A 57,671-nucleotide genomic window follows, 5' to 3' on the forward strand; every position below is an offset into this window, starting at 1 on the left:
TTTCCCTTTCCGGCGGTTCCGACTCTATCAGATCCTTTCGGGCCTGATTCCCAGTCAGCGGGAGTTGTCTTCGCGGCTGTTGGGCCGTTCCGACGCTCAAACTCTAGCGGATTTCCCGGGCGGCTCATAATCGAGCCATTCGAAATGAATTTCGGCATGCCGAAATTCGTCCCGGCTGGGAGATCGTGCTGAGTAAGAGGTGCCGCATCAGCGGCGGGAGTGGCTGTCGCAGAACCGTTCCGGCCCCGTGACAACTCGGAGAACACTACGGATACGCCGGGGGCGTGTCAACCCCAGGCCGGTGACGCTCTCAGGCCGGATCAGTCCAGGTCCGTGAGCCGGCCGCCCGCGTCCGGCTGGGTGTGCTCGACCCTGCGGAGGAGGCGGATCAGCATGTCGCCGAGGCCCGTGCGCTCCTCGCCCGTCAGGTCCTGGAGGAGCTCCTCCTCGAAGTCCGTCGCCATGCGCATCGCCTCGAGCCACTTCGAGCGGCCCTCGTCCGTCAGCTCCACGATCACCCGGACGCGGTTGCTCTCGTCGCGGTCGCGGGTGACGAGGCCCTCGCCCGCCATGCGGTCGATGCGGTGGGTCATCGCGGCCGGGGTGAGGCCGAGGCGCTTGGCGAGCTCGCCCGGGCCCAGGCGGTACGGGGCTCCGGCGAGGACGAGGGTCTTGAGGACCTCCCACTCGGCGTTGCTGATGCCCAGGTCGGCGAGCTGGCGGCCGTACGCCACGTTCATCCGGCGGTTCAGCCGGCCGAGGGCGGACACCACCTTCTCGACCTGGGGGTCGAGGTCCCGGTACTCGCGCTGATAGGCCGCGATCTGCTCGTCGAGGGTCGGCTCCTGCGGGGGGCGCGGGCCGGACTGCTCGGGGTTGTCGGACATGCGGGGAGTATCCCACGCTCGCCGTTGGCGTTGAAGTCCTTCCATGTGTATTGTTAAGCATCGAATTTTAGTGTTGAAGTCTTCAGGGCTCAGGCCTACAGGTCTGAAGGTCTGAAGCTCCCTGATCGAAGTGGGTGAGTGTGACCAAGGCGATGGGTGCAGCGATGCGCCGGATCCAGGCAGGCAGCGCGCTGAGCGCGTTCGGACTCGGCTTCACCGTTCCGTACCTCTATGTGTACGTGGCTCAGGTGCGGGACCTGGGCGCGACCACGGCGGGCATCGTGCTCGCCGTCTTCGCCATGGCCGCACTCGTCGTCCTGCCGTTCAGCGGACGCGCCATCGACCGGCGCGGCCCCGTCCCCGTCCTCCTCGTCGCCGCCGTCCTCGCGTCGCTCGGCGCGCTGGGCATGGGGCTCGCGGGCAGTGTGCCCGCCGTCGTCGGTTCGGCCGCACTGCTCGGTGCCGGTACGGCCGTGATGCAGCCGGCGCTGGCGACGATGATCGTCTGGTGCTCCGACCCGGCCGGCCGGACCCGGTCGTTCGCCATGCAGTTCTTCCTGCAGAACCTCGGCCTCGGTGTCGGCGGTCTGATCGGTGGCCAGCTCGTCGACGAGAGCCGGCCGGGCAGCTTCCTTCTGCTCTTTTCGATCGAAGCGGTCATGTTCCTGGTGCTCGCCGGGATCGTGCTGACCGTCCGGATGCCGGGCTCCCCCGCCCTCCAGGGCACCCGGCCGGCCGCCTCCAAGGGCGGCGGTGTCCGGGCGCTGCTCGGGCACAAGGCCATGGTGCAGCTCTGCGTCCTGGGCTTCGTGCTGTTCTTCGCCTGTTACGGACAGTTCGAGTCGGGTCTCGCGGCGTACGGCACCGAGGCCGCCGGGATCCAGCCGTCGACGCTCGGGATCGCGCTGGCCGCCAACACGGCCGTCATCGTCGTCGCCCAGTTCGTGGTGCTGCGGTTCGTCGAGCGCCGCCGCCGGTCCCGGGTGATCGCGGCCGTCGGTCTGATCTGGGCCGTGGCCTGGGTGATCGCGGGGTACGCGGGGCTCGGAAACGGCAGCCAGGCCATGGCGACCGCCGCCTTCGTCTCCACGTACGCCCTCTTCGGGCTCGGTGAGGCGATGCTGTCGCCGACCGTGGCGCCGCTGGTCGCCGACCTCGCGCCGGAGTCGGCGGTCGGTCAGTACAACTCGGCGTTCGCGCTGGTCAAGCAGCTCGCGCTGGCCGTCGGTCCGGCCGTGGGCGGGCCCATGGGGGCCGCGCTGCACGGGCCGTACATCGTGACCTTCGTGCTCTTCTCGCTCGGGATCACGTTCCTGGCGCTGCGGCTGGGCAGGCAGCTCACGCCGGTGCAGGACCAGCCGTCGCTCGCGGCGAAGACCTCCCGGGTCGTGGCCCAGCACCTGCCCGAGAAGGAGAGCGTCTCCGTCTGACGCCCTAGTCGGGCAGGGCGAACTCGCACCAGACCGCCTTGCCGCCCCCCGGCGTACGGCGGCTCCCCCAGGACGAGGCGATCGTCGCGATGATCGAGATCCCGCGGCCCGCCTCGTCCTCCGTCTCCGCCCTGCGGCGGCGCGGCAGATGGTCGTCGCCGTCCGTGACCTCGATGATCAGCCGCCGGTCCGTACGGCGCAGTCTCAGACGCATGGGCGGAGTGCCGTGCTTCAGGGAGTTCGCCACCAGCTCGCTGGTGGCGAGGACCCCGAGGTCGCGCAGCTCGACCGGGAAGCGCCAGCTGGAGAGGACGCCCGAGGCGAAGGCACGCGCGCGTGGGGCCGCCTCCACTCCCCCGAGCAGTTCCAGGGCCGCGTTGTGGAACAGCTCCGCGTCCGGTCCCTTGCGGGACGGGTGCTGGACGACCAGGACGGCGACGTCGTCGTCGTGCTCGGCGGTCACGCCGAGCGAGCGCAGCAGCCGGTCGCAGACGACCTGGGGGGTGCCGAGCGCACCGGACAGGGCACGCTCCAGTGCGGCGACGCCCTCATCGATGTCCTCGCGACGGCGTTCGACGAGACCGTCCGTATAGAGGACAGCGGTCGAGCCGGGCGGCAGGGCGATCGCTCCGGAGGTGTGGAGCCAGCCGCCGGTGCCCAGCGGGGGTCCGGTGGGGTCCTCGGCGCGGCGGACCGTGCCGTCCTCGTCCCTGACGAGGATCGGGAGGTGGCCGGCGGAGGCGTAGACGAGCTTGCCCTCGTTGGGGTCGTGGACCGCGTAGACGCAGGTGGCGATCTGGCTGGCGTCGATCTCGGCGGCGAGGCCGTCGAGGAGCTGCAGCACCTCGTGCGGGGGCAGGTCGAGCCGGGCGTAGGCCCGGACGGCGGTGCGGAGCTGGCCCATGACGGCGGCGGCGCGCACCCCGCGGCCCATCACGTCGCCGATGACCAGTGCGGTGCGTCCCGCCCCCAGGGTGATCACGTCGTACCAGTCGCCGCCGACGGCCGCGTCCGTGCCGCCGGGCTGGTACGTGGCGGCGATGCGCAGGTCGTCGGGCTGCTCCAGCTCCTGCGGGAGCAGGGAGCGCTGGAGCGTGACGGCTGTCTCGCGGTGCCGGCGCTCGCTGGCGCGCAGCCGCTCGGCGGCCTCGGCGTGGTCGGTGACGTCGGCGGCGTGCACGAGGACGCCGCCGCCCTCGAAGCGCGGGGACTCCACCGGCAGGCAGGTGACCGTGTACGAGCCGCCGTCCCGGGTCTTGCGGGACTTGACCGTCCGGGGCTTGCCGCTGCGCAGGACCTGGTCCATCAGCGGCAGCAGGCCCAGCTCGTGGGCCTCGGGGCAGGCGTCGGCGACGGTGGCCCCGGCCGGGCGGGGGCCGAAGGCGGCGGCGTAGGCGTCGTTGACGTAGGCGATGCGGTGCTCGGGGCCGTGCGCGAGCGCGACGAGGCCGGGAAGGCGGCCGATGATCTCCCGTGCGGAGAAGTCCTCCAGGGCGGGGACCTCGTCGGGGAGGGGCTCAGGCTGCTGCTCGTACTCACCGCGGGCCGCGGGCACGGCGCCTTCGGTCCCCCGCGCCGCCGTGCGGCGCTGCGTGCCGGGGAGTCGGGCGCTCCAACGGGTGAAGTTCACGGATCTGTATGCCTCGTGGTTTGTTGGCCGTGCTGAGTCACTCTGTGCAGGTGTGAGCCCACCTATGGTCACACGTCCAGTGTGACGGACCGCACTGACATCGGTGTCAGCCGGGCTTCGGGCCGTTCTTGGGGGGCGGGGGCGCGGCGGCGAGTTCGAATTCGGCGCGCGGGTGTTCCAGCGAACCGAGCGAGACGATCTCCCGCTTGAACAGGCCGGAAAGGGTCCATTCGGCCAGGACGCGAGCCTTCCGGTTGAAGGTCGGGACGCGACTGAGGTGGTAGGCGCGGTGCATGAACCAGGCGGGGTAGCCCTTGAGCTTACGCCCGTAGACATGGGCCACGCCCTTGTGGAGACCGAGGGAGGCGACCGAGCCCGCGTACTTGTGGGCGTACTCCTTGAGCGGCTGTCCGCGCAGGGAGGCGGCGACGTTCTCGGCCAGCACCTTGGTCTGGCGTACGGCGTGCTGGGCGTTCGGGGCGCACTCCGCTCCCTCCACGTCCGCCGCGATGTCGGGGACGGCCGCGGCGTCTCCGGCGGCCCAGGCGTGTTCGACGCCCTCGACGGTCAGGTGCGCGGTGCACCTGAGCCGGCCGCGTTCGTTGAGCGGCAGGTCGGTGGAGGCGAGGACCGGCGCGGGCTTCACGCCGGCGGTCCAGACGACGGTCCGGGTCGGGAAGCGGCTGCCGTCGCTGAGGACGGCGACCCGGTCCTCGCAGGAGTCGAGCCGGGTCTCCAGGCGTACGTCGATGTTGCGGCCGCGCAGCTCGCGGATCGCGTACGTGCCCATCTTCTCGCCGACCTCGGGGAGGATCCGGTTCGACGCCTCGACCAGGACCCACTTCAGGTCCTCCGGCTTGATGTTGTGGTAGTACCGCGCGGTGTAGCGGGCCATGTCCTCCAGCTCGGCGAGCGCCTCCACGCCCGCGTAGCCGCCGCCGACGAAGACGAAGGTGAGGGCGGCGTCGCGCAGGCCGGGGTCGCGGGTGGAGGAGGCGATGTCCATCTGCTCGATGACGTGGTTGCGCAGCCCGATGGCCTCTTCGACGGTCTTGAAGCCGATCGCGTAGTCGGCGAGACCGGGGACGGGAAGGGTGCGCGAGATCGAGCCGGGCGCGATGACCAGTTCGTCGTAGGTGAGCTCGATGTTCCCGCTGCCCTCCTCCTCGGTGGCGAGGGTGGAGAGCGTCGCGGTCCGCTTGGCGTGGTCGACGGCGTGGACCTCGCCGATGGTGATGCGGCATTTGTCCAGGACGCGGCGGAGCGGTACGACGACATGGCGCGGCGAGATCGAGCCGGCGGCGGCCTCGGGCAGGAACGGCTGATACGTCATGTACGGCTCGGGCGTGACCACCACGATCTCGACGGAACCGCTTCTGAGCTCGGCCTTGAGCTGCCGCTGCAGGCGCAGCGCGGTGTACATCCCGACGTAGCCACCGCCGACAACGAGAATGCGCACAGGTTCGGTCACTGTCCCATGACGCAACGCCGTTCGGGGTTTGTCCACAGCCCCGGCAAATTGTGTGACCGGCGGTGCGCGGGGGCGCGGGGTGGCGCACAGGGTGGGTACAGGGGGAACCACGCAGGTCAGAGTGGGCGTGGGGGGTGGCGTGGCGGAGCGGAATCGGGAGAGTTCAGGCCCTTGCTCCGATCGGGGGGCGCACCGTGCGGAACTCCCCCTTCTGAATTGACCTCGACTCAACTATGTTCGTACCTCGTCGGGGTATTGGATCGCAGCGCATGGACCAGAGCGCTGCACACAGGTCCGTGGGCCCGTGTCAGGGCGGGGAAAGTCTCCGGGGGGAGACATCATGAGCGGGGGAACGCTTATGCACATGCAGGATTCGCGGTGGCAGGCCGTCGTCGGGACCACCGACGGCTCGCTCGACGGACGTCATGCGGGTGTGAGTACGGGTACGGGCACCGGCACAGCGACGGGTGCGGGCGCGGGATCGTCGACGGCGATCGGCCGGTCGGCGCCGCTGCGCGTGGACGCGCAGCGGAACCTGGAGCACGTGCTGCGCGCGGCGCGCGAGGTCTTCGGCGAACTCGGTTACGGGGCGCCGATGGAGGACGTGGCACGGCGCGCCCGGGTCGGCGTGGGCACGGTCTACCGCCGCTTCCCGAGCAAGGACGTGCTGGTGCGCCGGATAGCCGAGGAGGAGACCTCCCGGCTGACCGAACAGGCGCGCACGGCCCTCGGGCAGGAGGAGGAGCCCTGGTCGGCGCTCTCCCGGTTCCTGCGGACCTCGGTGGCCTCGGGGGCGGGGCGGCTGCTGCCGCCGCAGATCCTGCGGGTGGGCGTGGACGTCGACGACCTGCTGCTGCCCGCGCAGGCGCCGGGCGACGAGGCCCGGGTGCCGCACCAGCGGGGTTTCGCCGACCAGACCGGGCCGCGCGTGGCCGCGCCGCGTGCCGGGTCGGGGGCCGAGCAGGACGACACCGGAGCGGCCGCGCTCCTGGAGGTCGTCGGGCAGCTCGTGGACCGGGCGCGTGAGGCGGGCGCGCTGCGGGCGGACGTGACCGTGGCGGACGTTCTGCTCGTCATAGCCACGGCGGCGCCCGCCCTGCCGGACGCGGCGCAGCAGGCGGCGGCCTCGGCACGGCTCCTGGACATCCTCCTGGAGGGCCTGCGCTCGCGGTAGTCCGCTGCCGGAGGTGAAGGACCGGTCCGGGCGGACCGTTCAGCATGGCACGAACGTGTGAGCGGTTACGCCCGGATACAGGAACTCGCCCCGGACGAGTGGTAAGTGGACGCGAAGGTTCAGCGCGTCGGATGCTCTGTGGCACGCTTGCCCGGTGTTCGGGTCTGAGCGTGCGTACGGGGGCTTCCGCGATGAGCGGTGACGGTCGGGACGAGCCGCTGGGCAACGGCGGCGGCACCACGGAGACCGGGGACCTTCACTCCCGCCAGGTGCCGAACCAGGGCGGACCCGGAGGGACTTCCGGCGCGCCCGTCCCGGGGCCCACGGCAGGACCGGGCGTACAGGCCGGAACCACCGGGCCGGGCGCATCCACCGGACCCGGCGGACCTGCTGAACCCGCCGAGCCGAGTGTGCCGCAGCAGCGTGAGCACGGCGCGCCGGTGACCGCGCGGGGCGGAGCCGCCGAGACGCACGACACCGTCCTGCCGCCACCGTTCGAACTGCCGCCCTCCGACGCCGATCTCATCCAGCTGATGCGGGACGGCGACGACACGGCGTACGAAGAGCTCTTCCGCCGCCACTCCGACGCGGTGCGCCGCTACGCCCGGACGTGCTGCCGCGACGCGCACACCGCCGACGACCTGACGGCGGAGGTGTTCGCCCGCACGCTCCAGGCGGTACGGGGCGGGGCGGGGCCCGAGCACGCCGTCCGCGCCTACCTGTTGACCACGGTCCGGCGGGTCGCGGCGAACTGGACGCGGACGCAGAAGCGGGAACATCTGGTCGAGGACTTCGCGGTGTTCGCGGCGCAGGCCGGCCGCACCTCCGAGGTCTCGGACCAGGACACGCTGGACCTCGGCGCCGACGTCCGGGCCATGCACGAGGCCGAACAGTCGCTGGCGATGCAGGCGTTCCGGTCGCTGCCCGAGCGGTGGCAGGCCGTGCTGTGGCACACCACCGTCGAGGAGGAGTCGCCGAGCGATGTCGCGCCGCTGTTCGGTCTGACCGCCAACGCCACGGCCGTGCTCGCCAGCAGGGCCCGCGAAGGCCTCAAGCAGGCCTACCTCCAGGCGCACGTCAGCCAGTCGCTCACCGCGGGCGGCGACTGCGCCCGCTACGCCGACCGGCTCGGCGCGTACGCGCGCGGTGGGCTGCGGATGCGGGCCGAACGCGGGCTGCGCAAGCACCTGGAGGAGTGCGTGCGGTGCCGGCTCGCGGCCGGCGAGCTGGCCCATGTGAACGCCGGGATCCCCGCACTGCTGCCGGTCGCCGTCATCGGCTGGTTCGCCGCCGGGTACTCCCTCAAGGCCGCGGGCGTCGTGGCCGGCGGGGTCGCGGGCGCGGCCGGTGCCGGGGCGGCCGCCGCCGCGACGGGTGCCGGTTCGTCGAGTTCGGCCGGGGCGTCAAGCGCCGCCGCGGCCGAGGGGCTCGGCGCCCCCGCGAAGGCGGGTCTCGTGGCCGCCGTGGCCGTAGCGGCGACCGCCGGTCTGGTGTGGGCGCTCTCCGGGGACCCTCAGCCGGTCGCGCAGCCCGAACCCTCGCCACCGGCCGTCGCCCCCGCCGTACCGCCGGAGCCGACACCGCCGCAGAAGCCGGCTCCCAAGCCCCCGCCGCCGCCGGCCCCGCCGGTCGTCCAGGCACCCGAGCCGACACCTCCGCCGAAGCCGGCACCGAAGCCGTCGGTCAAGCCGACCCCCGCGCCGAGTCCCGAACCCACCCCTCCGCCGAAGCCGAGCCCCACGCCGAAGCCGACCCCGCCGAAGCCCACGCCCAAGCCGCCGCCGCCCGCCCCGCCCGCCGTCCACCAGGTCAACCAGCTGGACTACGGCGTCTTCGGCGACGGCGACAAGCCCGAGGTACGGATCGGCGACAGCAGCTGGATGTGGCAGCGCGACGGCCTCTCGCTGGGCGGCACTCGGTACGCGCACGGCGTGAGCGTGCACGCGCCGTCCGAGCTCGTGATCGACCTCAACCGGCAGTGCTCCGGCTACGACGCGCTCGTGGGCATCGACGATCTGAGCGCGCCACTCGGCGTGGGCGGTGTGCGCTTCGCCGTGTACGGCGACGGTGAGCGGCTCTGGCGCTCGGAGGTCCTCCGGCCGGGCGAACCCGCCGTTCCGGTCCATGTGGGCCTCGCGGGCGTCAGGACGATCCGCCTGGTCGTGGAGGAGCACACCCCGTTCGGCCGGGTCGCGGTCGCGGACTGGGCGCAGTCCCGCATCAGCTGCGCCTGAGCTCCGACTCGTAGGCCTCCACCAGGGCGATCACCTCGTCGAGGGCCAGCGGGGCGCCCTCGGCGTACGCCGTCGCGGTGGCGGCCTCGCCCAGTTCCGCGCGGGCCCGGGTCATCAGGGCTTCCGCCTCGCGGAGCTCGGGGACCGAGCGAGGCATCGCGGCGCGCCAGGTGTCGACGGCGGCGAGGACCCGGACCGCGAGCGGGAGCGCACCGTCCTGGCGGGCGAGTACGGCCGCCACGGTCTCCCCCAGCTGGGCCGTGATGAAGTCGGCGCAGTGGTCCTGTCGCGAGGCGCGCAGGGCGTCCGCCACCTGCGCCACCGCCGCGGCGCCCCCGCCCTCCTCCGCGGAGACGCGCGCGGAGAGCCCGGTCACGGCCGCGTTGAAGTGCGGCGGCGGACTGCCCATGAGAACCAGCCGTTTCGCCGAGTCCAGGTGCTCCCGAGCGGACCGTACGTCGCCCCGCTGGAGGGCGATCGCGGTCCTCATGAACCGTACGAACGGCTCCGTGTCCTTGACGTGGTGGCGGGCGGCCTCCGACTCGGCCTCGTCCAGGCCCCTCTCGGCGGCCTCCACGTCACCGGAGCGGTAGGCGAGTTCGGCGAGGCGGGCGATCAGGAACGGGGCCTCGGCGTGGGCGCCGACCTCACGGGCGAGGCCGAGGGCCTCCTCGTACGCCACCGCCGCCTCCGCGTGCCGGCCCCGCATCATGTGCGCTTCACCGGCCGCGCTCGCCACCTGTGCCCGCATCCAGCGGTCGCCGACCCGGCGGGACAGGACGAGCAGTTCGGCGAGGTCCTCGTCGACGCCCTGCAGCTCGCCGGGCATGTCGATCACCAGATGCGTACGGAACATCAGGATGACACCGACCTCCCACTCGCCGCCGTGGCGCCGGCAGTTCTCGACGGCGGTGTCCAGCATCGCGCGGATGACGGTGTGGTCCTCCGTGACGTACGCGGTGAAGGGCCACAAGAACCCGGGAAAGTCGGCCGACGGGGGCCCCGGCCGCTCGCCGAAGGCGTCGCGCACCCGCCGTACCAGCGCGATGGCCTCGGCGTCGTCGCGCAGATCGGCGACGCTGCGGTTCTCGACGGCGAGGAAGAAGGAGAGCATGCGCAGCCGCATCCGCGGCCAGTAGCGGGGGTCTTCGGGATCGTCGGGGTCCTCGCCGAGGCCGAGCGCGCGCTCGGTCCAGATCAGGCCCTCGGGGCGGTAGTTGCGCAGCCACCAGAACCAGCCCATCGCGAAGACGAGCCGGTGGGCGGCGGTCTCGTCGGGGGCCGTGACGGTCGTGCGGTGGAGGGCGGCGCGGATGTTGTCGAGGTCGGTCTCGATCCGCCGGATCCAGGGGAGCTGCTCGCCCGAGCGCAGCAGGGGCTCGGCCCGCTCGGCGAGGTCCGTGAAATACGCGGTGTGGGCCGCCTCGGCGGCGGCGCGCAGGCCGGGGCACTCGGCGGCCCGCTCGTCGGCGTACTCGTGGATGGTCTCCAGGAGCCGGTAGCGCATCTCCCCCTCGTCGGTGGGGGCGGCGACGACCAGGGACTTGTCGACGAGCGCGCCGAGCACGTCGGCGGCGTTCGGGGCGAGGGCGACGGCGACGGCCTCGGCGGCGGCGAGATCCCAGCCGCCGGCGAAGACGGAGACCTGGCGCAGCAGGGAGCGCTCGTCGGCGTCGAGGAGGTCCCAGGACCAGTCGACGACGGCGCGGAGGGTCTGCTGGCGGGGCAGGACCGTGCGGCTGCCGGAGGTGAGGAGGCGGAAGCGGTCGTCGAGCCGGTCGGCGATCTGGGTCGGGGTGAGCAGCCGTAGCCGGGCGGCGGCCAGTTCGATGGCGAGGGGGAGGCCGTCGAGGCGGCGGCAGATCTCCTCCACGGCACCGGGGCCGTCGCCGCAGGTGCCGGTGAGGTCGAAGTCGGGGCGTACGGCGCGGGCGCGTTCGGCGAAGAGGCGGTGGGCCGGGTCGGGCGGCAGGGGTTCGACGGGACGGACCGTTTCGCCGGGGACGCCGAGGGGCTCGCGGCTGGTGGCGAGGACGCGCAGGTGGGGGCAGTGGGTGAGGAGGGTCTCGGTGAGGGCGGCGGCGGCGTCGACGACGTGCTCGCAGTTGTCGAGGACGAGGAGGAGGGAGCGCGGCGCGAGGTGTTCGACGAGCCGGCCGGTGGGGTCGTCGTGGAGGGGCTGCCCCTCGCGGGTGATCAGATGCGTCTCCCGGAGCCGGAGGGCGGAGAGGACGGCTCCGGGCAGGGCGGTGGGATCGTCGAGCGGCGCGAGTTCGACGAGCCAGGCGGCCAGGGGGGCGTCTGGCGCCGTAGGGGTGTCTGGCGCCGTGGGGGTCTCTGGCGCCGTGGGGGACGGGGCGGCCGTTGTTGGGGTGGGGGCCGGGGCGGCCGTCGGGGCCGGATGGCCGACGGCCGTCGGGGGCGGGTCGGCCGGGGAGGCCGGATGGCCGGAGGTCGCAGCCGTCGACGTCGGCGTCGGATGGCCGGAGGACGTCGCAGCCGTCGGGGCCTGATGGCCGGAGGACGTCGGGGCCGACCGGGCCGGATGGCCCGAGGCCCCCGGGGCCGTCGGGGGTGTCCGGTTCTGGAGGGCGAGGGCGACCTCCTCGGCAAGGCGGGTCTTGCCGGAACCGCCGGGGCCGGTGAGCGTGACGAGCCGGGAGCGGGCGAGGTCGGCGCGGAGGGCGGCGAGTTCGGGTTCACGGCCGACGAAGGAGGTCAGGCGGGGGCGGATGTTCCCGGTCTCGTGCGGGGGCGGGGGCGGGGGAACGGCCGGCCGGAGCAGTTCCCGGTGGAGCGCGGCGAGTTCGGCGCCCGGGTCGGCGCCGAGGCCCTCGGCCAGCGTGCGGCGGGCGTCCTCGTATGCGGCGAGGGCGTCGGCCTGTCGGCCCTCGGCCCGCAGGGCGCGGACGAGTTGTGCGCGGAAGCCCTCGTCGTACGGGTACGCGCCGGTGAGCTCGGACAGCTCCGGTACGAGTCCGGCGACGGCGCCGCGCCTCAGGTCGGCCTCGACGCGCTGCCGTACGGCGGCGAGCCGCTGCGCCTCGGGGCGCACGCGCGCGTGGGCGGGCAGGTCGGCGAGCGCGGGGCCGCGGAAGAGGGCGAGGGCGGTACGGAGGAGCGCGGCCGCGCTCTCGGGGTCGCCGGCGTCGAGGCGGGCGCCGGCGTCCCGGACGTGGCCCTCGAAGACGTACAGGTCGATGTCGTCCGGTCGCGCGGCGAGGCGGTAGCCGGGGCCCGGCACGGACTCGACGGCCTCCTTGCCCAGCACGCGGCGCAGCCGCCCGACGAGGGCCTGAAGAGCGGCGGTGGCGTCGTGCGGGGGCTCGTCGCCGTACACGTCGTCGACGAGCTCGGGGACGGTCACGGCCCGCCCGGCGCGCGAGGCGAGCGCGGCGAGCAGCGCGCGCAGCCGGGCTCCGCCCAGAGGGAGGGGCGTGCCATGGGCGTCGAGCGCGAGGGTGGAGCCGAGGATCAGATACCGCACGCGCGCCATTGTCCCCGGGGGTGCCGCGGGGCGCCTCGGGGTTTCTCCGGAGGGCCGGCGACGGGGGGCGGCGGCCACGGTCGGACGGGGGTCGGCGGCCACGGTCGGCGACGGGGGCGGCCACGGTCGGACGGGGGTCGGCGACCAGGGACCGCGACAGGGGTCGGCGGCCAGTGTCGGACGGGGTCGGCTACCAGCGCCGGCGACGCGGATCGGCGACCAGCACCGGCCACGCGGGCCCGCGACCAGCACCGGCGACGCGGGGCGGCGACCAGCACCGGCCACGCAGGGCGGCGACCAGCACCGGCGGACGTTCAGGCGAGCGGGCGTTCCGGGCCGCCGTGCACGCCCCTCACGCCGGCAGGGAGCGCCTGCTCTCCGGGATCAGGGGGCCCACCACCGCCGCGCGACGGCGCGGGGCCGCCGTGCCCGTCCAGCACGTGCCGCGGCGGGCGAGGAGGCGGTGGAGCCAGAGTTCGGTGGAGACCAGGTCGGCGAGGCCGTCCAGGGGGACCGGGTCGCCGTCGGCGGCCGCATGGAGGGCCTTGCGGACCACGCGGGCCTCGATCAGGCCCGCGTCCGCGAGGAGCGGGGCGTCGAAGAGGGCCATCAGGTGCGGGAGCGCGGCGCGCAGGCCCGCGCGGGTGGCCGCGGCCGGGACCGCGGGGTTCGGTGAGCCCCAGCCCGGCGGGAGGTCGTGGATGCCCGCGCCCGCAAGGACCGTGCGCAGGACCGAGGCCCGGGCGCCCGGCTGGACCCGGAGCGATTCGGGGAGGTCACGGGAGGCACGTACGACCTGGTTGTCGAGGAACGGGGCGTGCAGCCGCTGGCCGCGGATCTCGGCCGCCTGTTCCAGGATCCGGTGGTCGGCCGCCGCGCGGGCGAGCGCCGCACGCGCGCGTGCCTCTCCCGGCCGCTGCACCGAAGTCGGCAGCGTCGCCGCCCGGGTCAGGCGAACCGATACTTCAGCCAGCGCCTCGCCCGTCAGCCACCGTGCCGCGGGGCCCGGTCGCGACCAGGTCAGCGCGGACAGGGACGCCTCCAGTGGGCCGACGAAGGACCCCGGCCCCGGCCGGTTCGCCTCGAGGAGCCGCGTGGCGGCCTCCTCGATGCCGGCGCGGTACGGGGTACGGGCGAGGCGGCGCGCCGCGCGGTAGACCGTCAGCGGGACGAGCAGCGAACCCGCCGACGGGCCCGTGGCCTTGGCGAGCGCGGTCACGGGGCGCAGCAGCGATCTGCGCCGCCGGTCCATCAGCAGATCGGCGAGGCGCGCCGGGTGCGCGTCCAGGACCTGACGGGCCCCCAGGCCCGTGAAGTGGTCCGCGCTGCCGCCCACGAGCCGCCGCCGGTGCCGGTCGGCGACGACGAGGGAGGGACCGGGCTCGTCGGTGAGCGGCCCGTCCAGCTCCGCGTACGGCAGGGCCTCCTCGCCCGCCGCCACGACCACATGGTGCAGCCGCGGGTTCGCCGCGATCGCCCGGGCCCGCTCCAGCTCGTCCTCGCGGTCCGGACCGCCCGGCGCGGTGAGGTCGTTGAAGGTGACGGCGAGCAGTCGCTCCCCGGCGCCCGTGCCGTGCCCGAGGATCGTCCCGGGCACCCCCGGCAGACCGGCCGCGAGCAGCGCGAGCGTGCCGGAGGCGCTGCCGCCCGACAGGTCCGCGCCGATACCGGGCGCCGGGCCGCCGCCCCGGGCCGCCCGCCGCTCGGCCGGCCCCATGCCGGGCACGGGCCCCGGGTCCGGGAGGGGCGACTCCGGGGCGTGCCGGGGCGCGGTGAGCCGGGCCCGTACGGCGTCGATCAGCGCGTCGCGTACGCCCTCCACCGCCCGGCGCGGCTCGACCTCGGCCGCGGCGACGGCGAGCGAGGCCACCGCTTCGTAGCCGGTGATCTCGCGCGAGCCCTCGCGCAGGATCAGCGCGTGCCCGGGCGGCACCCGCTTCACCCCTTCGTACGGTGTGGAGTCGCGCAGCGCCTCGGGGGTCTCCGGGCAGGCGAGCAGCGCCGCCAGATGCCCGATGTCGAGCTGGGCCTCGATGAGGTCCGCGAGGGGCAGGGCGGCCGTCGCGTACGCCGTGCCGCCCGCCCACGGGGTGTGGAACACCGGCCGCGCGCCCGCCAGATCGCCGGTCACGGTGATCCGGCGGCCGACCTGCACCACGGCCGTGTAGCTGCCTGCCCAGGCGGTGAGGTGGCGCAGCGCGCCCCCGCGCGCGGTGAGCAGCCCGACCCTCAGTTGGTCGTCGCTCGCGGCGCAGCATCCCAGTACGGCAAGGCGGGTGTGCCCGTCGATTCCGATCACGCGGACCTCGTCGGGGCGCCAGTCGCCGACCGCCCACAGCGGGTCGGGGTCACCCCACAGCAGCTGCGCGCCCACCGGGTGCACCGTGCGCCCCTCGGCCGTCGGGCTGCCCACGGCACCGGCCGTACCTGTCGGCCCGAAGCTCGCGGCGACACTGCTCCAGCCCACCAGCCATCGCATCGGCGCCTCCACGTCTGTTCAGTGGAGGAACATGCTGCCACGACAACAGCGCGCGGAGGGGGCTCCGGGGTCGCGCGCGCAAACGCGAATGCGCCCCTGGCATGGGCCAGTTCCCACTGCCTCGGCGACCGTCGTCATTCGGCCATTCTCGATGGCGCGGACAGGGCGTCATGGATCTTCGGCAGTCCGGGAGGCGCTCTTCGCCTCCCGGAACCGTCCGCCGCCCGCGGGGAATGGGGCGACGGAATCCCCCAGCCCACCGGTCCACAGCCGGGTGGGCCGACCCACGCAGAACTCATGGAAGCGCTCCCCCGCCGACCGGGCGAGAGCGCACGGCCGGGCGCACGGCCACACGCCCGGGGCACGCGCCCCGAGACGCTCCGCGAGCGCCGCGTGAGCGCCGTCCGGCGCCGCACCGGCCGACGCCGCTACGCCATCTGTCGGCCATCCGTCTGTTCCCACAACAATCCCGCCATACGGAACTCCGCCCCTTAACGGTAGGGATGCGGCGAACTACGCTGTGTTTACGAATGCCGCACGCCTATGCCCGGCGTCGTGGCGGCCGTCTGGGTGTCGAGGGGTGGCGTCATGTCCAGGGAGCAACGCGGGCCGAACGAAAAGCTCGGCACGGTTCTCGCCCTCGCGGGAATCAGCAACGCCGGCCTCGCCCGGCGCGTCAACGACCTCGGCGCGCAGCGGGGTCTGACGCTTCGCTACGACAAGACGTCGGTGGCCCGTTGGGTGTCGAAGGGCATGGTGCCGCAGGGGGCGGCGCCGCATCTGATCGCCGCCGCGATCGGCCAGAAGCTCGGCCGCCCGGTCCCGCTGCACGAGATCGGGCTCGCGGACGCCGACCCCGCGCCCGAGGTGGGGCTCGCCTTCCCGCGCGACGTGGGCGAGGCGGTCCGTTCGGCCACCGAGCTGTACCGACTGGATCTCGCCGGCCGCCGGGCCGGCGGCGGCGGAATCTGGCAGTCCCTGGCCGGATCGTTCGCGGTGAGCGCCTACGCGACGCCCGCCTCCCGCTGGCTGATAACGCCCGCCGACTCCTCCGTGGAGCGGGTGCTCGGGCCCGTCGAAGGACCGGCCGCCGAGGGGCCCGAGACCGGCCCCCACGCGCGCGTGGGCCACAGCGACGTCGCCAAGCTCCGTGAGGCGGCCGAGGACGCGCGCCGCTGGGACTCCAAGTACGGCGGCGGGGACTGGCGTTCGTCGATGGTCCCCGAGTGCTTACGCGTCGACGCCGCCCCGCTGCTGCTCGGCTCGTACTCGGACGAGGTCGGCCGGGCCCTGTTCGGCGCGACCGCCGAGCTGACCCGGCTGGCCGGCTGGATGGCCTTCGACACCGGCCAGCAGGAGGCCGCCCAGCGCTACTACATCCAGGCGCTGCGCCTGGCCCGCGCCGCCGCGGACGTGCCCCTGGGCGGCTACGTCCTCGCCTCCATGTCGCTCCAGGCCACCTACCGGGGCTTCGCCGACGAGGGGGTGGACCTCGCCCAGGCCGCCCTGGAGCGCAACCGCGGGCTCGCCACCGCCCGCACCATGTCCTTCTTCCGGCTCGTCGAGGCCCGGGCGCACGCGAAGGCCAACGACGGAACGGCCGCCGCTGCCGCGCTGAAGGCGGCCGAGGGCTGGCTGGAGCGCTCGCGGGAGGGCGACGCCGACCCGTCGTGGCTGGGCTTCTACTCGTACGACCGGTTCTGCGCGGACGCCGCCGAGTGCTACCGGGACCTGAAGGCGCCGCGCCAGGTCCGCCGCTTCACCGAGCAGGCGCTGTCCCGGCCGACGGAGGAGTTCGTCCGCTCGCACGGGCTGCGGCTCGTGGTCTCGGCGGTCGCGGAGCTGGAATCGGGCAATCTGGACGCGGCCTGCGCGGCCGGCACGCGCGCGGTGGAGGTCGCGGGCCGGATCTCGTCCGCCCGCACCACCGAGTACGTACGGGATCTTCTGCACCGCCTCGAACCGTACGGGGACGAGCCGAGGGTCATGGAGCTGCGGGAGCGGGCCCGGCCCCTGCTGATGGCCCCGGCGTGAGGCGTGTCCCACGGGGTTTAGCCGCTTTGTCAGTGGGCCAGTGCACTATCGGGGTGGGAGGTGGTGCAGGTGTCCACGCACGACGTCGACTGCGACGTGCTCGTGATCGGCGGCGGGATCGTCGGTCTGTCGACGGCGTACGCCCTGACCCGCGCCGCGCCCGGCACCCGCGTCACGGTCCTGGAGAAGGAGCACGGCCCGGCCCGCCACCAGACCGGGCGGAACAGCGGAGTGATCCACAGCGGGATCTACTACCGGCCGGGCTCGCTGAAGGCGCGGTTCGCCGTCGCGGGCGCGGCCGAGATGGTCAAGTTCTGCGCGGAGTACGGCCTGCCCTACGAGGTCACCGGCAAGCTGATCGTCGCCACCGGGCGCGACGAGCTGCCCCGGCTCCACGCGCTCGTGCAGCGCGGCCGGGAGAACGGCATCCCCGTGCGGGAGCTGGGACCCGCACAGATCACCGCGTACGAACCGAGCGTGCGGGGCCTCGCCGCGATCCATGTCGGCACAACGGGGATCTGCGACTACGGGGCGGTGGCGTCCCAGCTCGCCGACGCCTCCGGCGCCCGGATCCTGTACGGCTCCGAGGTCACCGCCGTCGACCGGCGGCCCTGGGGCGTCGCGGTCCGCACGGCGGCCGGGACGGTGGTGCGCGGACGGGTCCTGGTGAACTGCGCCGGGTTGCACTGCGACCGGGTGGCGCTGCTCGCCGGCGATGAGCCGGGCATGCGGATCGTGCCCTTCCGGGGCGAGTACTACGAGCTGGCGGACCCCTCGCTGATCCGTGGCCTGGTCTATCCGGTGCCGGACCCTGCCTTCCCGTTCCTCGGGGTCCATCTGACCCGGGGCGTCGACGGCGGTGTGCATGTGGGGCCGAATGCGGTGCCTGCGCTGGCCCGCGAGGGATACGACTGGTCGGTCGTCCGGCCCGGCGAGCTGGCGGGGACGCTGGCGTGGCCCGGGTCGTGGCAGATCGCGCGCGACCACTGGCGGTACGGAGCGGGTGAGCTGCGCCGGTCGCTGTCGAAGCGGGCCTTCACGGAGGCGGTGCGCCGGCTGCTCCCGTCGGTGGAGGAAACGGATCTGCGCCGGGCCCCGGCGGGCGTGCGGGCGCAGGCGGTGCTGCGGGACGGGACGCTGGTGGACGACTTCCTGATCCGCGAGGCGCCGAGGACGGTCCACGTCCTGAACGCGCCGAGCCCGGCGGCGACGGCGTCCCTGCCGATCGGCCGCGAGGTGGCCCGCCGTGCCCTGGCTCTGCTGTAGCCCTCACCGGGACGGGAGGGGGCACCCCGGCCCCGGCACGTAGAATTGGGCGCATTGTGTCTGAGACCCGTGAAACCGCCGCCCGTACCGAGCCCGTCGTCTTCCAGCGGGGCAGTCAGAGGTTCGCCGCCGGGGAAGGGCCGCTGCCCGACCCCGCCGGGTCGCACCACGAGCGGCGGATCCGCAGCTTCCAGCCCCGCCGCAGCCGCGTCACCGCCGGTCAGGCCGAGGCGCTGCTCAAGCGCTGGCCCGACTGGGGTCTCGACATCGACGGCAAGCGGATCCTCGATCTGGACGACATGTTCGGCGGCCTTCCCGTCGTCCTGGAGATCGGCTTCGGCATGGGCGAGGCCACGGCGCAGATGGCAGCCGCCGACCCCGGCACCGGCATCCTCGCCGTGGACGTCCACACCCCCGGCCAGGGCAACCTCCTCGGTCTCGCCGACCGGGGCGGCATGGAGAACGTGCGAGTCGCCAACGGCGACGCGATCATCCTGCTCCGCGAGATGCTCGACGCCGACGCCCTCGACGGCTGCCGCGTCTACTTCCCGGACCCCTGGCCCAAGAAGCGCCACCACAAGCGGCGGCTGATCCAGCCCGAGTTCCTCACGCTGCTCGCGACGCGGATGAAGCCCGGCGCCGTCCTGCACTGCGCCACGGACTGGGAGGAGTACGCCGAGCAGATGCTCGAGGTGCTCTCCGCCCACCCCGACTTCGAGAACACCCAGCCCGACGGCGGCTACGCGCCCCGCCCGGCCTTCCGCCCCCTCACCCGCTTCGAGGGGCAGGGCCTGGACAAGGGCCATGTCGTGCACGACCTGCTTTTCCACAGGAAGTAGGGCCGCTTCTCCACAGGAAACGGCCGAAGACGGAGAACCCCGTCGCGGGTGTCAGTCCCGCTCGTTAGGGTCGCTCACGTGTCGAACCGCGTCCCCGTCCCCACCCGGGACACCGAAGAGCCGGACTTTGCGGCCGTCCCGGACCGCGCCCAGTGGCGCTACAGGCCTCGTCGCGCCTTCTGGCGCAGCAAGGTGGTCCGGGCCGTCGCCGTGATCACCGTGCTCGCGATCTGCGCGCTGGTGATCCTGGCGATCGTGCGGGAGCAGACCGGCACGGAGGGCTTCCTCGTCGGGCTCGCGCTGGCCGTCCTGCCCGTTCCGCTGCTGCTGGCCGCCTTCCGCTGGCTGGACCGGGTCGAACCGGGTCCCTGGCGCAATCTGATCTTCGCCTTCGTCTGGGGCGCCTTCGCCGCCACGCTCGTCGCGATCCTCGCCAACTCCTTCGCGGTCCGCTGGATCGCGACCGCCACCGCCGACCCCGCCTCCGCCGAGTCCCTCGGCGCCACGGTCGTCGCACCGGTCGTGGAGGAGAGCGCCAAGGCCGCGGCGATCCTGCTGATCTTCCTCTTCCGCAGACGGCACTTCACCGGACTCGTCGACGGCGTCGTGGTCGCCGGCTTCACCGCCACCGGCTTCGCCTTCACCGAGAACATCCTCTATCTCGGCAACGCCTTCGGCGAGGACCAGGACGTCGGTTCCGGCGGCCTCGGCGCCATGACCGCGGGCACGTTCTTCGTACGGGTCGTGATGTCGCCGTTCGCGCATCCGCTCTTCACCGTCTTCACCGGCCTCGGCTTCGCCTTCGCCGCCCTCGCCACCTCCCGCCGCAAGTTCCTGCGGCTGCGCCGGACGCTGCTGCCGCTGGCCGGACTGCTCCTCGCCATGGGCATGCACGCCCTGTGGAACGGCTCGGCGACGATGCTCGGGCCGCTGGGCTTCATCCTGGTCTACGGCATGTTCATGGTGCCCACCCTCGCCCTGCTCACCTGGCTCGCGATATGGAGCCGGCAGCGCGAGCTGCGCACGATATCCGGGCAGCTCCCGGCGTACGCGGCGGCCGGCTGGCTCTCGCCCGCGGAGCCGCTCGCGCTCTCCTCGATGCGGGCCCGCTCCGTGGCCCGTGACTTCGCCCGCCGTACGTACGGCAAGCCGGCCGCCGCCGCGGTCGGGGAGTACGAGGCGTTCGCGACGACCCTCGCGTTCCTGCGCCATCGCGCGCAGCGCGGCGCGGCGGGACCGGAGTTCACCGCGCGCGAGCAGGAGCTGCTCCACCACCTCTGGCAGCGCAAGGCGGTCGCATCGCCCGCCCTGACGTACGCGGCGCGGGCGACGGGCCGGGTGTGGGCGCCGCCGCAGTACCTCGACTACGGCGGCTACAACCCGTACCGCAGCTAGGCGCCCCTCTCTGCACGCTCCTAGGCCGCGGAGGCCTCCGTCAGGAGGGCCAGTTCGGCGTCGGTCAGTCGCAGGTCCGCGACCGCGACCAGGGCCGGGAGCTGCTCGACCGTACGGGCCGAGGCGATCGGCGCGGCGACGGTCGGCCGGGACGCGAGCCAGGCCAGGGCGACGGTGGCGACCTCCGCGCCGTGCGCCTCGGCCACGGTGTCGAGCGCGGCCAGGATCCGCCGGCCCCGCTCGGTCCCGGCGTGCGCGGCGGCGCCCTCGGCGCGGACGCTGTCGACGGTCTTCCCCGGGCGGTACTTGCCCGTGAGGAAGCCGGACGCCAGCGCGAAGTACGGGACGGCCGCGAGCCCGGCCCGCTCGGTGGTGGCCATCAGCTCGCCCTCGTACGTGTCGCGTGAGAGCAGGTTGTAGTGCGGCTGCAGGGCGACGTAGCGGGCGAGCCCCTCGGTCTCGGCGAAGTCGAGGGAGGCCTGGAGCCGCTCGGGCGCGATGTTGGAGGCGGCGACGGCCCGCACCTTGCCGTCCTTCACCAGCTGGTCCAGCGCGGTGACGATCTCCTCGACCGGGACGGAGGTGTCGTCGAAGTGCGTGTAGTACAGGTCGATGTAGTCCGTGCCGAGCCGGCGCAGCGACTCCTCCGCCGCGGCCTTGATGGTGGTCGCGGAGAGGCCCTTGTACCGGGGGTGGGCGCCGCCCTTGGTGGCGAGGACGATGTCGGAGCGGTTGCCGCGGGTGGCCAGCCACTTGCCGATGAGCGTCTCGGACTCGCCGCCCTGGTTGCCCTCGGCCCAGTGGGAGTACATGTCGGCGGTGTCGATGAAGTTGCCGCCCGCGGCGGTGTAGGCGTCGAGGACGGCGAGGGACTGCGCCTGGTCGGCCGACCAGCCGAAGACGTTGCCGCCCAGCGCCAGGGGGAAGACGTGCAGGTCGGAGCTGCCCAGCGGGCGAAGAGAGGTCATGCGAAGCTCGAACACCCACGGCTGTACGGGTATTCCGGAAGCCCTGGCGTCGGGGGGACGCCGCCAGGACTGCCGAAGCCGTGGGAAGGAGCGCGGGGAGCCGGCGCGACGCGCGCGGGGAGCCGGCGCGTGTTCGCGCGCGGGGTCAGACGGAGATGCCCTTGCCCGCCAGCCAGGCCGCCGGGTCGACGCCCGCGCCGCCCGGGGTGTGGACCTCCAGGTGCAGGTGCGGCCCGGTCACGTTGCCGGTCGCGCCCACGCGGCCGATGGTGTCACCGGTGCCCACGGACTGGCCGACGCTCGCCGTCATCGAGGACAGGTGCGCGTACCAGACCTCCGTGCCGTCCTCCAGCTCCAGGACGATCCGGTAGCCGTACGAGCCGGACCAGCCCGCTGACGTGATCGTGCCGCCGTGCACCGCCTTGACCGGGGTGCCGGTGGGCGCCGCGAAGTCGAGGCCGGTGTGCTGGCCGGAGGACCACATGGAGCCGGACTGGCCGTACGTGGAGGTGAGGGTGTACGAGGACGTGGGCAGCGAGTAGCTCGCGGCGAGCTTCGCGAGGCGCTCCGCCTCGGCCTTCGCCGCGGCGGCCTCCTCGGCCTTCCGCTTCTCCTCGGCCGCCGCCTTCTCCGCCGCGTCCGCCTTCGCCGCCGCCTCGGCCGCGGCCTTCTCGGCCGCCGCCTTCTCCGCCGCGGCCTTCTTGTCGGCGTCGGCGGAGGCCTGCTGCTGCTCGGCCTGCTGCATGATGCGGGCGCGCAGCGCCTCGCCGGCGTCCGCCGTCGAGGCGGCCGGGGAGCCTTCGGCCCTGTCGGTGCTGTCGGCCGGGAGCGCCAGGGTGGCCGTGAGCGGCTGCGGGTTGTTGCTCCCGGAGCCCGTACCGTCCGTGCCGTCCTCGCCGGAGATCAGGTCGCCGACGCCGGGCAGCTCGGAGGCGTCCGGCAGGTTCAGATCGGGGAGGGATATCGAGACGGGCGGCTTGTCCTTGGCGGTCGCCATGCCGCCCGCGCCGACGGCCGCGATGACGCCGACACCGAGGACGGTGGAGGAGCGGGCGAACGCGGAGCGCTGCTTCACGACACGGTGACGGCCGCCCGAACGGGCCTGCTGGCGAAGGGAGTCCTCGGTGGGGTTCCACTCCCCCCACGTCGTCGCGTCGTCGTCCGTCCCGGCGGCGCCCGGGGCGCCGAACGCGTTGAACCCGTCAGAAAGACCCTCGGGAGCAGGGGTGTTGGACGCCACGGAGGCGTACTCCTTTCCTTCCTTCTCGCCTACCGGGTTAGCTGACGGGTTCGGAGCAGGAAGGTCTCCTACGGGCGGTGTCGCACGGGTGCGACGGTGCCCGATTCACCCCAAGTGGTGGTTCCCCGGTTCCCTTTCGAGATTCGGCGCGTGCGCGCGGTGCCGTCTCTTACGACGGCTGGGACGACCGCGCTGCGTTATCGAACGTTAATAGACACGAGGGCCGGATTCCAAGCTGTTCTGCTTGATCATTCCCGAGATTGAACTGGTACAGCCCGATTTGATCCCGCTTCAGTCCAGACCTTTACTGCCGCCCCGAAACTGACGGTTCGTCAATTGTTATCGCAGCGGTACCTCTCCACTACGGATGGTCACGGCACCACGGGCATCGTCCTGCGCCGCTCCGGCTGCCCGGCCGCAGGCCGGCTCACCGCGAGCAGTGCCATGTCGTCCGTGGAGCCTCCGCCCGTGTACCGGCGGACGTCGTCGACCAGCGCGTCGAGCAGTTCCTCGGGTCCCGGGAAGATCCGCCCGGCGAGCCGCTCGGCCGGATCGTAGAAGGCCCCCGAGGCGTCGCGCGCCTCGGAGAGCCCGTCGGTGTAGAGGAGCAGCGTGGCCCCCGGCGGGTACGGGACCTCGTCGGCCCGGTCCGGCCAGGCGGCAAGCTCGCCCATGCCGAGCGGCAGGGCGGGCTCGGTCGGTTCGAGGTGGGCGAGGCCTCCGTCCGCGTACAGCAGCAGCGGCTCGGGGTGGCCGCGGTTCACCACCCGTACGTGCCCGTCCCCGCGCGGGATCTCGGCCAGGACGGCGGTGGTGAACCCCTCGAAGGCGTCGAGGCTGGAGCGGCGCGTACCCTCCCGGGCCAGGGCCCGCTCCAGGCGCTGTGCGACGCCCTCGAGGGAGGCCTCCTGCTCGGCCGCCTCCCGGAAGGCGCCGATCACGATGGCGACCGCCTCCACCGCGTCGAGCCCCTTGCCCCGGACGTCACCGACCACGAGCCGTACCCCGTACGGCGTGTCCTGGACGGCGAACAGGTCGCCGCCGATGAACGCGTCCGCCTGCGCGGCCTCGTAGCGGGCGGCGACATGGAGCCCGCCGATCCGCTCGGCGGGCGTCGGCAGGACGGCCTTCTGCGCGGTCTCCGCGATCACCCGCGCCGAGGCGAGCCGCTCCCCGCTGCGCACTACGACCCGGTTGACCAGCAGGGCGAGGGCGGAGACCGTGATGACGGTCAACGTCTCCGTGAGGGACGGGACTTCGGTGGCGGTCCCGTTGTAGAGGTGCAGCCCGACGCCGGCGAGGATCGCGGCGATGCCCGTGAGCAGCGTCGTCAGCATCGAGAAGAACGGGGCGGCGAGGAGCGGCGCGGCCGAGAACATCGGAGCGGCCGTGTACGCGGGCGGGGTGGAGAGGTCGAAGACGACCCCGCCGAGGATCACCAGCGGGGGCAGGGCGCGGAGGAACCGGCGGGTCCGCTCGGCACGCGCCCGGGGGGTCCCGTTCCCGTTCCCGTTTCCCTGCCCGTTCCCCTTGCCGTTCCCGTTCCCCTTGCCGTTCCCGTGCCCCTTGCCGTTCCCGTGCCCCTTGCCGTTCCCGTGCCCCTTGCCGTTCCCGTTTCCCTTCCCGTTCCCGCTCCCCTGCCCCACCTGTGCTCTCCTGCCCGGTCCGTACACGGCGACGGACCGTACCGTGCCCACCCCAGGGTGCCGGGCGCCGCGCCGCGCGGCGACCTTCGCTCGGCCAAGTGGGTTACCTCGGCGGGGGCAGACGCCGGGGTCGGCCGCTCAAAGGTTGCGCTCCGCGTAGACGGTCATCGCGTCCCGTACGAGGAGAACGGTGCCCTCGCCGTGCTGGTCGTAGTTCCGGCCGAAGCGCGGGTCGTCGACGTACATCCGGCCGAGGCCGATCACGTACTCCTTCGTCGGCGTCGTGGTGGTCGACAGCCATGCGACGTGGCGCCGCGCGATCGCCTGGACCTCGTCGCTGTCGGCGGCGAGGCCGTCCCGTGCCGCCTGCCCGAAGTCACGGGCGATGCCGGCCTGCTCGTCCATGAACGCCTGCTTCTCCTCGGCGCCGAGCGAGCGCCACCAGCGGTCGCCCTTCTCGTACGCCTCGCGGCCCCAGCGCTCGGTGACCTCCTCCTCGTACTGCGTGTGATCGAACCCGTCGAACACTTCTTCCGCCATGAGTTCTTCTCCGTTCTCCGTCTTGTGGAGAGTGGTCCGCACCGCCTCGATCTGCCGCCCGATCCGCTCCCGCTCCCGTTCGAGGAGCAGCAGATGGGTGCGCAGAGCGGCGGGCGTGTCCCGCTGACCCTCCAGGACCTCGGCGATGGCGGGCAGGGAGAGCCCGAGCTCGCGCAGCAGCAGGATGCGCTGCAGCCGCACGAGCGCCGCCTGGTCGTAGTACCGGTAACCGTTGGCGCCGATCCGGCTCGGCTCCAGCAGTCCGCGCTCTCCGTAGTGCCGGAGAGTGCGGCTGGTGGTGCCGGCCTTCTTGGCGATCTCCTGGATCGACCACTCCATGAGGAAAACGCTAAATCTTGACGTTGCGTAAAGGTCAAGCCCGATCGTCCGGACCCCGGACACGACGAAGGCCCGGATCCAGTGACTGGATCCGGGCCTTCGTTGCTACTGAGTAGCGGGGACAGGATTTGAACCTGCGACCTCTGGGTTATGAGCCCAGCGAGCTACCGAGCTGCTCCACCCCGCGTCGGTGAATATGACCTTACGGCATGGTGAGCCGATCCCCTAATCCGTTTCCCGCAGCGGTCTCAGCAGCCGCAGTCCCCGGCGTCGACCGGGGCGGTGAGCGGGTCCGCCTCCTTCCTCCCGGGGCCCTCCCACGTCTCGTACGGGAAGCCCTCGCGGACCCAGTACTCGAAGCCCCCGAGCATCTCCTTCACCTGGTAGCCCAGCTGCGCCAGGGCGAGCGCGGCGCGCGTCGCGCCGTTGCAGCCGGGGCCCCAGCAGTACGTGACCACGGGCACGGCCTTGTCGAGCAGCTGCTCGGCCTGCTCGGCGATGAGCGCGGTCGGCAGGTGGACCGCGCCGGGGACATGGCCCTGGTCCCAGGACGCGGTGGAGCGGGAGTCCAGGACCACGAAGCCGGGGTCGCCGTCGGCGGCGAGGGCGCCCGCGACATCGGAGACGTCGGCGTGGAAGGCAAGGCTGGCGGAGAAGTACGCGGCCGCGGCCTGCGGAGAGGCGGGCGGGGTGCGAAGTACAGCGTTGACCTGCGCGGTTGTCGTCATGCATGAAAATCTACGGTCGAAGATCACGGCACTGAAGTGGCAATCCCCGGCAGTGAGGCCCATCGGCCGGGGATTTCCGGGCGTTCTGCGGGGGACAACAGGGGATCTCACACAGCGGACGGTTCGGGGGTGCGAACCCGTCACGTTTCGCCGGTGCCGTCCGTCATCTCGATGACGGTCACAACGAGGGAGACACCGATGGACGAGAAGGACCTCCTGGCCGAGCGCTTCCAGGCCGACCGCACGCATCTGAAGGCGGTCGCGTACCGGATGCTGGGGTCCCTGAGCGAGGCCGAGGACGCCGTCCAGGAAGCGTGGATCAAGCTCAGCCGCTCCGACATAAGCGACGTGCAGAACCTGAGCGGGTGGCTGACGACGGTCGTCGGACGGGTCTGCCTCGACATGCTCCGCTCGCGCGCCTCCCGCCGGGAGGACCCGCTGGAGTACTTCGTCCCCGATCCGCTGGTCCGGGGCGCGGAGGGCACCACCCGCGACCCCGAGGAGGAGGCGCTGCTCGCCGACTCGGTGGGGCTCGCCCTGCTCGTGGTCCTGGAGACGCTGGGTCCGGCCGAGCGGCTCGCCTTCGTCCTGCACGACATGTTCGCCGTCTCCTTCGACGAGATCGCCCCGATCGTGGACCGCACCCCGGCCGCGACCCGCCAGCTCGCGAGCCGTGCCCGCCGCCGCGTCCAGGGCGCCGCCCCGTCCCCGGCGCCCGACATCGCCCGGCAGCGCCAGGTCGTCGACGCGTTCATGGCCGCCTCGCACGGCGGCGACTTCGAGGGGCTGCTCGCGGTCCTCGACCCCGACGTGGTCCTGCGGGTGGACGGCGGCAAGGCGCTCGCGGCGGCCTCCGGGCTCGTCCGTGGCGCCGAGGCGGTCGTCAGGCAGGCGCTCCTGTACGCCCGCTTCCGGCGCGAGTACCGGAAGGTGCTGGTCAACGGCGCCCCGGGCATCGTCTCGTACGTGGACGGCCAGATGTTCGGGCTCATGGCCTTCACGGTCGTGGACGAGCGCATCGTGCAGATCCAGATCATCGCGGACCCGGAGCGGATGGCGGAGCTGGGCGTGCCGGACCTGGAGGTCTGAGAGCCGGTGCCGTACGGGCCGATGCGGCACCGGCCCGTACGGGCACCTACGGCCCGTACCGGCATCCGCGCCACGCGGTCCGCGAGGCGGGCGGCGCGCCACCACGGCAAGGGAGCGGCGGAACCGCGAACTCCCGGCTCTGGCGCGTCACCCGTTCCGGTCTGCTCCGGCCGCCCGGAGCGCCCTACGCTGAGCGCATGATCGCTGAGCTCATGCCGGAAGGAGTCGCCGTCGCCGAGTCCTTCGGTGACCCCCCGGACGCCCGGCTGTTCCCGGGGGAGGAAGCGGCGGTCCGCAACGCCGTCGACGAACGCCGACGCGAGTACACCACCGTGCGGCACCTGGCCCGGCGCGCCATGGTGGATCTGGGGCTGCCGGCCGTCGCCGTGCTCTCCGGTGACCTGCACGAACCACTGTGGCCCTCGGGGGTGGTGGGCAGCATGACCCATTGCCTGGGATACCGGGCCGCCGCGCTGAGCCTCGACGATCGCCACGCCTCGATCGGCATCGACGCCGAGCGGCACGCCCCGCTTCCGCGGGGCGTGCTCACCAAGATCGCCTTTCCCGCCGAGGTACCGCGCCTCGCGGAACTCAGGGACGGGCACCCCGAAGTGCACTGGGAGACGCTGCTCTTCAGCGCGAAGGAGGCCGTCTACAAGGCGTGGTACCCCCTGGCGCGCGGCCCGCTCGGGTTCCAGGAGACGGAGCTGGACTTCGATCCCGGATCCGACGTGTTCACCGCCGTGCTGCGCCGGACGGGCCCGGTGGTGGCCGGGCGTCCGCTCACCCGCATGACCGGGCGCTGGTTCGTCCACGACGGCCTGATCTTCTCGGCCGTCACCATCGGCCGGGACGCCCCCTAGGGGTGCCATCGGCCGGGCCGCCCTCCGACGGCCCGCTCGGGCGCCCCCTCCAGGAGCCCGCTCAGGCGCGGTTCGGGACCCGGCCCAGCGTGCGGATGGGGTGGGTCGCCAGGAGGCCGACGGCGGTGAGGAGGGCGACCACGACACCCACCAGGAGCACCTTGTCCGTTCCGAACGCGGCGACCGCAGGACCTGCCAGCGCGCTGCCGATGGGGAACATGCCGACGGAGCCCGCGACCTCGTAGGCGTGGACGCGGTTGAGCACCTCGCCCGGCACCTGGGTCTGCACGCTGGTGGCCCACATGACGCCCCAGAACGTGATGCCGACGCCGACCACGACCTGGGCGACGGCGAGCAGCCAGACCGGCCAGTCGAGGACGATGCCGAGCGGGTAGAGCGGGAAGGCCAGCAGCGCCACGGCCCCTGCGGCGAGCGGCCGTTCGGGCTTGTAGCGGAGGGCCAGCAGACCACCGGCCACCGTGCCCGCGCCGAAGGCGCAGTTGAGCAGACCGAAGGCGGTGGCGCCATGCGCGGGCACGATCACGCCGGCGGCGAGCGTCAGCTGCGGGCCCCAGGACAGCATGGCGAAGAACATCCAGATCACGATCACGCCCCAGAGCCAGCTGCGGGAGCGGAACTCGTGCCAGCCGACCACCAGGTTGCGCCCCAGGCTCTCGCCGGCCGGCGGGGCGGGCACCACCCCGAGCCGGAGAGCCAGCAGGCAGACCGCGCTGGTCCCGTACGCGACGGCGGAGATCACCATCACCCAGCCGGTGGCGCCGAGGCCGACGAGCACACCGGCCAGCGCCGGGCCGCCCAGCGCGGTGAACGCCTCGGATATGCGCAGCACCCCGTTGGCGCCCTGCACGTCCCGGGCCACCAGCGGAACGGTCGAGGAGGCGCCCGGCTGGAACATCGCGTTGGCGGTACCGACCACCATCAGCACCCCGTACAGATGCCAGAGGTGGCCGATGCCCTGGATGAAGAGGAAGGCGAGCAGGACATGGGCGGTGAGGTTGGCCAGGTCGGCCACGATCATCATCCGGCGGGCGGTGAACCGGTCGGCGAGCACCCCGCCGAACAGCACGAGCCCGGCGAACGGGCCCACCAGGAAGGCCATCGCGTACCCGGCGGTGCTCAGGCCGTACCCGGCGCTGAGCAGCCCGGCCGAGACCGCGACGGGCAGCATGGCCCAGCCGAGCAGGCCCGCGCTGCGGGCGGTGAAGTAGTACTGGAAGTTACGGGTCCAGATCGCCGGTTCCCCGGCCGCCGACGGCGCCTCGGCGGGCCGGTCCTTGATCTGCGAGGCAGGCCCCGCCGCAGAGGGGTCTGCCGAGTGGTCGTTCATGTCTCTTCACTACTCCAGCGTGAGGGTGAGCCTGATGGTCGAGCGGGGGTCGGGCGGGCGGGGCACAGAGGTGCGGCGGGGCGGGGCACTGAGGGCCGACCGGGTGATGAACGGGGTGAAGGGCGGCCGTCAGCGGCAGGGGCGGTGACGGGCGGCGGTCAGCGGCGGGGGCGGTGAAGGGCGGCGGTCAGCGGCTCGTCCCGGCCTGGACGGCCGCCGCGCGCAGCTCTCCCACCGTGACCAGCTCCAGGTCGCGCGCGAGCAGGCCCTCGATGATCGAGGGGAGGGCCCGCACGGTCTGGCCGCGATCGCCCGCGCCCTCGTGCATCAGCACCACCGAGCCGGGCCCGGCGGCCCCCAGGACGGTCTCGGCGATCCGCTCCGGGCCCGGCCTGGACCAGTCGCGCGAATCCACGTCCCACATCGTCATGGTGGTCGGATGGTCCGCCAGGGCGGCCAGCACCTCCGGGGTCAGCGCGCCGTACGGCGGCCGGAACAGCGTCGGCGCCTCGCCGGTCAGCCGCGCCACCGCTTCCGTCGTCCGGTCGATCTGCTCCCGCAGCTGATCCGGTGTCAGGTCGGGCAGGAAGGGGTGCGACCAGGAGTGGTTGCCGAGCTCATGGCCGGCCGCGGCGATCCGGCGCACCTCGTCGGGCAGCGCCGCGACATGGTGACCGACGCAGAAGAACGTGGCCCGCACGCCGTAGCGGTCCAGGATCTCCAGGATCCGGCGGGTGTGCACCGGATCCGGGCCGTCGTCGAAGGTGAGCGCGACCTGGGGCGTGTCCCTTCGGCCGTGCTCGATGCAGCGTCCCGCCGCCGTCAGGGCGGCCTGGATCGGCTCGCTGCGCCGTACGCCGTCGAAGTACTCGTCGGCGCGGCCGGTCAGGCTGCCTCCTTCGGCGGTCACCCGGGCCAGCGAGCCGGGCTCGCTCCTCGCCTGCTCCGCGAGCCGGGCGGCCGGGACCGAACCGAACTCCGGCCGGTCCGGCAGCAGCCAGGGGTCGGCCCGGTAGACCTCCAGACCGGCCGCCGTCATCGGCCCGTCGAGCAGACCGTTGGTGCTGTCGAACACCGCGGCCAGCGGCTGTTCCTCGCCCAGCTCCCGGAGCCAGGCGACGAGTGCCGCCACCTGCGCGGCGCCCCAGCTGCGAGGCTCCGTCACCCGGTGCCCGGCGGTGTCCAGGACCTCGACCTGGTAGCCCGCGCCGGTCCAGGCGATTCCCGCGTATCGCTTGCTCATTCGTCCCCCTGGGCGGCCGCCTCGGCGATCACCGATTCCTCGACCCCGCGCAGGAAGCGCTCCATGCCCTCACGGGAGAGGACCGCCGGATCCGCGGTCATGCAGAGTTCCAGGGCCCCCGGGGCGGACAGCACGTCCACCGCCACCGACACGTTCACCCGCGGCAGGAACTCCGTCGGCCAGCTGAACACGGTCCGGCCGGCGAGCTCGCTCAGCGGGGCTTCCGGCCGCCCGACCGTGTCGAACGGCCCGTCGCCCGGGTCCCGGGTGTCGTTCCACCAGCACGAGTGGTCGCCCGCCTCACCCCGCTCGACCAGGCCCGCGACCTCCCGGTCCAGCGCCCACTTGTCGTACCCCGCGTGCCGGAACGCGCTGAACGAGACGGACCGTGTCCGCCGTACCGCGTCCTCGAAGTCCTTGTCCGCGTCCGTGAGGAGGAAGACCGCCTCCTGCGCCATCGTGCTCACCGACTCGGCGGCGGCCGGCTGGAAGCGGTTGCTCACCACCACCTGGAAGAGCACGTCGCTGCTCCCGGACATCCGGGCCAGCTGGTGGGAGGCCGCGCCGAGCAGCACCGCGGCATCGCTCACCCCCAGCTTCTCCGCCACCCGCTCGACGGCGACCGCCAGCGCGGGCGAGTGCAGCAGGGCGTTGGGGAACATCCGGCCCGGATCGGTGACCGCCCGTTCCGGATCCGCGGGGTTCAGGAAGATCCGGCGGGGGCCGGCGGTGAGCCGCTCGCACCAGTAGCGCCGGGCCCCCTCGTCCCGGCGACGGCCGAGCGGCGACGCCTGGACCTCCGCGGCCTCCAGCGGCTGGAGAGCGGGGCGGGCCAGGAGCAGGGCCTCGGCCGACTCCCCTGCCTCGATCAGCTCCAGGTCGCGGAGCATCCGGCCCTCGCCCCACAGGTCCATCGCGGTGTGCGAGGCCGCGAGCACCAGCCGGTGGACCAGGCCCTCGCACTCCACGAGGCCGACCCGGAACGGCCACTCCCGCGCGTGGTCGAAGGAGCGCCCGGCCAGCTCCTCCATCAGGGCCTCACCGACCGCCGGAGCCTGCGCCTCGGAGCACTCGCGGACCTCCACCGGAAGCTCGCCGGACCCGTCCACGACCTGCTCCAGGCCGTCCTCGCCGACCGGCAGGAGCCTGGTGTGCAGGCTGTCGTGCATCCGGAGCAGCTCCGTCAGGTCCGCGAGTACGCGGCCGGCGGGGCGGGGCGGGGTGAGCGGGAGGTCGAGCCGCAGGTTGTACCGGGGGGCGTCGTCGCCGAGCCGGGTGACGACACCCCAGATCGCCCGCTGCCCCCAGGTGGCCGGGCCGGTCCCGGCGCGCGCGGACTCCAGTCTGAGGGTCCGCTCCTCGACCGTGGTCATCGTGTTCCACACCTTTCCTTCGGTGGTTGCCCCGTACGAGGCCGCTGAAAGGGACCGCTGAAACGGGCCGCTGAAACGGGCCCGACGGCAGCGGAGGGGCTAGTCCAGGCCCTGCGAAATGACCAGGCGTTGGATCTGGTTGGTGCCTTCGACGATCTGCAGCAGCTTGGCCTCGCGCATCCAGCGCTCCACCGGGTGGTCGGAGACGTAACCGGCGCCGCCGAGCACCTGCACCGCGTCGGTGGTCACCTTCATCGCCATGTCGGTGGCGAAGAGCTTGGCCTTCGCCGCCTCCAGCGAGTACGGCAGTCCGGCGTCCTTGAGGCGGGCCGCAGCCAGGGTGAGCGCGCGAGCCGCCGCGATCTGGGTGGCCATGTCGGCCAGCAGGAAGCCGACGCCCTGGAAGTCGACGATCCGCTGCCCGAACTGGCGGCGCTCCTTCGCGTACCGCACGGCGTAGTCGGCGGCGGCCTGGGCGATACCGACCGCGCAGGCCGCGATGCCCAGGCGGCCGCAGTCCAGGGCCCCCATCGCGATCAGGAAACCCTTGCCCTCGCGTCCGATCAGGCGCCCGGCCGGCACCCGGACGCCCTCGAAGCCGACCTGCGCGGTGGGGTTGGACCAGACGCCCAGCTTCCGCTCCGGCTCGTGCACGACCATGCCCGGCGTGCCGCCCGGGACCACCAGGCAGGAGAGACCGCGGGCTCCCGGTCCGCCGGTCCGGCTGAACACGTTGTAGAAGTCCGCGTGACCGGCGTGGGTGACCCAGGCCTTGGTGCCGGTGATGCGGTACCCCTCGTCCTCCCGTACCGCGCGGGTGGCGAGCGAGGCCGCGTCCGAGCCGGCCTCCGCCTCCGACAGGCAGTACGCGCCGAGCAGTTCACCGCTCAGCATGTCCGGCAGCAGTTCCTCGCGCTGGGCCGGAGTGCCGTACGAGGCGGTGCCGAAGCAGGCGAGGTTGTGCACGTTGACCGCCTCGGCCACCCCGAACCAGTGGTATGCGATCTCCTCCAGCGCCTGGAGGTAGACCTCGTACGGCTGTCCACCACCGCCGTACTCCTCGGGGTACGGCAGGCTCAGCAGCCCGGCCTTGCCCAGGGTCCGCACGATCTCCCGGGGGAACTCGTGGCCCGCCTCGAACTCGGCCACCCGGGGCGCGAGCTCGGCGGCCGCGATCTCCCGGACGAGGCCGAGCAGATCGGCCGCCTCCTCCGTGGGCAGGATGCGCTGGACCTTCATCGGACGACCTCCGTGATGTCGGGTGTGACGAGCGACGGATCCTCCACCTGTGGAGACCGTTCGGGCGGGGGGCGGGGCGGGTCAGCCACGGCCCCAGTCGAGGGTCTCGGGCCAGTGCCGGCCGACCCGGCGGACCGCGTAGTCCCAGTACGAGCGGACCGAGAGGTCGGCGTAGATGAAGTCCTGCTTGGCGGCCACGTCCTGCTCGGTGGACCAGGTGTACGGGACGCCGGTGCTCTCGGCGGTCAGCTGGAGGCGGCAGGCCCGCTCGAGGACCTGGGCGAAGACGGAGGCGTGCCGGACGCTCTTGCCGACGATCACCCCGCCGTGGTTGCGGAGCAGGACCGCCGGGTGCCCGTCGAGGTCCTTCGCGATGTGCTCACCGGTCTCGATGTCCAGGACCGTGTTGCTGGTCTCGGTGAACAGGCCGATCCGGTCGCGGAAGTAGGCACCGTCGTGCGAGATCGGGCGCATCGGCAGGTCGGTCGCACCGAACAGCAGGGTGTACGGCGCATGGCTGTGCACGATGCCGTTGACGTCCGGGCGCGCCCGGTAGATGGCCTGGTGGAGCGGCAGCTCCGGCGGCGCCAGCGGCGGCGCGGGCAGGGTGTGGTCCACCGGGCAGCGGACCACGTCCGCCGGGGCGGCCTCGTCGAAACCGACCAGCGCGCCCTTGATGAAGAACTCGTCCCGGCCGGGTATCCGGGCGGAGATCTGGCCCTGGTTGAAGTCGTCGTGCCCGTCGAGGGACAGCATCCGGGCGCCGATCGCCACCTGGAGGACGAGCCGGCTCTCGGCCGGATTCAGCGGCCGCGGTTCATCGGTGCTCATGTCGTGTTCCTCGCTGTCAGGTCGTCGTAGACGTTCCGCATGGTGACCAGGCCGGGAGCCGCGGCGCGGGCCCAGTCGGCGGCGGCCAGGGCGCCCCGGGCCGGCACGGTCCAACTGGCGACGTGGTGCCGTACGTGCAGCGCCTCGCCGTCCCAGGTGTGGGTCAGCTCGTGTTCGCTGACGGGCAGTCCGGCCCGCTCGTCGGCGATGTCGGCCACCGCCCGGCCGCTCGCCCCGGCCCAGGTGTCCGCGAGCGCAAGGGCGGTGGCGCTCGGACGGTGCGCCTTGCCGAGCGGGTGCCGCTCGCGGACGGTGGTGGTCGCCCCGAACCGGCCCGTGGCGAGGCCGGCGGTGAACTCGGCGATGCGCACCTGGAGGTAGTGCGCGAAGGAGAGGTTGGTGGCCCGGACCACCGGGACCACGTCGGCCAGCTCCTTCAGCGCCTTCCACTGGGTGTCGGTGAGGTTGGAGACGCAGGCGACGAGCGGTACGCGATGGCCGCCGCAGAAGTCGAGGACGTCGGCGTGCGCCTCGGGTGCGCTGGCGTCGACGAGCACGTCGGGGACCGCCTCGGCGGACCAGCCGCCACGGCGGGAGGCCGTCAGGGAGACCCTCGTGCCGTCGGCCTCGCAGACCGACCTCAGGGCCGAGCCGAGCCGCCCGAGACCGACGATCCCGATCGTGGGCCCGTCACTCACCGCCCTCTCAGGCATCGGCGCCCACCCCGCTGGCGACGACCAGGGCCGTGACGGAGTCGATGCTCTCGTAGTGCTCGATGTCGGCCTCCGGGTCCAGGTAGACACCGACCTCGTTCTCGATGCTGTCGATCAGGCGCATGTACGAGAGCGAGGAGTAGCCGACATCCCGCAGCGAGTAGTCGGCGGCGGCCAGTTCGGCGGCGGAGACGCTGCCGTCCCCCGCGGCGATGGCGAGGTCGAGGATCTTGGTGCGGAGCGCGGTGCTGTCCATGGGGAGTTCCTGTGTCTCGAAGAGGGATTCAGTTGCTCTGGGGCTCGCTGAGCAGCCGCCGCAGGCGCTCGACGGACGGCTTGCCGATCGAGTTCGCCGGGATGCGGTCCACCAGCCGGAGGATTCCGGGGACCTTGAACGCGGGGAGCGTCGCCGCGCAGTGCGTGCGCAGGGACTGCGCGGTCACACCGGGTTCCACGGCCACCACGGCGGCCAGGGTCGGCTCACCGTGCTGGTTCTCGGCCTCGAAGGCGACCGCGTCCAGCACCCCGGAGGCCTCGCGCAGCACGTCGGCGATCTCGATCGGGTCGATCTTGCGGCCGCCCACGTTGACCAGCCGGCTCGTCCGCCCGGTCAGGTGCAGGGCGCCGTCGAGCAGATGCCCCTGGTCGCCGGTGCGGTAGTAACCCTCGGCGTCGACGCGCTCCTCGAACACGCCGGGAGCGTTGAGGTACCGCGACCCCATCGACTCGCTCCTGACCCGGATGCCCTGCTCGTCCGCGAGCAGGCGCACACCGGGCAGCGGCGCTCCGAGCCCGCTGCCCGCCCCGTCGGGGGCGTAGGTCAGCGGCCCTGTCTCGGCGACCCCGTAGTAGTTGTGGATCGGTACGCCGGTGAGCCGGGTGAACTCCTGGCGCACGGTCTCGCGCAGTGGGGCGCCCGAGGAGATCGCGGTACGGACGGCCGCGAAGCCTTCCTCCGGGGAACGCCGCACGATCGACTCGTACAGGGCCGGGAACGCCACCAGCCGGGTGGCCGCGGTGCTCTCCAGGAGCCGTACGACCCGGGAGGCGGTGGGCAGACCGTGCGACAGGTGCAGCGAGGCGCCCGGCAGGAAGGCCGCCAGCAGGGAGGTGTTGAACGCCAGACCGTTGGAGAGGGCGGCGAAGCACGCGATCCGGTCGTCGGCCGAAAGGCCGGTGCCCTTCACCCAGTTGGCGGCCGCTGCGGACACGGCCGCGCCGGAGAACTCGATGCAGTTGGGCCGGCCGGTCGAGCCGGACGTGAAGCGGCACACCTCGGTGTCGTCCAGCAGCGGCGGGCGGGGCACGTCGGAGCGGCGCACCCGGCCGACCGCGAGGGCACCGAACGCGCCGCCGTCGTCGAGGGTCTCGTCCACGACGGCGGAGACATCGGCGCCCTGGGCGTGGATCAGCAGATCGAGGCCGCAGTCCTCGGCGATCCGGGAGAGGTCGTACGGACCGAAGGCGGAGTCGGCCAGGAAGGGCACCGCACCGGCGAACAGCGTGGCCAGGTAGCCGACCACGTAGTCGACGGAGTTGGTGGCGTACAGGCCCACCCGCAGCCGCTCGCCCGCCACGTCGTACCGGGCGAGCCGGTCGGCGGCGGTACGGGCCCGGCCGGCGAGTCCGGCGTATCCCAGCGAACCGTCGGCGTCGGTGACCGCGGCGCGCTCGCCGTGGCGGGCGAGGACGTCGGTGAGGAGATCGGGAAGTACGGCGCGCATCGGGCTCACCGCTCGTTCTGGGCGTGCGCCATGGCAAGCCGGTCGAACTTGATGCCCGAGTCGTCCGGGCAGCCGAGCAGCAGGGCGTACAGGATCTCGTCGTCCTCCGGCAGCCCCGCCAGCGTGCGCCACAGCGGTGTGTCGAAGCCGCCGATGGCGGTCACGCCGACCTTCGCGCGGTTCGCGCCCAGGTAGAGCAGCTGCCCCAAGGCGCCGCAGCGGAAGCCGAGTTCGCGCAGGTTCTCGGCGCCGGCGGCCGAGTCGGCCCCGGCGAGCGAGGTACGCGGCACGTGGAGGAGGAGGACGGCGGAGGCCCCGGCGAGGGCACGCTGCTGCATGCAGGCACGGGCCACCTCGTCGGTGGAGGGCAGCCGTCCCGGCTGCCGCTCTCCGGTCCGCAGCCGGTACACGCCGTCCTGCTCGGGGTCCGTCGTGGACCGCAGGACCAGGGTCGCGGAGAGCGGCGAGGCGTCGGGGAGGTCGGTCGCCAGCGGCGTCGACAGGGCGGAGACGGCCTGCCGGACGGATGCGGCGGAGACGGGTTCGCCCGTGAAGGCCTTGCTGGAGGCGCGGGTCGCGATCAGTTCCGACCATTCGGACGGCTTGCCCAGGCCGTCCTGTGCGTCGGGCAGTTGCCGGTCGCTGCGGATCCGCGTGAGCGGTGCGGGTACGGAATCGAGGCTCGGAGCGCCGGAGTGCTCGGGCCACGCGGCGACGGAGTCCCAGCAGGTGCTCTCCAGCCACGACCGCCAGGTGGACCCGCGCAGCTCCCGGTCGGTCTCGTCATGCACGCTCCAGCGGGTCCACGCCTCGTCGACCGCGGCGTCCGAGCCTTCCGCGCCTTCCGCGCCTTCCGCGCCGGCGGGCACCAGGGTCGCGGAGTGGATCTCGCGGCAGTTCTCGCCCGCCTCCAGCAACTCCGAGAGCGATTCCCTCGGGAAGCGCAGCCGAAGCGCCCCCGTGGCGCCACGGCCGGCGGCGGCCAGTAAGAGGTTCCCGGCCGCGTGCCCGGCGTCGAGCTGGGTGTACAGGTACCCGCGGTCGCCGTACTTGCGCATCGAGAGCCAGGGACGGGTGAGCGTGACCATTAGCGCCCCGCCGTCCTCCGGAACGGAGAGGTGGGAGGCGTCCAGCGCGGCGGTGACGCGTGCGCCGACGGCCAGCCGGGCGCAGGTACGGCGGTCGGTGTCGATCCGGAAGGCGGTCGGCAGACCGTTCTCCATGACGAGGACGGCGAACTCGTACGGGTACACCGCCCCGGCCGACGGAACCGCCCGCGCCACGTACGAACCGCAGGAGCGGTTGGCGCGACTGGTCAGTACGCCTTCCTCCAGCAGCGACAGGGCAAGGCGCAGACCGGGTGCCACCACTGGCTCGGCGGCCGGCTCGGGCGCCGCGGCCGGAAGGGCCACGCGAGCCCAGAGATCATCGATGTGGCCCGAGGATTCGAACTCGGGCGCGTATGTGACGGATACGCCTTTGTGTGTGATCTGTTTTCCTTGCACGTCTGACGCAAGCCTCCTATTCCCTGACAGTCCACGGAAAAAATGCATGGCAAGGCAGCACGGCCCACAACGAATTCTTGCGAAACCAATGCATGACGAAGAAATGCAAGGGCGCACCGCACAGGGGTGCGCACCAGTCCCGCGACGGGACCCTTGCGGCACTTAGAAACGTCTCTGACCAGGCACTGATGCGTTCTCGGATCGCGAGACAGGTGAGGTGACCTACCGACACCCACACTGCTGCGCCGACCGCGGCGAGCGCTTTCCCATCCGGCCCCCTGTCTCGGAATATGACACGTATCCGATGAACGCCTCGCACGACGAGAACGCATGATCGGTTACGGCCATTCCAGCCTGCCAACCGCTCGGGTATTGGTCAAGACCATTAGAAAAGCAAGGCTGTTGAATAAATCCGGTCCGTCCGAGGAAAGCTATAAATCGGACACCGCCCGGTCAGTACGACCGTCAGCACGGCTTGTCAGCACGACCCGGCGGTACGACCCGTCCGTACAACTCGTCGGTACGACCGGTCGGTACGACCCGGCTCGCGAGCGGGCCACGCGCCGTGGACGCCACCCCACGACGCGACCGCCCCCTCCGGGGCGCCCTGGCCGGCACGCCCGGCCCCGGACACGACGAAGCGCCCCGCCCGGTCGAAACCGGGCGGGGCGCCACAGGTAGGCCGTGTGGGACTCGAACCCACAACCAACGGATTAAAAGTCCGCTGCTCTGCCAATTGAGCTAACGGCCCTCGGCACAACACACCCGAGCATAGCCGCATCGATCGCCGGAGCCGATCGGGTATCCGACACGGCCCCGTCTCCGTGGGGCCCGCCCGGCGCTGCGGGCGGGCCCCACGGGGTGGGTCAGTACAGGCCCTTGAAGGCGGACCAGCCGCCCGTGCCGATCATCACGCGGGCCGCGTACAGGCCGTTGCCCTGGTTGGTGTAGCGCCACAGCCTGCCGGTCGTGTCGCGCGCGACCAGCTCCGCACGGCCGTCGCCCGTGAGGTCACCGACGCCGACGAGGGAGGTGTACGCGCCCCAGCCGCCGCCGACCTTCACCCGGGCGGTAACGCCGCCGTTCGCCGTGCCGTAGTACCGCCACAGCACGCCCGAGGCGTCCATGCCGAGCAGGTCGCCCCGCCCGTCACCGTTCAGGTCACCGGCGCCCGCGATCTTCCCGTACAGCTTCCAGTTCGTACCTATCTTCACCCTCGTACCCAGACGGCTCTCCTCCGTGCCCGGGTAGAAGTACATGTCACCGGTCGACTTCTGGCGGGCGATCAGATCCATCCGGCCGTCGCCGTTCACATCACCCGACGACGTCAGCACGTCGTACTGCCCCCAGCCCCTGCCCACGAGCGTGTACGCCGAGGAGTCCGAGACGATCGAGCCGCAGCCCGCACGGTACGCGCGCAGCTCGTCGCCGACCCGCCCGTACACGTCGTTGCAGCCGTCACCGGTCATGTCCCCGGCAGGCACCAGGAGGGTCGTCGTCGGGAGCTTGCCACCCGTGCCGTTGGTCCGCGCGGCCAGACCGCCCGAGCCGTTGCCCTTGTACAGCGACACCAGACCCGTCGAATCCATCACCAGCAGATCGCCGAAACCGTCGTCGCCGGCCATGTCCCGCCATCCCAGGACCCTGCCGCCGGTCACGGAGACCGAGTTCGAGGCCAGCAGGTCGCGGCCCTCGCCGTCGGCCGTGTTGGCGGTCAGCGTCCAGGTGAACGTGCCGTCGGTGACGAGCCGGCCCGCGGCGTCCTTGCCGTCCCAGCGGACCGCGATCCGGCCGCGCGTCTCGCCGCCGTCCCACGTGCGGACCACCGCGCCGTTGACCTTCCGGCGCAGCGTCACCTGCCAGTACGACGCCGGCTTGGACAGCGACCAGGCGGCCGTCCAGCCGTCCGTCGCCCGCGCGCTCGCCGGGGCGTCGGTCGCGATGGCCGTCAGGTCGGATGTACGGACTCCGGTCCACACCGCGTGGACGAGGTTCTGGCTGTCCTTGTACGCCACGGCACCGCCGAAGCGGTCCACGGTCCATGCCTCCCGGCGCGAGCCGTGCACGGGCGTGGAGTCCACCAGCGCGCGGGGCGCGGCGGCGGTGCCGCTGGAGAAGTCGGTCAGCCGGAGGTACGTGCCGGTGTTGCCCTGGTCCACGAAGAATCCGTCGCCCAGCAGGCCACCGCTGTAGTAGCTGCGGGGCAGCGCGACCTTGGTGCCCTTCTGGAGGTCCACGACGCCCTGCTTGGAGAACTGGGAGCAGGCCCAGAACAGCCAGCGGCCCGACACCTGGAGCTCCGTGGCCGCGCAGTCGGCGCCGGTCGCGACCGTGCCGAGGTCCTTGCCCGTGGACAGGTCCGTACGGGCCACCTGGCCGACCGTGGCCGTACCGGTGAACAGCGTGTCGCCGCGCAGGGCGGCCGCCGTCTGCGCCAGCGTCCGGACGACGGACGGCTTGCCGGGGGCCGCGTCGAGGTCCACGACGAGGGTGTCCTCACCGGAGACGAGCGTGCCGGGGAAGCTCGGCCGCCCGCTCTGGAAGACCGCCCACCGGCCGGAGGCATCGGCCAGCCGGCCGGAGTTCTTGCCCGTGGCGGCCCGGGTGGTCTCCTTCGCGGAGCGCCGCCCGACCACCTCCATCCCGGACGTGCCGCGGGCCAGGTAGACCGTGCGGCCGTCACCGGAGTCGAACAGCGGCGTGGTGCTCTCCAGCCGCTCCTCGGACCCGGCCGCGACCGGCTCGGACTGGCCGGTGTGCAGCGGGCCGACGGGCAGCGTCCGCGTGTGGAAGCCGCGGCCCAGCTGGCCGTCCTGCTCCAGGGTGGAGAGCCGGCCCGCGCCGAGAGCGAGCGACTGCACCTCCGTCGCCAGCGGCGCGACACGGTGCAGCTTCTCCAGAGCCGGCGCGCCGTCGCCCTTGCCCGGGACGACCTTCAGGAGCGACCAGTCGGTCGCGGAGCTGCCACCGACGACGGCCGCGCCGACCCCGCCGACGATCTGGTTGATCTCCGGCTCGGCCTTCTCCAGGAGCGTCTGCGCACGCCCGTCGGGAGCGAGGGCGACGAGCTGCCGCTTCAGCGAGGAGCCGGTGCCCGAGGCCTCGCCGAGGGCGAGCACCCATTCGCCGACCAGGCCGATACGGGCGGAGCTCAGGCCCTCGGGCAGCGCGAACGTCTGCTCGGCGCCGTTCAGGGCGGACCGCTCACGGAGGTGCACCTGACGGTTCCGGTCGACCCAGGCGATCCGGTCGGCGCTCAGGGCCACCGGCGCGACGAGGATGCTCGCCCCGGCGGAGGTCGGCGCCTCGATCACGGTCATCTGCCCGGTCCGCAGGTCGACGACGCCGAGGTCGGTCAGGTCGTACGCGTCGGTGGCGGACCTGCCGAAGCGGATCACGGCGGCGGTGTCGTCGCCGGCCACGAGCCGCGCCATGTGCAGGTTGGCGTCCTCGGGGAAGCCGGTGACGGGGATCTTGGTCCCCGTCGCGTCCCCGGCGCGCCGCAGGTAGTAGCCGGTGGTCTGCTCCGACGACTCCTCGGACGCGTACTGCTGGAAGAGCAGGGTGTCGCCGAGCAGACCCCGGTAGCTCGCGTCGCGCGGCAGCGTCAGCGCCTGCTCGGTGCCGGTCGCGAGGTCGCGGAGGTAGCGGTTGCCGGCGCCGCGCTCGACATACGCGTACCGCCCGCCGACCCCGGCCTCGGCGAAGGACGGGTTGCCGGAGCCGTACCCGAGGGACACGGTCGCACCGGTCGCGAAGTCGGTCCAGTGGCGCTCGCCGCCGGTGTGCTCGTCGGAGTCCTCGGTCTCGTGCGCGTAGCCGTTGGCGCTGACGGCGCTCACCGTCGCCTGCCGGGGCACGGTCCGCCAGTTGGGCGTGATGTCGAGCTGGTCGCCGGGCGCGACGGCGGCGGGCGCGGCCCCCGGAACGGCGGTCGGTGCGGCGGTGGCCGGCGTCGCACCGATCACCGATGCGACGAGTGCGGCGGCCAGGACGGCCGTACGCGCACGGCGGTCACGCGCGCGTGAAGAGCGTGCCAAGAAGGGTCCCTCCCCGGGAATCCTGAAAGATGAGGAGACAGGGCGGAAGTCCTCTGCGCCGGGCCCCCTGGCCGACGCTCCCCCACCCGTGTCAACAGGCCGACAGTAACAGCAGCGACGGACACCCGGCAGCTCGATCCGGTCCCGATTCGAACCCGTTCAACAGACCGGGGCCCGTACGGCGAACAACTGCCGTACGGGCCCCGAACACGCGTCACTTGTCAGGACAGCGTCTTGTACATCTGCCAGCCGCCGCCGATCTTCGTCCGGGCCGCGAACGTGCCCGCGCCGGTGCCGTTGTACCGCCACAGCGCTCCGGCGGTGTCCCGCGCCACCAGGTCCGCCTTGCCGTCGCCGGTGATGTCACCGACGGCCGCGAGCGCGTTGTAGCCCTGCCAGCCGCCGCCGATCTTCGTCCGGGCCGCGAATGCGCCCGTGCCGGTGCCGTTGTACCGCCACAGCACACCGGCCGTGTCCCGGGCCAGCAGGTCACCGGCCTTGTCGCCGTTGAGATCGCCGACGCCGACGACCGCGTTGAAGATCTGCCAGCCGCCGCCGATCTTCACGCGGCCCTTGAGCTTGCCCGCGCCGTCGTCGGCGTACATCCACAGCTCACCGGCCGGCGTGCGCGCGAGCAGGTCGGTCCGGCCGTCGCCGGTCAGGTCGCCCGGCGCGGTCAGGGCGTCGTAGATGTTCCAGCCCGAACCGATCGTGAGCTTCGGGCCGTTCGGCGCGAACGCGGTCCCGCAGCCCCCGTCGTGGCGCGTCAGCACCCCGGCCGCGCTCCGCACGAGCAGGTCGTTGCACCGGTCGCCCGACAGGTCCCCGAAGGGCACGACGGTCGACGTCGCCGGCCATCCGCTCGCCGACGCCCCGGTCCCGAGCCCACCGGTCCCCGATCCCGTCCGCACGGTCAGCGCACCGGCCGGGGTCAGCCCGAGCAGATCGCCCTTGCCGTCGCCGCTGTAGTCGCGCCACGTGGGGAGCGGCTTGACGGGGGCGGGCGCGGTGGTCGCGGCGCGCAGCTGGGTGGTGAAGTCACCGCTGGACTGCTGCCACACGGCGACGGGCCGGCCGGCGGCGTCGACGGTGACCAGGCCCAGGGCGTAGCCGCTGGTGTTGGTGGAGAGCGGCGTCGGGGGCGTGGACCAGGCACCGTCGACCCGCGAGGAGGTCATCAGCTTCCGGTTGTCCGTGTTGCCCTGGGTCCACACGGCGTGGAAGGTGCCGTCGGGACCGACCGTCAGATCGAACTGGTCGTCCGGGACATAGCCCGTGGAGATCGTCTTCAGAGCGGACCAGGTGCCCGCGGCGGACCGCGTGGTGGTCTGTGCGGCGTACCCGGTGCCGTCGACGAAGTCGACACCGAGCAGGGTGACGTCACCCTGCGGGTTGATGGCGACCTTGCGCCAGGCGCCGGTCCGGAAGCCGTTGGCGGGCTCCTCGGCACCCCAGGTCAGGCTGTCGGCCGGACGCACGGCGAGCACCTGCGTGCCGGATCCGGACGTCGGGTCGTCCGTCGATCGCCAGGCCAGCGCGGCGTGGCCGCCCAGGCCGAGGGTCAGGGTGGGGCCGGTGGGGTACGTGCCGGCCTTGGAGACGGTGACCGGCTCGGTCCACGTGCCGCCGGCGGTCCGGTCGACGACCTTGACCTCACCGGTCTCGGGACCGCCCTGGACGTAGGCCACGGTGGCCGTGCCCTGCGCCGAGTAGATGAGCTCCGGCGCGGAGTTGAGCCCGGTGTCCGCCGTGGGCTCGTCGAGGCGGACCGGCTCGGACCAGGCTGCGCCCGGGGCGGTGCGGACCGAGGAGTACACCCCGCTCCTCTGCTCGGAGACGCCCAGCCAGACGGCGACGAGCTCGCCCGACGGCGAGCCGGCCAGCTGCCCGCTGTGCACCCAGCCCGGGTCGCTCATGATGTCCGTCGTGGCGGACCACGTCGTGGCCCCGGCCGCGAGGGTGGCCATCCGGAACACACCGCCGGGCTTCTCGTTCCCGGGCCCACCGTCGTTCGGGTACTCCATCCAGGCCGCCGTGACCGATCCGTCGGCCGAGACGGTGAGGTTGGCCTCGGAGCGCTGGCCGGGCAGCGTACGGAGGACGTGCGCCGCACCCCAGGCGGAGCTGCCCGCGGGGCGCACCGAGACGACGAGCTCGTTGTTGCTGTGGTCCTCGGCACTCCGGTACCAGAGGGCGACGACCGCCCCGTCCTTGGCCGTCTTGAGGTCGGCGAGGCCGTTGATCGCTGTGCCGTCCGTCAGCGGAACGGACGCCGCCCACGGGTCGGTCGACGCGGCCGCGGCGGTGACGGCGGCGGCCGGCGCGGCAGTAGCCGTCGCGGCCAGCGAGCCGACGCCGGCGAGAAGGGTCGCGGCGGTGACGGCCGCGATGGAATGGCGTAGAAGAGCGCTTCGAGGCACTCGGGTCCTCCCCTGGGGCATTCATGAAAGAAGAGGCATGGGAAGACAGCGGTGCTTGTGCTGAAACAGACGTCGCTTCACGGCCCCCCGGCCGCACCGCCCCCATGCGAACGCGCCGATGCTAACAGCCGCCCCCGCACCTCGAAAGCGAGTTTCGAACCCGTTCAAGGAGCCCGAACAAGCAGGGCCCGTACGTCACCGAAGTGTCGTACGGGCCCTGCTCAGCGTTGTCTCAGCGTTCTACGCGAGATCAGCCGTTGCGCTTCCAGCGCGGCTTGTCGTCGCGGCGGCCGAAGGAGCCGCCCGTCGAGCCGCTGCCGCGGTGGTCGCCGCCACGGTGGTCGTCACGGCGGCCGTACGGGCGGTCGCCGCCGCCCGAGCGGAAGCCGCCCGCGGGGCGGTCGTCGCGGCGGTCACGGTTGAACGGACGGTCGCTGCCACGGTGGCCGCCCGTGGGGCGGTCGTCGCGGCGGTCGCGGTTGAACGGACGGTCGTTGTCACGACGCTCGAAGGAACGGCCACCGCGGTCGTCGCGGTTGAAGCCGCCCGACGGACGGTCGTCACGGCGGAAGCCACCGGACGGACGGTCGTTGTCACGACGGAAACCACCCGACGGACGGTCGTTGTCACGACGCTCGAAGGAACGGCCGCCACGGTCGTCGCGGTTGAAGCCGCCCGACGGACGGTCGTCACGGCGGAAGCCACCGGACGGACGGTCGTTGTCGCGGCGGAAACCACCCGACGGACGGTCGTTGTCGCGGCGGAAGCCGCCACCCCGGTTGTCGTCACGGCGGAAGCCACCACGGTCACCACCGCGGTCGCCACCACGGTCGTCGCGGCGGAAGCCACCACGGTCGCCGCCGCGGTCGCCGCCACGGTCACGGCGCTCGTAGTTGCCCCGCTCGTCACGGAACGCGGGGGTGCGCTCCTCGCGGCGCTCCTGGACCGGCTCGGCGGCGACGACGGCCGCGGCGACCTCGGCCTCGGCGGCCTCCGTCACCTCGGCGACCGCGGCCTCCGGGTCCTCGCCCCGCTCGCGCGCGGAACGGGCGACCAGACGGTCGGCCTCCTCGCGGAGCTCGGCGGCGCGGCGCGTCAGACGCTCCAGCTGCTTGGTGAGGTCGGCGACCTCGCGCTCCGCCTGCTTGGCGGCGTTGTTCGCGGAGTCGGCCTGGACCTCGGTGAGCGAACGCGCACCGGTGATCTCGGCGACCTCCGGGTCGAACGCGCCCGCGCCGCCCACGATGTGACGCGAGGCGTCGACGCCCGCGTCCTCCATCAGACGGAAGATCTGACGGCGCTGGTGCGGCAGGGCCAGGGAGACCACGACGCCCGAACGGCCGGCACGGGCGGTACGGCCCGAGCGGTGCAGGTAGTCCTTGTGGTCACCGGCCGGGTCCACGTTCAGGACCAGGTCGATGCCGTCGACGTGGATACCGCGGGCGGCGACGTCGGTGGCGACCAGCGCGTTGACGTAGCCGTCCTTGAAGTCGGCGAGGACGCGGGTACGGGCACCCTGCGTCATGCCGCCGTGCAGCGCGTCGGCCTTCACGCCCGCCTCGACGAGCTGCTCGGCGATGCGGTCGGCACCCAGCTGGGTACGGACGAAGATGATCGTGCGGCCCTTGCGGGCGGCGATGGCGGCCGTGACCGGCGCCTTGTCCTTCGGCTTCACGACGAGGACGTGGTGGGTCATCGTGGTGACGTTGCCCTGGGCGCTGTCGACCTCGTGGCTGACCGGGTTGTTCAGGTAGCGCTTGACCAGCGTGCCGATCTCGTTCTCCATGGTGGCGGAGAAGAGCATGCGCTGGCCGCCCTCGGGGACCTGGTCGAGCAGCTCGGTGACCTCGGGCAGGAAGCCCAGGTCGGACATCTGGTCGGCCTCGTCGAGGACGGCGACCTGGACGTTCTCCAGGGAGCAGGCGCCACGGTTGATGATGTCGCGCAGACGGCCCGGGGTGGCGACGAGGATGTCGACGCCGCGCTCCAGGGCGTAGATCTGGTTGCCCATGGACGTACCGCCGCAGACGACCTTGATCTTCAGGCCGAGCACGTCGCCGTACGGCTGAAGGGCGTCCGCGACCTGCATCGCGAGCTCACGGGTCGGGGTGAGGATGACCGCGCGGGGCTTCTTCTTCTCGGTGTGGCCGCCGGCCAGCTGGGCCAGCGTCGGCAGACCGAAGGAGAGGGTCTTGCCGGAGCCGGTACGGCCGCGGCCGAGGATGTCCTTGCCGGCCAGGGCGTCCGGGATGGTCGCCGCCTGGATCGGGAAGGGGGTGGTCACACCGTTCTGCGCGAGCTTGCGCACGACGCCCTCGGGCAGGCCCAGGTCGGCGAAGGTGACGGTGGGCTCGGAGGACTCGGCCTCGGAGGCCTCGACGGCCTCGGTGACGTCGGACGCCTCGGTCTCGACGATCTCGGTGGCCTCTACGGCCTCGACGATCTCGTCGTTCTCGGGCATGACGGCGTGGTCAGAACTGAAAATGGACATGCGAAATGCGAAACCTTCCGGAGTCTCGGCACGCGCCCGTCAACTCCGTGAAATTCGCAATTCGACCGCCTCAATGCGGTCCAGCCACGGCTAGGGAGAGTACGCGCCACGCGGCGCTCTTCTGTGTCGGCGCCGGGCAATGGGATCAAACGATCTACCACCATACGCACCCTCCCCCACCTATGGCAAACCGGACTCGGTCACACCGGTCCGACCTGCGGCGATGCCTCCGGCTCCACCGGCCCTCCCGGCCCGTCCGCCGCCCTCATCGCCCCCATGTGGGTGTCCGCCCCGGGGCTCGCGGTCGGCGAGTCGGAGGGGTCGGGCGTGGGCTCCGGGCTCGGCTCGGGGCTCGGCTCCTCGGTCGGGGTGGGCGAGGGCTCCGGCGGGTCGACCGGCGGACTGGGCTCCCCGGCCGGCGCGCTCGGCCCGCCCACGCCGCCACCCGCCCCGCCGGGCACCTGACCGCCCGGCTCGGGCACGCTCCCGCCGCCCCCGCCCGCCGGCGGGTCGGCGGGCGGCTTCCCGGAGGCCGACGGCGACCCGCTCGGCACCGGCGACTCCTCGCCCGCGCCGTCCGCGTCAGGACCGCTCACCCCGGCCGCGACGCGGCCGGTTCCGCCGCGCCCGCCCGAGGAGACCCCGACGCCGCCGCCGGACTCGGCCGCCACGCCGTCCTGCTTCCCCGCGGACTTGCTCGGCGCCGGCTTCGCGCCCTCGTCACTCACACTCATGCAGCCGCTCAGACCGGCACAGGCGGCGACCGCCAGCGCGGTGGCGGCCCATCTCACGCGGGAAGGCAAATGGCGCACGGAGGGCACCTCCAGGACACAAAGGGCGGGAAGGACGGGCGGAAGAACGTGTCTGCCTGCCCAACTCCCTTTGCACCGCAAGGGACACGCCCCCACGGCAACCACCTGGAAGCACGCACCCGCCGGTCGGCCCTACGCGCTGCCGCCCGAACGCCGGCCGTCAGCCCCGGGCCGTCAGCCGTAGCCCAGCGCGTGCAGCCGCTCGTCGTCGATGCCGAAATGGTGGGCGATCTCGTGCACGACGGTGATCTCGGTCTCCTCGACCACGTCCTCACGCGACTCGCACATCCGCAGCGTCGGCCCCCGGTAGATCGTGATCCGGTCCGGCAGCACCCCCGCGTACCACTCACCCCGGTCCGTCAGCGGAGTCCCCTCGTACAGCCCGAGCAGCTCCGGATCGTCCGGCGCGGGCTCGTCCTCGACGAACACCGCGACGTTGTCCATCAGCCGCGTCAGCTCCGGCGGGATCCGGTCCAGGGCCTCGGCGACAAGCTCCTCGAACTCCTCACGCGTCATCTCCAGCACTCGGCCATTGTCCCCCCAGGTGAAACCGTTTTGGCGATAGCGGCCGGTATCCCATATGCTTCTCACGTCCCCGACGCGCTGAGAAGCGCCCAGGTGAGCCCCTAGCCCTCATCGTCTAGTGGCCCAGGACGCCGCCCTTTCAAGGCGGTAGCACGGGTTCGAATCCCGTTGGGGGCACGCAACATCCTGTGCGAGACTAGTGCTCGCACATCGCAAGGTCCTGTGGAGCAGTTGGTTAGCTCGCCACCCTGTCAAGGTGGAGGTCGCGGGTTCAAGTCCCGTCAGGATCGCTGAGGCTGGAAACAGTCTCGTGGCTGGGTAGCTCAGTTGGTACGAGCGATCGCCTGAAAAGCGATAGGTCGCCGGTTCGACCCCGGCCCCAGCCACAAAGAGAAGGCCCCGTTCGAAAGAACGGGGCCTTCTTCGTGTTGCGAAGGGGGCGGGGGTGGCGGGTGCCCGGTCCTCATGGACCGGGCACCCGGCGCCTCAGACCGCCCGGCTCCGGCCGCGCCACCCCCGGACCGCGAGCACCACGGCCACCACCGCGACGACCACCACCAGCAGGGCCCAGTCGGGCACCGAACGGCCCAACGACGCCACCCGCTCCTCCACCGCGAACGAGTCGTCCACCGAGAGCAGCCCCGGCAGCGCCGTCGTCCCGTCGAAGGCCAGGAACAGCGTGCCGAGCACCACGAAGAACCCGCCCGACAGCAACGACGTCGTGTGCAGCTCGAAGCGGCCCGCCCGGACCGTGCGCCCCCGCAGCCAGCGGCGCCGGCCCAGCTCGTACCGCTCCCAGAGCAGCGCCAGCAGGAACAGCGGCACCGCCATCCCCAGCGCGTACACCGCGAGCAGCAGACCGCCGTACGCCGGGCTGCCGCTCAGCGCCGCCACCGTCAGGACGCTGCCGAGGATCGGGCCCGCGCAGAAGCCGGCCAGGCCGTAGACCAGGCCGAGGGCGTAGACGGAGACCGCCGTCGTGGGGCGGATCCGGCCGCTGACCTCGGCCATACGGCGCGAGGCGAAGCCCATCCCGAGGATCTGGAGCACGCCGAGGACGATGATCGTCCAGCCGCCGAGCGCCACGAGCAGATCGCGGTTCCCGTAGAAGAGCCGCCCGGCGAACGAGCCGGCCGCGCCGAGCGGGACGAGCGTGGTGGCCAGACCGGCGTAGAAGATTCCGGTACGGGCGAGCAGCCGGCTCGTCGAGTCGATCGAGTACGCGAAGAAGGCCGGGAGCAGCAGGGCGCTGCACGGGCTCAGCAGAGCGAGGAGACCACCGAGGAACGCGGCCAGATAGCCGATGTCGGAGGTCATCGGCTCCCCTTCGAAGCCTTCGGCGTCGCCGTCGCCGTCTTCGCCGCCGCTTCGATCGCCTCCGTGAACGCCTCCATCGGCTGCGCGCCCGCGATCGGCCGTCCGTTGACCAGGAACGACGGGGTCGAGGTGGCGCCCAGCGAGTACGCCTGCTCCTGGTCCTTGCTCACCGCCGCCCGGGCAGCCGCGCCGTCCGTGTCCTTGGCGAACCGCGCCAGGTCCGGGACCCCGGCCTCCTTCGCGAGCGCGTTCAGCTGCTCCGCGCCGAAGCCCTTCTCCTTGGCCCCTTCGGCGTAGGCCGCCTTGTGGAACTCCCAGAACCGGCCCTGCTGCCCCGCCGCCCACGACGCGCGGGCCGCCGCCTCCGACTCCTCCCCGAAGATCGGGAAGTTCCGCCACTCGATGCGCAGGGTGCCGTTCTCGACGTACTTCTTCACCAGCTCGGGCTCGGTGTCGCGGGCGAACTTCCCGCAGTAGCCGCACTTGAAATCGGCGTACTCGATCAGCACCACGGGCGCGTCGGCCCGCCCCAGGGCCAGCTTGTCGGAGGCGTCGCGGCGGGCGTAGGCCTCCAGCTCGGGATAGATGCCGTTGCTCGGGTCGGCGGAGACATCGGCGACGGCCGACGATCCCGACGAGCCCTGGGACGCGGGCTTGGTGGCGGTGTACGAGACGACTCCGAGGAGGGCGGCGGCGACGGCCACCCCGGAGACGATCATGACCGGCTTGGCCTTGGACGCGGGCTTGGACGTGGACTTGGGCATGCGGAAAGGCTCCTGTGACGTGACGAGAGAGGGGACGGACGACGGAAAGGGCCCGGCCCCTACACGCGCAGGATCGACAGCTCCACGGGTGACGGTGGTACGAGCTCCGGCGGCTCGGGCCCCGGCAGCAGCTCGCGTATCACCTGGTCGGCACCGCACACGCCGCCCGCCGCCCGCTCCCCGGCGAGCGTGGGCAGCAGCTCCCCGAAGCCGTTCGGGCGCGGAGGCGTGGCCGGCCTGGCCGCGCCGTCGACCGCGTGCCCCTGGCCGCAGCCCGGCGTCACGCTCCCCGCGGCCACGGGTGCGGCGGCCTCCGGCAGGCTCGCCACCGCCGTGCCCGCGCCGCACCCCAGCATCCCGAGCACCACACCCACGAGCGCGGCGAGCGCCGCGAACGCGCGGACGGTGCGGGACATGGGGGTACCTCTCAGCTCGACGTGCCCGAAATATTACGGGCCGCACCTCCCCCGGACCCCGCCCGCACCCCGCCCGACCCCGCCCGAACCCCTCCGCGACCCCGTTCGCGCCCCGCCCGCACCCGGGGCGCACCTCACAGAAATCGGTTCGCTCGTTCTCGGCCCGGGGTGCGATCCTGGATTCCGTATGTCTACTTCCTTCGCCGCCCTCCAGTCCGTCCTGGCCGAGGTCTCGCTGCGGGACGCCCACCGGCTCGGCCGCCGCCTCGAGGGCGCCCGCCGCATCCGCAAGCCCGAGGCCCGTGAGGCCGTCCTGGACGAGATCGCCGCCGAGGCCGGCAAGGCCAAGGAGCGCGTCGACGGGCGGGCCTCCCGCGTGCCCGCGGTCACGTACCCCGAGCAGCTGCCCGTCTCGCAGAAGAAGGACGCGATCCTGGAGGCGATACGCGACCACCAGGTCGTGATCGTCGCCGGTGAGACCGGCTCCGGCAAGACGACGCAGATCCCCAAGATCTGTCTGGAGCTCGGCCGGGGCGTCCGGGGCATGATCGGCCACACCCAGCCCCGCCGGATCGCCGCCCGCACGGTCGCCGAGCGGGTCGCGGAGGAGCTGAGGACCCCGCTGGGCGAGGCGGTCGGCTGGAAGGTCCGCTTCACCGACCAGGTGAACCCCGACGCGACCTTCGTGAAGCTGATGACCGACGGCATCCTGCTCGCCGAGATCCAGACGGACCGCGAGCTGCGCGCCTACGACACGATCATCATCGACGAGGCCCACGAGCGGTCCCTCAACATCGACTTCCTGCTCGGCTATCTGGCCCAGCTGCTCCCCAAGCGCCCCGACCTCAAGGTCGTCATCACCTCCGCGACCATCGACCCCGAGCGCTTCTCCCGCCACTTCGGCGACGCGCCGATCGTCGAGGTGAGCGGACGGACGTACCCGGTGGAAGTCCGCTACCGGCCTCTCCTCGAAGAGGACTCGGAGGAGAGCGACCGCGACCAGATCACCGCGATCTGCGACGCCGTCGACGAACTCCAGTCCGAAGGCCCCGGCGACATCCTCGTCTTCCTCTCCGGCGAGCGGGAGATCCGCGACACCGCGGACGCGCTGCTGAAGAAGCAGCTCCGCAGCACCGAGGTCCTCCCCCTCTACGCCCGCCTCTCCCACGCCGAGCAGCACCGCGTCTTCCAGGCGCACTCCGGCCGCCGGATCGTCCTCGCCACCAACGTGGCCGAGACCTCGCTGACCGTCCCCGGCATCAAGTACGTGATCGATCCGGGCACCGCCCGTATCTCCCGCTACTCCCACCGGACCAAGGTCCAGCGCCTGCCGATCGAGCGGGTCAGCCAGGCCAGCGCCAACCAGCGCAAGGGCCGCTGCGGCCGTACCTCCGACGGCATCTGCATCCGGCTCTACTCCGAGGACGACTTCCTCACCCGCCCGGAGTTCACGGACGCCGAGATCCTCCGGACGAACCTGGCCTCCGTCATCCTCCAGATGACCGCGGCCGGCCTCGGCGAGATCGAGAAGTTCCCCTTCATCGACCCGCCGGACCACCGCAACATCCGGGACGGCGTGCAGCTCCTCCAGGAGCTGGGCGCGCTGAACCCCGCGGAGAAGGACCCGAAGAAGCGGCTCACCCAGCAGGGCCGGAAGCTCTCCCAGCTCCCCGTCGACCCCCGTCTGGCGCGGATGGTCCTGGAGGCCGACAAGAACGGCTGCGTACGGGAAGTCATGGTGATCGCGGCCGCGCTCTCCATCCAGGACCCGCGCGAGCGGCCCGCCGAGAAGCAGGCCCAGGCCGACCAGCAGCACGCCCGCTTCAAGGACGAGACCAGTGACTTCCTCGCCTACCTCAACCTCTGGCGCTACATCCGCGAGCAGCAGAAGGAGCGCGGGTCCAGCTCGTTCCGCCGGATGTGCAAGCAGGAGTACCTGAACTTCCTGCGCATCCGCGAGTGGCAGGACATCTACGCGCAGCTGCGTACGGTCGCCAAGCAGATGGGCATCCACCTCAACGAGGAGGACGCGCCCGAGCAGTCCGTACACACCTCGCTGCTCGCCGGTCTGCTGTCGCACATCGGCATGAAGGACGTGAAGGAAGGCGCCAAGAACGAGTACCTGGGCGCCCGCAGCGCCAAGTTCGCCGTCTTCCCGGGCTCGGCGCTCTTCAAGAAGCCCCCGCGTTTCATCATGTCGGCCGAGCTGGTGGAGACCTCGCGGCTGTGGGCGCGGGTCAACGCGAAGATCGAGCCGGAGTGGATCGAGCCGCTCGCCCAGCACCTGATCAAGAAGACGTACAGCGAGCCGCACTGGGAGAAGGACCAGGCGGCGGTCATGGCGATCGAGAAGGTCACGCTCTACGGCGTGCCGATCGTCACCGACCGCAAGGTGAACTACGGGCGCATCGACCCCGAGGCCTCCCGCGACCTGTTCATCCGCAATGCGCTCGTCGAGGGCGACTGGCGCACGCACCACAAGTTCTTCGCCGACAACCGCAAGCTGCTCACCGAGGTCGAGGAGCTGGAGCACCGCGCCCGGCGCCGGGACATCCTCGTCGACGACGAGACGCTCTTCGACTTCTACGACAAGCGGGTGCCCGAACACGTCGTGTCGGGCGCGCACTTCGACTCGTGGTGGAAGCACAAGCGGCACGAGGAACCGGAGTTCCTCGACTTCGAGCGCGAGATGCTCATCACCGAGAAGGCCGCCGGGGTCACGAAGGACGACTACCCGGACTCCTGGCGGCAGGGGCCGCTGAAGTTCCGGGTGACGTACCAGTTCGAGCCGGGCGCGGACGCCGACGGTGTGACCGTCCACATCCCGCTCCAGGTGCTCAACCAGGTCACGGACGAGGGCTTCGACTGGCAGATCCCGGGCCTGCGCGAGGAGATCGTCACGGAGTTGATCCGTTCGCTCCCGAAGCCGATCCGCCGCAACTACGTACCGGCGCCGAACTTCGCGACCCGCTTCCTGGACTCGGCGGTCCCCCTCCAGGAGCCGCTGACGGTGACGCTCGCCCGCGAGCTGCACCGGATGGTCGGCGTGCCCGTCTCCCCGGACGACTTCGACCTGTCCCGGATCGCAGACCACCTGAAGATCACCTTCCGGATCGTCGACGAGCGGCGCCGCAAGCTGGCCGAGGACAAGGACCTGGAGGCGCTGAAGCTGAAGCTGCGCCCCAAGGCCCGCCAGGCCCTCTCCAAGGCCGCGGCGGCCGCCACGAGCGGCCCTGACGGCTCCGGGCAGTCCCTGGAGCGCACGGGGCTCACGGAGTGGACGATCGGCACGCTCACGAAGGTCTTCGAGACCCGACGGGCCGGCCAGCCGGTCAAGGCGTACCCGGCGCTCGTGGACGCGGGCGACACCGTCTCCGTACGGCTCTTCGACACGGAGGCCGAGCAGGCGCAGGCGATGTGGCAGGGCACGAGGAAGCTGATCCTGCTGAACATCCCGGTGAACCCGGCGAAGTTCGCCTCGGACAAGCTGACCAACCAGCAGAAGCTCGCCCTGTCCCGTAATCCGCACGGCTCGATCCAGGCGCTCTTCGACGACTGCGCGACCGCCGCCGCGGACAGGCTGATCGCCGACCACGGCGGGCCGGTCTGGGACGAGGAGTCCTTCCGGAAGCTGTACGACAAGGTCCGCGCCGACCTCGTCGACACGACCGTGCGGACGGTGAGCCAGGTCCAGCAGATCCTGGCCGCCTGGCAGGCCTGTGAGCGCCGTCTGAAGGCGACCAACAGCCTCGCGCTCATCAACAACCTGGCGGACGTGCGCGAGCAGCTGGCGTGGCTGATGCCGGCGGGCTTCGTCACCAGGGCGGGCCTGCGGCGGCTGCCGGACCTGATGCGCTACCTGGTGGCCGTGGACCGCCGGCTCCAGCAGATGCCGACGGGCGTCCAGCGGGACACCACCCGCATGGAGAAGGTCCACGAGATGCAGGACGAGTACGCCTGGCTGCTCGAACAGCTCCCCAAGGGGCGGCCCGTGCCGAAGGAGGTCACCGACATCCGCTGGATGATCGAGGAGCTCCGGGTCAGCTACTTCGCGCACGCGCTGGGCACGGCGTATCCGGTCTCGGACAAGCGGATCGTGAAGGCGATCGACCAGGCCGCGCCGTAAGTGGACGGGCCGGCCGGGGGTGTCGCCTTGCTCCGGTTCGACCAGACCCTCTGACCTGCTGTACAGTCTTCTTCGCGGCCCCGGTTGAGGGCTGCGAACGAGGTCCTGTGGAGCAGTTGGTTAGCTCGCCACCCTGTCAAGGTGGAGGTCGCGGGTTCAAGTCCCGTCAGGATCGCTTTCAAGAAGGCCCGCACCGATCGGTGCGGGCCTTCTTCGTGTCTCCGTCGTTGCGGTCCGGTGTATTGACGGCGTCCACCGGGCCCCGGTACCCAGACAGCAGGGAAACGGGGGCCCACACCGGAGGTGGTCGCGCATGGCCGCGGCGTCCGAAGCACGACCGGCACGGCCGGCGTCGTCGTCGGCACAGCCGGCACGACAGTCGAGACATGAGATACGGGCGCTGCTGCGCGCCCATCTGGCGGCCGCGTCCCGCTGCGGGCACCTCACCCGGCACTGTTCGGTCTGCCACCGCCTCCTGGCGCTCGCCATCGAGCTGGAGCGCGCGGAGGACGAAAGTCCCACCGACCCATGACCAACGGCGGGTTGAAGCCTCTCGCAGGAGTGGCAGGCTCTTCGTTGGCAAGCCTTCGCCAGTGTGACGGGAGTCACCGAACGAGTTTCACAACCCCTCGCTTTTACACCCTCCCTACACCGGCCCCATTTAATATGTGCAATTGCACCACTCTTCGAAACGTGTGAGCCGGCACAAAAAAGATCGCGCTGGACCCGGCGGAGTCCAGCGCGATCGATGACGAAGAGCCTGTTGGGGCAGGCACCCGTCGGCAGAGCTTGGGTGGGCGGTCCAGGTTGGGGGACCCGGAATTGCCCGGTGCTACAGGGTGTTGCGGGTACCTCAGGCCTCGCTGCGCTGCTGCGGAATACCCGCCAGCAGAGCGCGGACCTCAGCCTCGCGGTAGCGGCGGTGTCCACCCAGGGTGCGGATGGACGTGAGCTTGCCTGCCTTCGCCCAACGGGTCACCGTCTTCGGGTCCACGCGGAACATCGTGGCAACCTCGGCGGGGGTCAGCAGCGGCTCGGCATCAGGGGTGCGAGCGGTCATGAGCGGCCTCCTCGGGAGAACCGAACCTTCTCGGTTCTTTCCTCTAAATTCTGCACCTTGACCCGCGTTGCCCGAAATGGCAGAAGCGGGCCGAGTCGGTTATAGGACGAACGGCTTGTCCTCGGCACTACAACTACACCATCCGTCCAGCCACGTCGGCCAAACCGATGGAATTGCCCTCGCAGGTGTTCATCAGCGGCGGAAGTCGATGGACCATGCCATAACGGACAGTCACGCCACTGTGACGATCAGTCACAGAGCGATCAGGAGTCGTCAGACCCCCCATAGAGTGCAATGCTGAGCGTTCCGCCCAAAGTTGGGCGGAAGGAACCCTCCCCGGACTCCTTGTCCTATTTTGGCACGAGGGTGGGTGATGGACGCAAGGGCGCAGTAAGTGCGATCCGTCACGCTTGAGCCAAAGGCCCGGATCGGGACCTACGTCCCGTCGTGAACACACCGGCGTCCCCACGCCGGCACACCGAAGCCCCAAGACGCTCAATGATCATTTACATCAGCCGGACGTGTCCTGTCGATGGTCAGTTGGCGAACTGCAGGTTGCGGACGGCACGCCAACGCTCGGCGAGCCGTCCGTACGCCTCGCTCGCGCCCTCCCCGTCGCCGTCCCGCAGCGCCGCGACCCCCTCGGCCGCATCGGCCGCCGACCGGTCCTCCGCGAGCCGCTCCGGCGACAGCACGTGCACCAGACCGCCGTAGTCCAGCTCCACGAGCGCCCGCGGATGGAACTCCTCCAGCCACCGGCCGATCTCGACCAGACCCTCCGTCATCGGACCCTCGTCGATCGACTCCCGCAGCGCCTTCAGCGCCCGCGCCAGCCGCCGCCGCGCCTGCACCATCGGCGTCCGGTACCGCAGGACCGGCGCCTCGCCCCGCTCCGGATCCCCCGGCACGTACTCCCGCTCCTCGTCCGCGAAGAGGGTGAACCAGCGCACCGGCACCTGCCAGACCGCCGTACGGATCCACGGGCGGGCGTCCGGGTTCCGCTCCCGCCAGCGCTCGTGGTCCGCCGCCACCTGGGCACGCACCACCGGCGGCAGCATCGCGTCGAGCACCGGCCCCGGCAGCGAACGCCCCGGTTCGGCGTCCCGGGCCCGCCCCAGCTCCTCCAGGGCCAGCCAGCCCCGCAGCCTGGTCCGCCACGGACACACCACGACCACCCCGTCGACATCCGCCACGAAGGCGTCCGCGCTCTCGTGGACCGGCACGGGCACCGGCGGGGTCGGCAGCAAGTCCGCCAGCGACCGACGCAGTTCGTCCTGAGCCGTCGGCACCTCCGCCCGCCGCACGTACCGCGCCCAGTGCCCCCGCTCCGGCTCCGGAAAGGCGGCCAGCGGCTCGTAGACCCGCAGATAGGAGGCGTACGGAACGAGGACCGAAGAGGCGACCGACATGTCGCGATCCTTCCACGGCAGTACTCCGGGAGGGGGTGATCCTCAGCACTGCGGCTGATCTACGCACGCGTAGGACTTACTCTCTTGCCGAACCGGTCCCGCCACCACCCGCAGGGGGGACCGGGATAACCGCCGCTTCGTACTTGGGAGTCACCACCGTGACCGATGTGACCGGCGTTCCTGCTGCTGACGTACTGCACACTCTGTTCCATTCGGAGCAGGGTGGCCACGAGCAAGTCGTGCTCTGCCAGGACCGCGCCTCCGGCCTCAAGGCCGTCATCGCCCTCCACTCCACCGCCCTGGGCCCCGCCCTCGGCGGCACCCGGTTCTACCCGTACGCCTCCGAGGCCGACGCCGTCGCCGACGCGCTGAACCTCTCGCGGGGCATGTCGTACAAGAACGCCATGGCCGGGCTCGACCACGGCGGCGGCAAGGCCGTGATCATCGGCGACCCCGACAGGATCAAGTCGGAAGAGCTGCTGCTCGCCTACGGCCGCATGGTCGCCTCGCTCGGCGGCCGGTACGTGACGGCCTGCGACGTCGGCACCTACGTCGCCGACATGGACGTCGTGGCCC

Annotated in this window: 41 protein-coding genes, 6 tRNA genes and 1 riboswitch (1 of these 48 running past the window's edge); of the genes, 16 read left to right on the top strand and 31 right to left on the bottom strand. The window is 72.4% G+C overall.

The annotated features are described in order from the left end of the window. Positions 1–320: 320 nt before the first annotated feature. On the bottom strand, positions 321–887 hold the full coding sequence (locus tag ACFY8U_RS14250; protein ID WP_361606811.1) for a MarR family transcriptional regulator: 567 nt from the start codon (positions 885–887) through the stop codon (positions 321–323). A 152-nt stretch (positions 888–1,039) separates the two neighbouring features. Between ACFY8U_RS14250 and ACFY8U_RS14255 the strand changes: the two genes are divergently transcribed. Next, positions 1,040–2,317 carry an MFS transporter gene (locus ACFY8U_RS14255; protein WP_361606820.1) on the top strand — a complete coding sequence of 426 codons (1,278 nt, stop codon included), beginning with the start codon at positions 1,040–1,042 and terminating at the stop codon, positions 2,315–2,317. 4 nt (positions 2,318–2,321) lie between these two features. Here ACFY8U_RS14255 and ACFY8U_RS14260 read toward each other — a convergent pair whose 3' ends face one another. Beyond that, the gene (locus tag ACFY8U_RS14260) at positions 2,322–3,947 is read right to left on the bottom strand and encodes a SpoIIE family protein phosphatase (protein WP_361435830.1); all 1,626 of its coding nucleotides are present in this window, start codon (positions 3,945–3,947) and stop codon (positions 2,322–2,324) included. Between the two features lie 106 nt (positions 3,948–4,053). Continuing rightward, a complete protein-coding gene (locus ACFY8U_RS14265; protein ID WP_389569754.1) occupies positions 4,054–5,418 on the bottom strand; it encodes an NAD(P)/FAD-dependent oxidoreductase in 1,365 nt (454 codons plus the stop codon). 358 nt (positions 5,419–5,776) lie between these two features. Here ACFY8U_RS14265 and ACFY8U_RS14270 point away from each other — a divergent pair, with 358 nt between their 5' ends. Both ACFY8U_RS14270 and ACFY8U_RS14275 read left to right on the top strand, forming a co-directional pair. Further along, entirely contained in the window at positions 5,777–6,592 is an 816-nt protein-coding gene (locus tag ACFY8U_RS14270) for a TetR/AcrR family transcriptional regulator (protein WP_389570898.1), read from the top strand. A 191-nt stretch (positions 6,593–6,783) separates the two neighbouring features. Continuing rightward, positions 6,784–8,826 (top strand): sigma-70 family RNA polymerase sigma factor, encoded by a 2,043-nt coding sequence (locus ACFY8U_RS14275; RefSeq protein ID WP_389569757.1) that lies wholly within the window; start codon positions 6,784–6,786, stop codon positions 8,824–8,826. On the opposite strand, the gene ACFY8U_RS14280 is transcribed toward ACFY8U_RS14275, so the two are convergent. Together ACFY8U_RS14280 and ACFY8U_RS14285 are read right to left on the bottom strand one after the other, a co-directional pair. Beyond that, positions 8,813–12,313 (bottom strand): BTAD domain-containing putative transcriptional regulator, encoded by a 3,501-nt coding sequence (locus tag ACFY8U_RS14280; protein WP_389569759.1) that lies wholly within the window; start codon positions 12,311–12,313, stop codon positions 8,813–8,815. The genes ACFY8U_RS14275 and ACFY8U_RS14280 overlap by 14 nt on opposite strands. A 352-nt stretch (positions 12,314–12,665) precedes the next feature. Next, entirely contained in the window at positions 12,666–14,792 is a 2,127-nt protein-coding gene (locus ACFY8U_RS14285) for an asparagine synthase-related protein (protein WP_389569761.1), read from the bottom strand. A 588-nt stretch (positions 14,793–15,380) separates the two neighbouring features. On the opposite strand from ACFY8U_RS14285, the gene ACFY8U_RS14290 reads away from it, so the two are divergent. The 4 genes from ACFY8U_RS14290 (at position 15,381) to ACFY8U_RS14305 (ending at position 20,326) form a co-directional block, all read left to right on the top strand. Continuing rightward, positions 15,381–16,826: an MFS transporter gene (locus ACFY8U_RS14290; protein WP_361759184.1), complete on the top strand. Its 1,446-nt coding sequence runs from the start codon at positions 15,381–15,383 to the stop codon at positions 16,824–16,826. 69 nt (positions 16,827–16,895) lie between these two features. Continuing rightward, positions 16,896–18,092 carry an L-2-hydroxyglutarate oxidase gene (gene lhgO, locus ACFY8U_RS14295; RefSeq protein ID WP_389569764.1) on the top strand — a complete coding sequence of 399 codons (1,197 nt, stop codon included), beginning with the start codon at positions 16,896–16,898 and terminating at the stop codon, positions 18,090–18,092. Positions 18,093–18,148: 56 nt separating this feature from the next. Beyond that, on the top strand, positions 18,149–18,931 hold the full coding sequence (trmB, locus tag ACFY8U_RS14300) for a tRNA (guanosine(46)-N7)-methyltransferase TrmB (protein ID WP_389569767.1): 783 nt from the start codon (positions 18,149–18,151) through the stop codon (positions 18,929–18,931). 78 nt (positions 18,932–19,009) lie between these two features. After that, on the top strand, positions 19,010–20,326 hold the full coding sequence (locus tag ACFY8U_RS14305; protein ID WP_361606781.1) for a PrsW family intramembrane metalloprotease: 1,317 nt from the start codon (positions 19,010–19,012) through the stop codon (positions 20,324–20,326). A gap of 20 nt (positions 20,327–20,346) precedes the next feature. Here the strand turns inward: ACFY8U_RS14305 and ACFY8U_RS14310 are convergent, their stop codons facing one another. The 6 genes from ACFY8U_RS14310 to ACFY8U_RS14335 form a co-directional block, all read right to left on the bottom strand. After that, positions 20,347–21,294 carry an aldo/keto reductase gene (locus ACFY8U_RS14310; RefSeq protein WP_361606778.1) on the bottom strand — a complete coding sequence of 316 codons (948 nt, stop codon included), beginning with the start codon at positions 21,292–21,294 and terminating at the stop codon, positions 20,347–20,349. Between the two features lie 145 nt (positions 21,295–21,439). Beyond that, the gene (locus ACFY8U_RS14315; protein ID WP_389569769.1) at positions 21,440–22,534 is read right to left on the bottom strand and encodes a M23 family metallopeptidase; all 1,095 of its coding nucleotides are present in this window, start codon (positions 22,532–22,534) and stop codon (positions 21,440–21,442) included. A gap of 11 nt (positions 22,535–22,545) precedes the next feature. After that, a riboswitch (cyclic di-AMP (ydaO/yuaA leader) is annotated at positions 22,546–22,693 on the bottom strand. 212 nt (positions 22,694–22,905) lie between these two features. After that, positions 22,906–24,180, bottom strand: coding sequence for a PP2C family protein-serine/threonine phosphatase (locus tag ACFY8U_RS14320; RefSeq protein ID WP_389569771.1), 1,275 nt, complete (start codon positions 24,178–24,180; stop codon positions 22,906–22,908). 138 nt (positions 24,181–24,318) lie between these two features. Then, positions 24,319–25,059 carry a MerR family transcriptional regulator gene (locus tag ACFY8U_RS14325; RefSeq protein WP_389569774.1) on the bottom strand — a complete coding sequence of 247 codons (741 nt, stop codon included), beginning with the start codon at positions 25,057–25,059 and terminating at the stop codon, positions 24,319–24,321. A gap of 113 nt (positions 25,060–25,172) precedes the next feature. After that, positions 25,173–25,246, bottom strand: a tRNA-Met gene (locus ACFY8U_RS14330). 61 nt (positions 25,247–25,307) lie between these two features. Continuing rightward, a complete protein-coding gene (locus ACFY8U_RS14335) occupies positions 25,308–25,787 on the bottom strand; it encodes a rhodanese-like domain-containing protein (RefSeq protein ID WP_389569776.1) in 480 nt (159 codons plus the stop codon). A 198-nt stretch (positions 25,788–25,985) separates the two neighbouring features. Between ACFY8U_RS14335 and sigJ the strand changes: the two genes are divergently transcribed. Together sigJ and ACFY8U_RS14345 are read left to right on the top strand one after the other, a co-directional pair. Further along, positions 25,986–26,876: an RNA polymerase sigma factor SigJ gene (gene sigJ / locus ACFY8U_RS14340; protein ID WP_389569778.1), complete on the top strand. Its 891-nt coding sequence runs from the start codon at positions 25,986–25,988 to the stop codon at positions 26,874–26,876. Positions 26,877–27,073: 197 nt separating this feature from the next. After that, positions 27,074–27,739, top strand: coding sequence for a 4'-phosphopantetheinyl transferase (locus tag ACFY8U_RS14345; protein ID WP_389569781.1), 666 nt, complete (start codon positions 27,074–27,076; stop codon positions 27,737–27,739). Between the two features lie 61 nt (positions 27,740–27,800). On the opposite strand, the gene ACFY8U_RS14350 is transcribed toward ACFY8U_RS14345, so the two are convergent. From ACFY8U_RS14350 to ACFY8U_RS14420, 15 genes are all read right to left on the bottom strand, one after another. Then, the gene (locus ACFY8U_RS14350) at positions 27,801–29,087 is read right to left on the bottom strand and encodes an MFS transporter (protein ID WP_389569784.1); all 1,287 of its coding nucleotides are present in this window, start codon (positions 29,085–29,087) and stop codon (positions 27,801–27,803) included. Positions 29,088–29,274: 187 nt separating this feature from the next. After that, the gene (locus ACFY8U_RS14355; RefSeq protein ID WP_389569786.1) at positions 29,275–30,330 is read right to left on the bottom strand and encodes a polysaccharide deacetylase family protein; all 1,056 of its coding nucleotides are present in this window, start codon (positions 30,328–30,330) and stop codon (positions 29,275–29,277) included. Then, positions 30,327–31,703: a condensation domain-containing protein gene (locus ACFY8U_RS14360; protein WP_389569789.1), complete on the bottom strand. Its 1,377-nt coding sequence runs from the start codon at positions 31,701–31,703 to the stop codon at positions 30,327–30,329. The genes ACFY8U_RS14355 and ACFY8U_RS14360 overlap by 4 nt, the downstream gene beginning before the upstream one ends. Before the next feature lie 99 nt (positions 31,704–31,802). Then, the gene (locus ACFY8U_RS14365) at positions 31,803–32,942 is read right to left on the bottom strand and encodes an acyl-CoA dehydrogenase family protein (protein ID WP_389569792.1); all 1,140 of its coding nucleotides are present in this window, start codon (positions 32,940–32,942) and stop codon (positions 31,803–31,805) included. Between the two features lie 81 nt (positions 32,943–33,023). Then, complete coding sequence (locus ACFY8U_RS14370; RefSeq protein ID WP_361435793.1) at positions 33,024–33,773, bottom strand: class II aldolase/adducin family protein; 750 nt, start codon at positions 33,771–33,773, stop codon at positions 33,024–33,026. Next, the gene (locus tag ACFY8U_RS14375) at positions 33,770–34,486 is read right to left on the bottom strand and encodes a dihydrodipicolinate reductase C-terminal domain-containing protein (protein WP_389569795.1); all 717 of its coding nucleotides are present in this window, start codon (positions 34,484–34,486) and stop codon (positions 33,770–33,772) included. The genes ACFY8U_RS14370 and ACFY8U_RS14375 overlap by 4 nt, the downstream gene beginning before the upstream one ends. Next, complete coding sequence (locus tag ACFY8U_RS14380; protein ID WP_389569798.1) at positions 34,479–34,742, bottom strand: phosphopantetheine-binding protein; 264 nt, start codon at positions 34,740–34,742, stop codon at positions 34,479–34,481. Before ACFY8U_RS14380 ends, ACFY8U_RS14375 begins: the two co-directional genes overlap by 8 nt. A gap of 28 nt (positions 34,743–34,770) precedes the next feature. After that, entirely contained in the window at positions 34,771–36,210 is a 1,440-nt protein-coding gene (locus ACFY8U_RS14385; protein WP_389569800.1) for a class I adenylate-forming enzyme family protein, read from the bottom strand. Between the two features lie 5 nt (positions 36,211–36,215). Further along, positions 36,216–37,622, bottom strand: a complete 1,407-nt coding sequence (locus tag ACFY8U_RS14390) for a nitroreductase family protein (protein ID WP_389569803.1) — start codon at positions 37,620–37,622, stop codon at positions 36,216–36,218. A gap of 771 nt (positions 37,623–38,393) precedes the next feature. After that, positions 38,394–38,466: transfer RNA gene (locus ACFY8U_RS14395), tRNA-Lys, on the bottom strand. Between the two features lie 115 nt (positions 38,467–38,581). After that, a complete protein-coding gene (locus ACFY8U_RS14400) occupies positions 38,582–41,755 on the bottom strand; it encodes an FG-GAP-like repeat-containing protein (protein ID WP_389569805.1) in 3,174 nt (1,057 codons plus the stop codon). Between the two features lie 221 nt (positions 41,756–41,976). Beyond that, entirely contained in the window at positions 41,977–44,175 is a 2,199-nt protein-coding gene (locus ACFY8U_RS14405) for an FG-GAP repeat domain-containing protein (protein WP_389569808.1), read from the bottom strand. Between the two features lie 250 nt (positions 44,176–44,425). Then, positions 44,426–46,666, bottom strand: a complete 2,241-nt coding sequence (locus tag ACFY8U_RS14410; protein WP_389569811.1) for a DEAD/DEAH box helicase — start codon at positions 46,664–46,666, stop codon at positions 44,426–44,428. A gap of 200 nt (positions 46,667–46,866) precedes the next feature. Beyond that, positions 46,867–47,457: a hypothetical protein gene (locus tag ACFY8U_RS14415; RefSeq protein WP_389569814.1), complete on the bottom strand. Its 591-nt coding sequence runs from the start codon at positions 47,455–47,457 to the stop codon at positions 46,867–46,869. Positions 47,458–47,652: 195 nt separating this feature from the next. Continuing rightward, positions 47,653–48,003: a metallopeptidase family protein gene (locus ACFY8U_RS14420; RefSeq protein WP_352189716.1), complete on the bottom strand. Its 351-nt coding sequence runs from the start codon at positions 48,001–48,003 to the stop codon at positions 47,653–47,655. A gap of 104 nt (positions 48,004–48,107) precedes the next feature. Between ACFY8U_RS14420 and ACFY8U_RS14425 the strand changes: the two genes are divergently transcribed. From ACFY8U_RS14425 to ACFY8U_RS14435, 3 genes are all read left to right on the top strand, one after another. Further along, positions 48,108–48,180: transfer RNA gene (locus ACFY8U_RS14425), tRNA-Glu, on the top strand. Between the two features lie 39 nt (positions 48,181–48,219). Beyond that, positions 48,220–48,293: transfer RNA gene (locus ACFY8U_RS14430), tRNA-Asp, on the top strand. A gap of 22 nt (positions 48,294–48,315) precedes the next feature. Beyond that, a tRNA-Phe gene (locus ACFY8U_RS14435) sits at positions 48,316–48,389 on the top strand. Positions 48,390–48,489: 100 nt separating this feature from the next. On the opposite strand, the gene ACFY8U_RS14440 is transcribed toward ACFY8U_RS14435, so the two are convergent. From ACFY8U_RS14440 to ACFY8U_RS14450, 3 genes are read right to left on the bottom strand one after another with little or no spacing between them, the layout of a single operon-like run. Next, the gene (locus ACFY8U_RS14440; protein WP_389569817.1) at positions 48,490–49,320 is read right to left on the bottom strand and encodes a cytochrome c biogenesis CcdA family protein; all 831 of its coding nucleotides are present in this window, start codon (positions 49,318–49,320) and stop codon (positions 48,490–48,492) included. Beyond that, complete coding sequence (locus ACFY8U_RS14445) at positions 49,317–50,084, bottom strand: DsbA family protein (protein WP_389569820.1); 768 nt, start codon at positions 50,082–50,084, stop codon at positions 49,317–49,319. Before ACFY8U_RS14445 ends, ACFY8U_RS14440 begins: the two co-directional genes overlap by 4 nt. A 59-nt stretch (positions 50,085–50,143) precedes the next feature. Next, positions 50,144–50,500 (bottom strand): hypothetical protein, encoded by a 357-nt coding sequence (locus ACFY8U_RS14450; RefSeq protein WP_389569823.1) that lies wholly within the window; start codon positions 50,498–50,500, stop codon positions 50,144–50,146. A 187-nt stretch (positions 50,501–50,687) separates the two neighbouring features. On the opposite strand from ACFY8U_RS14450, the gene hrpA reads away from it, so the two are divergent. The 3 genes from hrpA to ACFY8U_RS14465 all read left to right on the top strand — a co-directional run bounded on the left by hrpA (position 50,688) and on the right by ACFY8U_RS14465 (position 55,158). Beyond that, positions 50,688–54,626 (top strand): ATP-dependent RNA helicase HrpA, encoded by a 3,939-nt coding sequence (gene hrpA, locus ACFY8U_RS14455; RefSeq protein ID WP_389569825.1) that lies wholly within the window; start codon positions 50,688–50,690, stop codon positions 54,624–54,626. A 101-nt stretch (positions 54,627–54,727) separates the two neighbouring features. After that, positions 54,728–54,801: transfer RNA gene (locus ACFY8U_RS14460), tRNA-Asp, on the top strand. Between the two features lie 138 nt (positions 54,802–54,939). Beyond that, entirely contained in the window at positions 54,940–55,158 is a 219-nt protein-coding gene (locus ACFY8U_RS14465) for a DUF6274 family protein (protein ID WP_389569828.1), read from the top strand. A 321-nt stretch (positions 55,159–55,479) separates the two neighbouring features. Here the strand turns inward: ACFY8U_RS14465 and bldC are convergent, their stop codons facing one another. Together bldC and ACFY8U_RS14475 are read right to left on the bottom strand one after the other, a co-directional pair. Continuing rightward, positions 55,480–55,686, bottom strand: coding sequence for a developmental transcriptional regulator BldC (bldC, locus tag ACFY8U_RS14470; RefSeq protein WP_003949541.1), 207 nt, complete (start codon positions 55,684–55,686; stop codon positions 55,480–55,482). A gap of 536 nt (positions 55,687–56,222) precedes the next feature. Continuing rightward, positions 56,223–57,095, bottom strand: coding sequence for a hypothetical protein (locus ACFY8U_RS14475; RefSeq protein ID WP_389569830.1), 873 nt, complete (start codon positions 57,093–57,095; stop codon positions 56,223–56,225). 158 nt (positions 57,096–57,253) lie between these two features. On the opposite strand from ACFY8U_RS14475, the gene ACFY8U_RS14480 reads away from it, so the two are divergent. Further along, positions 57,254–57,671, top strand: the start of a protein-coding gene (locus ACFY8U_RS14480) for a Glu/Leu/Phe/Val dehydrogenase dimerization domain-containing protein (protein WP_361435754.1). It continues 677 nt past the right edge of the window; 418 of the gene's 1,095 nt are visible here — the first part of the coding sequence; it begins with the start codon at positions 57,254–57,256; the stop codon falls past the right edge of the window.

The organism is Streptomyces sp. NPDC012508 (genome assembly GCF_042902595.1).
Classification (GTDB): domain Bacteria; phylum Actinomycetota; class Actinomycetes; order Streptomycetales; family Streptomycetaceae; genus Streptomyces.

Coding starts and splice junctions, on each gene's coding strand:
- ACFY8U_RS14275 (WP_389569757.1), top strand. CDS start 6,784: ATGAGCGGTGACGGTCGGGACGAGCCGCTGGGCAACGGCGGCGGCACC.
- ACFY8U_RS14440 (WP_389569817.1), bottom strand. CDS start 49,320: ATGACCTCCGACATCGGCTATCTGGCCGCGTTCCTCGGTGGTCTCCTC.
- ACFY8U_RS14445 (WP_389569820.1), bottom strand. CDS start 50,084: ATGCCCAAGTCCACGTCCAAGCCCGCGTCCAAGGCCAAGCCGGTCATG.
- ACFY8U_RS14465 (WP_389569828.1), top strand. CDS start 54,940: ATGGCCGCGGCGTCCGAAGCACGACCGGCACGGCCGGCGTCGTCGTCG.
- ACFY8U_RS14375 (WP_389569795.1), bottom strand. CDS start 34,486: ATGCCTGAGAGGGCGGTGAGTGACGGGCCCACGATCGGGATCGTCGGT.
- ACFY8U_RS14290 (WP_361759184.1), top strand. CDS start 15,381: ATGTCCAGGGAGCAACGCGGGCCGAACGAAAAGCTCGGCACGGTTCTC.
- ACFY8U_RS14365 (WP_389569792.1), bottom strand. CDS start 32,942: ATGAAGGTCCAGCGCATCCTGCCCACGGAGGAGGCGGCCGATCTGCTC.
- sigJ (WP_389569778.1), top strand. CDS start 25,986: ATGGACGAGAAGGACCTCCTGGCCGAGCGCTTCCAGGCCGACCGCACG.
- ACFY8U_RS14250 (WP_361606811.1), bottom strand. CDS start 887: ATGTCCGACAACCCCGAGCAGTCCGGCCCGCGCCCCCCGCAGGAGCCG.
- ACFY8U_RS14310 (WP_361606778.1), bottom strand. CDS start 21,294: ATGACCTCTCTTCGCCCGCTGGGCAGCTCCGACCTGCACGTCTTCCCC.
- ACFY8U_RS14335 (WP_389569776.1), bottom strand. CDS start 25,787: ATGACGACAACCGCGCAGGTCAACGCTGTACTTCGCACCCCGCCCGCC.
- ACFY8U_RS14355 (WP_389569786.1), bottom strand. CDS start 30,330: ATGAGCAAGCGATACGCGGGAATCGCCTGGACCGGCGCGGGCTACCAG.
- bldC (WP_003949541.1), bottom strand. CDS start 55,686: ATGACCGCTCGCACCCCTGATGCCGAGCCGCTGCTGACCCCCGCCGAG.
- ACFY8U_RS14475 (WP_389569830.1), bottom strand. CDS start 57,095: ATGTCGGTCGCCTCTTCGGTCCTCGTTCCGTACGCCTCCTATCTGCGG.
- hrpA (WP_389569825.1), top strand. CDS start 50,688: ATGTCTACTTCCTTCGCCGCCCTCCAGTCCGTCCTGGCCGAGGTCTCG.
- ACFY8U_RS14380 (WP_389569798.1), bottom strand. CDS start 34,742: ATGGACAGCACCGCGCTCCGCACCAAGATCCTCGACCTCGCCATCGCC.
- ACFY8U_RS14360 (WP_389569789.1), bottom strand. CDS start 31,703: ATGACCACGGTCGAGGAGCGGACCCTCAGACTGGAGTCCGCGCGCGCC.
- ACFY8U_RS14385 (WP_389569800.1), bottom strand. CDS start 36,210: ATGCGCGCCGTACTTCCCGATCTCCTCACCGACGTCCTCGCCCGCCAC.
- ACFY8U_RS14285 (WP_389569761.1), bottom strand. CDS start 14,792: ATGCGATGGCTGGTGGGCTGGAGCAGTGTCGCCGCGAGCTTCGGGCCG.
- ACFY8U_RS14270 (WP_389570898.1), top strand. CDS start 5,777: ATGCACATGCAGGATTCGCGGTGGCAGGCCGTCGTCGGGACCACCGAC.
- ACFY8U_RS14370 (WP_361435793.1), bottom strand. CDS start 33,773: ATGAGCACCGATGAACCGCGGCCGCTGAATCCGGCCGAGAGCCGGCTC.
- ACFY8U_RS14255 (WP_361606820.1), top strand. CDS start 1,040: ATGGGTGCAGCGATGCGCCGGATCCAGGCAGGCAGCGCGCTGAGCGCG.
- ACFY8U_RS14350 (WP_389569784.1), bottom strand. CDS start 29,087: ATGAACGACCACTCGGCAGACCCCTCTGCGGCGGGGCCTGCCTCGCAG.
- ACFY8U_RS14410 (WP_389569811.1), bottom strand. CDS start 46,666: ATGTCCATTTTCAGTTCTGACCACGCCGTCATGCCCGAGAACGACGAG.
- ACFY8U_RS14325 (WP_389569774.1), bottom strand. CDS start 25,059: ATGGAGTGGTCGATCCAGGAGATCGCCAAGAAGGCCGGCACCACCAGC.
- ACFY8U_RS14450 (WP_389569823.1), bottom strand. CDS start 50,500: ATGTCCCGCACCGTCCGCGCGTTCGCGGCGCTCGCCGCGCTCGTGGGT.
- ACFY8U_RS14345 (WP_389569781.1), top strand. CDS start 27,074: ATGATCGCTGAGCTCATGCCGGAAGGAGTCGCCGTCGCCGAGTCCTTC.